At 65.4% G+C, this 46,092-nt stretch carries 42 protein-coding genes, 3 tRNA genes and 1 pseudogene (1 of these 46 cut by a window edge); 21 read left to right on the top strand and 25 right to left on the bottom strand.

Annotation, left to right across the window (positions count from 1 at the left end; all coding sequences use genetic code 11):
* Positions 1–359: 359 nt before the first annotated feature.
* The gene (gene tyrS / locus KPL81_RS18640; RefSeq protein ID WP_219793403.1) at positions 360–1,559 is read right to left on the bottom strand and encodes a tyrosine--tRNA ligase; all 1,200 of its coding nucleotides are present in this window, start codon (positions 1,557–1,559) and stop codon (positions 360–362) included.
* Between the two features lie 114 nt (positions 1,560–1,673).
* On the opposite strand from tyrS, the gene KPL81_RS18635 reads away from it, so the two are divergent.
* The gene (locus tag KPL81_RS18635; RefSeq protein ID WP_219793402.1) at positions 1,674–2,804 is read left to right on the top strand and encodes an anhydro-N-acetylmuramic acid kinase; all 1,131 of its coding nucleotides are present in this window, start codon (positions 1,674–1,676) and stop codon (positions 2,802–2,804) included.
* Here KPL81_RS18635 and KPL81_RS18630 read toward each other — a convergent pair.
* Both KPL81_RS18630 and KPL81_RS18625 read right to left on the bottom strand, forming a co-directional pair.
* Positions 2,801–3,943: a PilT/PilU family type 4a pilus ATPase gene (locus KPL81_RS18630; RefSeq protein WP_219793401.1), complete on the bottom strand. Its 1,143-nt coding sequence runs from the start codon at positions 3,941–3,943 to the stop codon at positions 2,801–2,803. The two genes, KPL81_RS18635 and KPL81_RS18630, sit on opposite strands and share 4 nt — an antisense overlap.
* Positions 3,944–3,974: 31 nt before the next feature.
* The gene (locus tag KPL81_RS18625; protein ID WP_219793400.1) at positions 3,975–5,009 is read right to left on the bottom strand and encodes a type IV pilus twitching motility protein PilT; all 1,035 of its coding nucleotides are present in this window, start codon (positions 5,007–5,009) and stop codon (positions 3,975–3,977) included.
* 78 nt (positions 5,010–5,087) lie between these two features.
* Here KPL81_RS18625 and KPL81_RS18620 point away from each other — a divergent pair, with 78 nt between their 5' ends.
* The 7 genes from KPL81_RS18620 to KPL81_RS18590 are packed head-to-tail and all read left to right on the top strand — an operon-like array spanning position 5,088 to position 9,974.
* Positions 5,088–5,798, top strand: a complete 711-nt coding sequence (locus KPL81_RS18620) for a YggS family pyridoxal phosphate-dependent enzyme (RefSeq protein ID WP_219793422.1) — start codon at positions 5,088–5,090, stop codon at positions 5,796–5,798.
* Positions 5,799–5,856: 58 nt separating this feature from the next.
* Complete coding sequence (proC, locus tag KPL81_RS18615) at positions 5,857–6,681, top strand: pyrroline-5-carboxylate reductase (RefSeq protein ID WP_219793399.1); 825 nt, start codon at positions 5,857–5,859, stop codon at positions 6,679–6,681.
* A 59-nt stretch (positions 6,682–6,740) separates the two neighbouring features.
* The gene (locus KPL81_RS18610) at positions 6,741–7,331 is read left to right on the top strand and encodes a YggT family protein (RefSeq protein ID WP_209474571.1); all 591 of its coding nucleotides are present in this window, start codon (positions 6,741–6,743) and stop codon (positions 7,329–7,331) included.
* Positions 7,332–7,380: 49 nt separating this feature from the next.
* Positions 7,381–8,538, top strand: a complete 1,158-nt coding sequence (gene metX, locus KPL81_RS18605; protein ID WP_209474573.1) for a homoserine O-succinyltransferase MetX — start codon at positions 7,381–7,383, stop codon at positions 8,536–8,538.
* Positions 8,538–9,140, top strand: a complete 603-nt coding sequence (metW, locus tag KPL81_RS18600) for a methionine biosynthesis protein MetW (RefSeq protein ID WP_209478727.1) — start codon at positions 8,538–8,540, stop codon at positions 9,138–9,140. The genes metX and metW overlap by 1 nt, the downstream gene beginning before the upstream one ends.
* A 37-nt stretch (positions 9,141–9,177) precedes the next feature.
* Entirely contained in the window at positions 9,178–9,639 is a 462-nt protein-coding gene (locus KPL81_RS18595) for a DUF4426 domain-containing protein (RefSeq protein ID WP_219793398.1), read from the top strand.
* Between the two features lie 5 nt (positions 9,640–9,644).
* Positions 9,645–9,974 carry a Rieske (2Fe-2S) protein gene (locus KPL81_RS18590; protein WP_219793397.1) on the top strand — a complete coding sequence of 110 codons (330 nt, stop codon included), beginning with the start codon at positions 9,645–9,647 and terminating at the stop codon, positions 9,972–9,974.
* On the opposite strand, the gene sfsA is transcribed toward KPL81_RS18590, so the two are convergent.
* Both sfsA and KPL81_RS18580 read right to left on the bottom strand, forming a co-directional pair.
* Positions 9,933–10,691: a DNA/RNA nuclease SfsA gene (gene sfsA / locus KPL81_RS18585; protein WP_219793396.1), complete on the bottom strand. Its 759-nt coding sequence runs from the start codon at positions 10,689–10,691 to the stop codon at positions 9,933–9,935. The two genes, KPL81_RS18590 and sfsA, sit on opposite strands and share 42 nt — an antisense overlap.
* Before the next feature lie 8 nt (positions 10,692–10,699).
* Positions 10,700–11,860, bottom strand: coding sequence for an aminotransferase class I/II-fold pyridoxal phosphate-dependent enzyme (locus KPL81_RS18580; RefSeq protein WP_219793395.1), 1,161 nt, complete (start codon positions 11,858–11,860; stop codon positions 10,700–10,702).
* A 228-nt stretch (positions 11,861–12,088) separates the two neighbouring features.
* Between KPL81_RS18580 and dksA the strand changes: the two genes are divergently transcribed.
* The 11 genes from dksA (at position 12,089) to KPL81_RS18525 (ending at position 24,225) form a co-directional block, all read left to right on the top strand.
* Positions 12,089–12,526, top strand: coding sequence for an RNA polymerase-binding protein DksA (gene dksA / locus KPL81_RS18575; protein ID WP_209474581.1), 438 nt, complete (start codon positions 12,089–12,091; stop codon positions 12,524–12,526).
* An 87-nt stretch (positions 12,527–12,613) separates the two neighbouring features.
* Complete coding sequence (gene gluQRS, locus KPL81_RS18570) at positions 12,614–13,492, top strand: tRNA glutamyl-Q(34) synthetase GluQRS (protein ID WP_219793394.1); 879 nt, start codon at positions 12,614–12,616, stop codon at positions 13,490–13,492.
* Between the two features lie 6 nt (positions 13,493–13,498).
* Entirely contained in the window at positions 13,499–13,675 is a 177-nt protein-coding gene (locus KPL81_RS18565) for a hypothetical protein (protein WP_167119311.1), read from the top strand.
* Positions 13,665–16,622, top strand: coding sequence for an ATP-binding protein (locus KPL81_RS18560; protein ID WP_219793393.1), 2,958 nt, complete (start codon positions 13,665–13,667; stop codon positions 16,620–16,622). Before KPL81_RS18565 ends, KPL81_RS18560 begins: the two co-directional genes overlap by 11 nt.
* Positions 16,600–17,994, top strand: coding sequence for a sigma-54-dependent transcriptional regulator (locus tag KPL81_RS18555; protein WP_219793392.1), 1,395 nt, complete (start codon positions 16,600–16,602; stop codon positions 17,992–17,994). The genes KPL81_RS18560 and KPL81_RS18555 overlap by 23 nt, the downstream gene beginning before the upstream one ends.
* An 852-nt stretch (positions 17,995–18,846) precedes the next feature.
* Positions 18,847–20,247, top strand: coding sequence for a polynucleotide adenylyltransferase PcnB (gene pcnB / locus KPL81_RS18550; RefSeq protein WP_209474589.1), 1,401 nt, complete (start codon positions 18,847–18,849; stop codon positions 20,245–20,247).
* On the top strand, positions 20,244–20,747 hold the full coding sequence (gene folK, locus KPL81_RS18545) for a 2-amino-4-hydroxy-6-hydroxymethyldihydropteridine diphosphokinase (protein ID WP_219793391.1): 504 nt from the start codon (positions 20,244–20,246) through the stop codon (positions 20,745–20,747). The genes pcnB and folK overlap by 4 nt, the downstream gene beginning before the upstream one ends.
* A 108-nt stretch (positions 20,748–20,855) precedes the next feature.
* Complete coding sequence (panB, locus tag KPL81_RS18540; RefSeq protein WP_209474593.1) at positions 20,856–21,647, top strand: 3-methyl-2-oxobutanoate hydroxymethyltransferase; 792 nt, start codon at positions 20,856–20,858, stop codon at positions 21,645–21,647.
* Positions 21,648–21,676: 29 nt separating this feature from the next.
* On the top strand, positions 21,677–22,525 hold the full coding sequence (panC, locus tag KPL81_RS18535) for a pantoate--beta-alanine ligase (protein ID WP_219793390.1): 849 nt from the start codon (positions 21,677–21,679) through the stop codon (positions 22,523–22,525).
* Positions 22,526–22,560: 35 nt separating this feature from the next.
* Positions 22,561–22,941, top strand: coding sequence for an aspartate 1-decarboxylase (gene panD / locus KPL81_RS18530; RefSeq protein ID WP_209474597.1), 381 nt, complete (start codon positions 22,561–22,563; stop codon positions 22,939–22,941).
* A 108-nt stretch (positions 22,942–23,049) separates the two neighbouring features.
* Entirely contained in the window at positions 23,050–24,225 is a 1,176-nt protein-coding gene (locus KPL81_RS18525; protein ID WP_219793389.1) for an acetyl-CoA C-acetyltransferase, read from the top strand.
* Positions 24,226–24,328: 103 nt separating this feature from the next.
* Here the strand turns inward: KPL81_RS18525 and pnp are convergent, their stop codons facing one another.
* The 15 genes from pnp to rlmE form a co-directional block, all read right to left on the bottom strand.
* Complete coding sequence (pnp, locus tag KPL81_RS18520; protein ID WP_219793421.1) at positions 24,329–26,461, bottom strand: polyribonucleotide nucleotidyltransferase; 2,133 nt, start codon at positions 26,459–26,461, stop codon at positions 24,329–24,331.
* A gap of 170 nt (positions 26,462–26,631) precedes the next feature.
* The gene (gene rpsO / locus KPL81_RS18515; RefSeq protein ID WP_111415227.1) at positions 26,632–26,901 is read right to left on the bottom strand and encodes a 30S ribosomal protein S15; all 270 of its coding nucleotides are present in this window, start codon (positions 26,899–26,901) and stop codon (positions 26,632–26,634) included.
* Between the two features lie 102 nt (positions 26,902–27,003).
* Positions 27,004–27,921, bottom strand: coding sequence for a tRNA pseudouridine(55) synthase TruB (gene truB / locus KPL81_RS18510; RefSeq protein ID WP_219793388.1), 918 nt, complete (start codon positions 27,919–27,921; stop codon positions 27,004–27,006).
* Positions 27,921–28,340: a 30S ribosome-binding factor RbfA gene (gene rbfA, locus KPL81_RS18505; protein ID WP_219793387.1), complete on the bottom strand. Its 420-nt coding sequence runs from the start codon at positions 28,338–28,340 to the stop codon at positions 27,921–27,923. The genes truB and rbfA overlap by 1 nt, the downstream gene beginning before the upstream one ends.
* A gap of 18 nt (positions 28,341–28,358) precedes the next feature.
* Positions 28,359–30,875: a translation initiation factor IF-2 gene (infB, locus tag KPL81_RS18500; protein ID WP_219793386.1), complete on the bottom strand. Its 2,517-nt coding sequence runs from the start codon at positions 30,873–30,875 to the stop codon at positions 28,359–28,361.
* Positions 30,876–30,902: 27 nt separating this feature from the next.
* The gene (gene nusA, locus KPL81_RS18495) at positions 30,903–32,396 is read right to left on the bottom strand and encodes a transcription termination factor NusA (RefSeq protein ID WP_197448836.1); all 1,494 of its coding nucleotides are present in this window, start codon (positions 32,394–32,396) and stop codon (positions 30,903–30,905) included.
* A 56-nt stretch (positions 32,397–32,452) separates the two neighbouring features.
* Positions 32,453–32,914, bottom strand: coding sequence for a ribosome maturation factor RimP (gene rimP / locus KPL81_RS18490; protein WP_209474602.1), 462 nt, complete (start codon positions 32,912–32,914; stop codon positions 32,453–32,455).
* Between the two features lie 209 nt (positions 32,915–33,123).
* Positions 33,124–33,200 (bottom strand) — tRNA-Met (locus tag KPL81_RS18485).
* Positions 33,201–33,320: 120 nt separating this feature from the next.
* Positions 33,321–33,407, bottom strand: a tRNA-Leu gene (locus KPL81_RS18480).
* 24 nt (positions 33,408–33,431) lie between these two features.
* The gene (gene secG, locus KPL81_RS18475; RefSeq protein WP_209474603.1) at positions 33,432–33,791 is read right to left on the bottom strand and encodes a preprotein translocase subunit SecG; all 360 of its coding nucleotides are present in this window, start codon (positions 33,789–33,791) and stop codon (positions 33,432–33,434) included.
* 4 nt (positions 33,792–33,795) lie between these two features.
* Positions 33,796–34,545 (bottom strand): triose-phosphate isomerase, encoded by a 750-nt coding sequence (gene tpiA / locus KPL81_RS18470; protein ID WP_219793385.1) that lies wholly within the window; start codon positions 34,543–34,545, stop codon positions 33,796–33,798.
* 72 nt (positions 34,546–34,617) lie between these two features.
* Positions 34,618–35,967 (bottom strand): phosphoglucosamine mutase, encoded by a 1,350-nt coding sequence (gene glmM / locus KPL81_RS18465; RefSeq protein ID WP_219793384.1) that lies wholly within the window; start codon positions 35,965–35,967, stop codon positions 34,618–34,620.
* Positions 35,960–36,826, bottom strand: coding sequence for a dihydropteroate synthase (gene folP / locus KPL81_RS18460; RefSeq protein ID WP_219793383.1), 867 nt, complete (start codon positions 36,824–36,826; stop codon positions 35,960–35,962). The genes glmM and folP overlap by 8 nt, the downstream gene beginning before the upstream one ends.
* Positions 36,827–36,913: 87 nt before the next feature.
* On the bottom strand, positions 36,914–38,926 hold the full coding sequence (ftsH, locus tag KPL81_RS18455; protein ID WP_219793382.1) for an ATP-dependent zinc metalloprotease FtsH: 2,013 nt from the start codon (positions 38,924–38,926) through the stop codon (positions 36,914–36,916).
* A 215-nt stretch (positions 38,927–39,141) separates the two neighbouring features.
* On the bottom strand, positions 39,142–39,798 hold the full coding sequence (rlmE, locus tag KPL81_RS18450) for a 23S rRNA (uridine(2552)-2'-O)-methyltransferase RlmE (RefSeq protein ID WP_219793381.1): 657 nt from the start codon (positions 39,796–39,798) through the stop codon (positions 39,142–39,144).
* Between the two features lie 164 nt (positions 39,799–39,962).
* On the opposite strand from rlmE, the gene yhbY reads away from it, so the two are divergent.
* Positions 39,963–40,289 carry a ribosome assembly RNA-binding protein YhbY gene (gene yhbY, locus KPL81_RS18445; protein ID WP_209474612.1) on the top strand — a complete coding sequence of 109 codons (327 nt, stop codon included), beginning with the start codon at positions 39,963–39,965 and terminating at the stop codon, positions 40,287–40,289.
* A gap of 108 nt (positions 40,290–40,397) precedes the next feature.
* Here the strand turns inward: yhbY and greA are convergent, their stop codons facing one another.
* Both greA and carB read right to left on the bottom strand, forming a co-directional pair.
* On the bottom strand, positions 40,398–40,874 hold the full coding sequence (greA, locus tag KPL81_RS18440) for a transcription elongation factor GreA (RefSeq protein WP_219793380.1): 477 nt from the start codon (positions 40,872–40,874) through the stop codon (positions 40,398–40,400).
* Complete coding sequence (gene carB, locus KPL81_RS18435) at positions 40,871–43,120, bottom strand: carbamoyl-phosphate synthase large subunit (protein WP_219793379.1); 2,250 nt, start codon at positions 43,118–43,120, stop codon at positions 40,871–40,873. Before carB ends, greA begins: the two co-directional genes overlap by 4 nt.
* A gap of 12 nt (positions 43,121–43,132) precedes the next feature.
* Between carB and KPL81_RS18430 the strand changes: the two genes are divergently transcribed.
* Positions 43,133–43,218, top strand: a tRNA-Pro gene (locus KPL81_RS18430).
* 571 nt (positions 43,219–43,789) lie between these two features.
* Here KPL81_RS18430 and KPL81_RS20910 read toward each other — a convergent pair.
* From KPL81_RS20910 to dapB, 3 genes and pseudogenes are all read right to left on the bottom strand, one after another.
* Positions 43,790–44,101, bottom strand: a pseudogene (locus KPL81_RS20910) (carbamoyl phosphate synthase preATP-grasp domain-containing protein); the annotation flags it as partial.
* Positions 44,102–44,159: 58 nt separating this feature from the next.
* Positions 44,160–45,305, bottom strand: a complete 1,146-nt coding sequence (gene carA / locus KPL81_RS18420) for a glutamine-hydrolyzing carbamoyl-phosphate synthase small subunit (RefSeq protein ID WP_219793420.1) — start codon at positions 45,303–45,305, stop codon at positions 44,160–44,162.
* A gap of 429 nt (positions 45,306–45,734) precedes the next feature.
* Positions 45,735–46,092, bottom strand: partial view of a 4-hydroxy-tetrahydrodipicolinate reductase gene (gene dapB / locus KPL81_RS18415; RefSeq protein WP_219793377.1) — the 3' end only. Its footprint extends 446 nt past the window's final position; 358 of the gene's 804 nt are visible here — the last part of the coding sequence; its start codon lies off the right edge, out of view; the stop codon is at positions 45,735–45,737.

The raw sequence follows: 46,092 nt of genomic DNA, 5'->3' as shown, positions 1-46,092 counted from the left end.
GGGGCGCATTCTACCGAATTCGCCGTGGGCGTCAAGTGCGAATTTTACGAAGCGAATCGGAAAATACAAAGCAAGACAGCCACTTACCACTCTTCCCACCGCCTGCAACGTTGCCCGTCGCCGACAGCGGATGCGTACTTTACGGCTTTCCCCTGGCCCCTGCAAGGGGCGCCTGTAAAAAAATTTCAAACGCGTGACGATGCGATGTCAGAACGCGGTTGGCGAGCTATCCACAGGCGCTTGCAGACAAGGGGCTGTGGATGGTTTCGGTGCGGGACGAAGACGACAACGCCCGCGCGAGGCGGGCGTCGGTAGAGCAACTGACTTGTAATCAGTAGGCCAGGGAACCATGGAATAGCTCAGCGCAGCGTGACCCGGGCGTAGCGCTTCTTGCCTGCCTGGATCACGTAGCTCTTGCCGGTATCGAGCATGTGGTCCTTGGATACGACTTCGCCGTCTACCTTGACCCGGCCGTTGCCCAGCATGTCCTTGGCCTGGGCACTGTTGTTGGCAAGTCCTGAACGGTTGAGCACCGCAGCGATCGGCGCCTGGTCGCTGCCCTCGAAGTCGACTTCCACCTCGGGCAGGTCTGCGGGCAGTTCGCCTTCGGCCAGGCGGTTGCCGGCCGACTTGTGGGCATTGGCCGCGGCTTCCTCGCCGTGGTAGCGCCCGATCAGCTCGCGGGCAAGCTCCATCTTGATGTCCCGTGGGTTGGCCCCGGCTTCGACCTCTCGCTTGAGCGACTCGAGCTCTTCATTGGATTTCAGCGAGAGCAGCTCGAAGTAGCGCCACATCAGGCTGTCGGGCATGGAAACGAGCTTGTTGAACATCGATCCCGGCGCCTCATCGACGCCGACATAGTTGCCCAGCGACTTCGACATCTTCTGCACGCCATCGAGCCCCTCGAGCAGCGGCATGGTCATGACGACCTGCGGCTCCATGCCGAAGTGCTTCTGGATCTCGCGCCCCATCAACAGGTTGAACTTCTGGTCGGTGCCGCCCATCTCGACGTCGGCCTCGAGCGCAACGGAGTCATAGCCCTGCACTAGCGGGTAGAGAAACTCATGGATGGAGATCGGCTGGCCCGACTTGTAGCGCTTGTCGAAGTCGTCGCGCTCGAGCATGCGCGCCACGGTGCTCTGGGCCGCCAGCTCGATCATCTTGGCCGCGCTGAGTTCGCCGAACCACTCGGAGTTGAAGCGCACCTCGGTCTTGTCGGGATCGAGGATCTTGAACACCTGCTCCTTGTAGGTCTGGGCATTGGCACGGACCTCGTCCTCGGTGAGCGGCTTGCGGGTGACGTTCTTGCCAGTGGGGTCGCCGATGCGTCCGGTGAAGTCGCCAATCAGGAAGATGACCTGGTGACCCAGGTCCTGGAACTGGCGCATCTTGGTCAGCAGCACGCTGTGACCGAGGTGCAGGTCGGGAGCCGTCGGGTCGAAGCCCGCCTTGATGCGCAGCTTGCGGCCGGACTCGAGCTTCTTGACCAGCTCCTCCTCCAGCAGTATCTCCTGGGTGCCTCGCTTCAGCAGCGCCAGTGCGCTTGCGACGTCGGTCATCGTCTCCCACTCCACGAATTGCGTTGATCCACCCCACGGCAGGGTCCATCGAATGGGGCACGATGTTAGCATGACTTCACGCCTCGCGGGCGGCCACGTTAGGGGAGAAAAGAGATGGCGCTATTCGTGGGTTTGATGTCCGGCACCAGTCTGGATGGTATCGATGCCGCCCTGGTCGAGATCGACTCGTCGGGGCATTCGCGGCTGCTCTCCACACATGCCGAGCCGATGCCCGACACGCTGCGCGAGCGCTTGCTGTCACTGTGCCAGGCTGAACGGGTCGCCTTCGCTGAACTGGCCTGCGCCGAGGATGCCTTCAGCCGACTCCAGGCTGAGGCAGTGACGAAGCTGCTGTTCAGCAGCGGCACGCCGGCGGAGCAGATTCAAGCGATCGGCAGCCACGGCCAGACCATCGAGCATGCACCCTGGGGTCACGCCGAAGGCCCCGCCTATACCCTGCAACTCGACAACCCGAGCCTGCTCGCCGAGCTGACGGGGTGCCGGGTGGTGGCCGACTTCCGCCGCCGCGACCTGGCGGCCGGCGGACAGGCCGCGCCGTTGGCCCCGGCATTTCACGAGGCACTGTTCCGGCGCGCGGGGCAGTGGCAGCTGGCCCTCAACCTGGGCGGCTTCGCCAACCTGACGTTGCTGCCACCCTCGGAAATCAAAGCCGAGATCATTGCCTTCGATACCGGCCCGGCCAACGCCCTGCTGGATGCCTGGCATGCGCGTCATCGCGGCGGCCGCTTCGATGCCGACGGCAGCTGGGCGGCCTCGGGGCGAGTGGACGAAACGCTGTTGGAGAAGTTGCTTGCCGAGCCCTTCTTCCATCGCCCGCCGCCGCGCAGCACCGGACGGGAAGTCTTTCATCTCGACTGGCTGGAGCGACATCTGACGGGACACGAGCGGGCCGAAGACGTCCAGGCCACGTTGGCGGAGCTGACCGCCACCAGCGTGGCCCTGGGCATCGAGATGGCACGGGAGATTGTCGGTGCGCCCACCGCCACTGCGCTGATCCCCTGCGGCGGCGGAGCGCATAACCGCGACCTGCTAGGCCGTCTGGCCCGCCACTTGCCCGAAACCGCCCTGGTGCCCAGCAGCGACTGGGGCTGGCCGGCCGACTGGCTGGAGGCCGGGGCCTTCGCCTGGCTCGCCTGGCGCCGCCTGGAAGGGCTGCCCGGCAACCTGCCCAGCGTCACCGGCGCCGCCGGCCCGCGAATCCTCGGCGGCATCTACGCGCCTTAGAAATCGTCGTCGTCGCGCAGCGAAAACCGCTGGGCACCATCCTGGGCTTTCGTCAGCACCTCGCTCTTCTCGTCGCCGTACTTGATCATCATGCGCAGCTCGTTGGCCGAGTCGGCGTGTACCATGGCCACCTCCTCGCTGATCGTGCCGGCCTTGTAGAGCTCGAACAGTGCCTGGTCGAAGGTCTGCATGCCCTGGTCGCGCGAGCGGGCCATGACGTTCTTGATCTCGCCGACCTCGCCCTTGCGGATCAGGTCGGCGATGAGCGGCGTACGCAACAGGATCTCGATGACCGGGGCGCGCCCGCCGTCGCGGGTCGGCAGCAGCTGCTGGGCGACGATGGCATGCAGGTTGAGCGACAGGTCGAGCCAGATCTGCTCGTGACGCTCATGCGGAAAGAAGTGAATGATGCGATCGAGTGCCTGGTTGGCGTTGTTGGCATGCAGGGTCGCCAAGCACAGGTGCCCCGTCTCGGCGAACGTCAGGGCGTGTTCCATGGTCTCGCGGGTGCGTACCTCACCGATCAGAACCACATCCGGCGCCTGGCGCAGGGTATTCTTCAGCGCCACCTCGAACGACTCGGTGTCGATGCCCACCTCGCGCTGGTTGATGATCGCTTTCTTGTGGGGATGCACGTACTCGATGGGATCCTCGACGCTGATGATGTGGCCGCCCACGGTCTCGTTGCGCTGCTGAATCATCGATGCCAGGGTGGTCGACTTGCCGGTCCCGGTGCCACCCACCACGAACACCAGCCCGCGCTTGAGGTTGGCCAGCTCGCCCAGTTGGGCAGGCAGGGAGAGTTCCTCGAGGTGGGGGATCTCATAGGCAATGCGACGGATGACCATGGCCCACTGGTTGCGCTGCTGAAAGGCACTGACCCGAAAACGCCCCCGGCCGGAGAGGCTCAGTGCGAAGTTGGCCTCGCGCTCCTGCTGGAAGCGCTCCTTGAGCCCCTCCGGCACGGCGGTATTGACCAGTTCGCGCACCTGTTCCACCGACAGCCGCTGGTCGCCCAGCGCAGTGAGCTTGCCGGCGGTCTTGATGGTGGGCGGCGCCTGCACCGAGATCAGCAGGTCCGAGGCCTCCTGACGGGCCATGATGTCGAGCAGCTGCTCCAACCATTCCTGTGCTTTCATCTCTCCGCTCCCCTGTCAGATGTCTCGGCGCTCAGCTGGTCAGCACGCTCTTGGCACGGGCTTGGGCCTCGTCGCGATTGACCACGTTTTCTGCCACCAGCTTGGCGAGGGCGGCATCGAGGGTTTGCATGCCGATATTGCCGCCGGTCTGGATGGCCGAGTAGATCTGCGCCACCTTGTCCTCACGGATCAGGTTGCGCACCGCTGCATTGGCGACGAGGATCTCGTGGGCCGCCACGCGGCCGCCGCTGCGGCGCTTGAGCAACGTTTGCGAGATGACCGCCTGCAGCGACTCCGAGAGCATCGAGCGCACCATGGCCTTCTCCTCGCCGGGAAAGACATCGATGATACGGTCGATGGTCTTGGCTGCCGAGGTGGTATGCAGGGTGCCGAACACCAGGTGGCCGGTCTCGGCGGCCGTCAGCGCCAGACGGATGGTCTCGAGATCGCGCATCTCGCCGACCAGTATCACGTCGGGATCCTCGCGCAGCGCGCTGCGCAGCGCCTGAGCGAAGCCGTGCGTGTCGCGGTGCACCTCGCGCTGGTTGATCAGGCAGCGCTTGCTGCGATGGACGAATTCCACCGGGTCCTCGATGGTGAGGATGTGGTCGTAACGGTTATCGTTGATATAGTCGATCATCGCAGCCAGCGTCGTGCTCTTGCCCGACCCGGTGGGGCCAGTGACCAGCACCAGTCCGCGTGGCAGCAGCGCCAGGCGGCGGAAGACCTCACCCAGTTCCAGGTCGTCCATGGTCAGCACTTCGCTGGGGATGGTGCGGAATACCGCGCCAGCACCGCGGGCCTGGTTGAAGGCGTTGACACGAAAGCGTGCCACGCCCGGCACTTCAAAGGAGAAGTCGGTCTCGAAGAACTCCTCGTAGTCGCGCCGCTGCCGATCGCCCATGATGTCGTAGATCAGCTTGCGGACCTCGCGGTCCTCCATGGCGGGCACGTTGAGCCGACGAATGTCGCCGTCGACGCGAATCATCGGCGGCAATCCGGCCGACAGGTGCAGGTCAGAGGCGTTCTGCTTTGCCGAGAACGCCAGCAGTTCGGTAATATCCATGCGATTCCCCAGCTCCCCGATAGAGGTTCCAGCGAGTATGACAGACCTTGCGGACATGACGGAGATCATGTGGCTGATATGACGGATACCATGCTTTCCGAGTCGCTGACCAGTGCTCGCGAACGCCTCTCGCGGGCGCTGGTCACGGCCGGACGCCCAGCCGACGCAGCGCGACTGCTTGCCGTCAGCAAGACCAAACCGGCCGGCATGATCCGTGAGGCCTGGCAGCTGGGCCAGCGCGAGTTCGGCGAGAACTATGTTCAGGAGGCGCTGGAGAAGCAGGCCGAGCTGGCCGACCTGGAGGGGATCGTCTGGCATTTCATCGGCCCGCTGCAGGCCAACAAGACGCGGGCCGTGGCCGAGCACTTCGACTGGGTCCACAGCATCGATCGCGAGAAGATTGCCCGGCGTCTGAACGACCAGCGCCCTGACGCCCTGGCGCCGCTCGACGTTTGCCTGCAGGTCAACGTCAGCGACGAAGCCAGCAAGTCGGGGGTTGCCTTCGACGAGCTGGAGGGCCTGGCGAACGCGGTGCTCGCGATGCCGCGCCTGCGCCTGCGTGGGTTGATGACCATTCCGGCCCCGGCCGCAGACATGGCGAGCCAGCGCGAGCCCCTGGCAAGGCTGCGCTTGGCCCTGGAAGCGCTGCGTAAGCGCTTCCCCGAGGCGCCGCTGGACACCCTGTCGATGGGCATGAGCGACGACCTCGAGGCCGCCGTGCAGGAGGGCGCCACTCTGGTGCGACTGGGCACGGCTATCTTCGGTGCACGCAACACATCGCATCGTTGAACGACGCATGCGTACCGGTGCGAGCCGGACGCTATTTACAGCAGAAGGACGGATCGCAATGGCCAGCAGAGTCACCTTCATCGGCGCCGGCAACATGGCCGGCGCCATCATCGGCGGAATGATCGACAATGGCCATCCGGCCACCGCCATCACCGCCACCTCGCCGAGCGACGACGTGCTGGCGCCGCTGCGCGAACGCTTCGGTATCCATACCGATACCGACAACACCACAGCGATACGCGACGCCGATGTCGTGGTGCTGGCGGTCAAGCCGCAGATCATGCGCGGCGTGTGCGAGGGGCTGCGTGACACCCTGCAGCGCCAGCGGCCACTGGTCATTTCGGTGGCGGCCGGGCTGACTGCCGAGTCGCTGCAGGCGTGGATGGGCGGCGGTCTGCCGCTGGTACGCTGCATGCCCAACACCCCCTCGCTGGTCGGCGCCGGTGCCGCCGGCCTCTACGCCACCGCCGAAGTAAGCAACGAGCAGCGCTCTCTGGCTTCTGAGTTGCTCGAGGCCGTGGGGATTGCCGAATGGGTGGAGCAGGAAGGTCTACTGGACGCGGTGACCGCCGTGTCCGGCAGCGCCCCGGCCTACTTCTTCCTGATGTTCGAGGCCATGGAGGAAGCCGGCGTCAAGCTCGGCCTGCCGGCCGAGACGGCGCGACGCCTCGCGATCCAGACCGCCCTGGGGGCTGCCCGCATGGCGCAGAGCAGTGAGTTCCCCCCGGACCGGCTCAAGCGCAACGTGATGTCACCCGGAGGCACTACCGAACGTGCCATCGAGCACCTGGAGCAGGCCGGACTGCGCCAAATCATGGCCGAGGCCATGGAAGCCTGTGCAGCCCGGGCACAGGAGATGGCCGAAGAACTCGACAAGCGTTAGTCTTTTTGATCGCTCGCGACGACCGCGGGCGATCGTCTCGACGATAGGGAGGAGCCCACATGGGCCAACTGGGAAATGCCGGCCTGCTGCTGGTTAACACCCTGATCAACATCTACCTGTTCCTGCTGATGCTGCGCTTTTTGCTGCAGGCGTCCCAGGCCGACTACTACAACCCCATCAGCCAGTCGGTGGTCAAGATTACCCAGCCGGTGGTGCGGCCTTTCCAGGGTTTCCTCGGCCCGGTGATGGGGCGCTTCGACATGGCGACTCTCGCCGCCGCTTTCGTGCTCAAGGCAGTGAGCGTGGTAGTGATTCTGCAGGTCGCCGGCTTCGGCATGCCGCCCATCACCCAGGTGGCGATCGGCGCCGTGGCGGCAATCGCCAATGCCATTCTCAAGATCTACTTCTTCGCGCTGATCGTGATGATCATCCTGAGCTGGGTCGCGCCCAACGCCAGCCACCCCGGGGCGCTGCTGGTCATGCAGCTGGTGGAACCGATCATGGCACCGGTTCGCCGGGTCATTCCGCCGCTGGGCATGATCGACCTGTCGCCCATCGTGGTCTTCATCGCCATCAGCCTCATCGATGGTATCGTGGTCGGCGCCCTGATGCGTGCCGCCGGCATCGCCGGCGCTCTGGTGGGCCTGTAAGACTCCGCCCGCTCCTGGCGACCCCTAACGACTGGACACCGAACGACACATGCCCGAGTTCCCCGATGACTCGGTCGGCCTGGTGACGCCGCAGACGGCGCACTTCGACGACCCCCTGGCCCTGGCCTGCGGCAGGACGCTGCCGGCCTATGATCTGGTCTACGAGACCTACGGCACGCTCAATGCCGAACGCTCCAACGCGGTACTGATCTGCCACGCCCTGTCGGGCCACCATCACGCCGCCGGTTATCACGGTAGCGACGAGCGCAAACCCGGCTGGTGGGATGCTCACATCGGTCCGGGCAAGTCCATCGATACCAACCGCTTCTTCGTGGTGTCGCTGAACAACCTGGGGGGCTGTCACGGCAGCACCGGTCCGATCAGCATGAACCCTGCCACGGGACGCCTGTGGGGACCCGACTTTCCCATGGTCACGGTGAGCGACTGGGTGCACAGCCAGGCGCGTCTGGCCGATCGCCTGGGCATCGAGCGTTTCGCCGCAGTGATCGGCGGCAGCCTGGGCGGCATGCAGGCACTGCAGTGGTGCCGACTCTATCCCGAGCGGGTTGCCAACGCCGTGATCATCGCTGCCACGCCCAAGCTCTCGGCACAGAATATCGCTTTCAACGAGGTCGCACGCCAGGCGATTCGCTCGGATCCCGACTTCCACGAGGGCTGGTACGCCGAGCACGACACGGCGCCACGCCGCGGCCTCAAGCTGGCGCGCATGGTAGGGCACATCACCTACCTCTCGGAAGACGCCATGGGCACCAAGTTCGGCCGCGATCTGCGCAGCGAGGACCTGAACTTCGGCTATGACGTCGAGTTTCAGGTCGAGTCCTACCTGCGCTACCAGGGCGACACCTTCTCCACCACCTTCGACGCCAACACCTACCTGCTGATGACCAAGGCCTTGGACTACTTCGACCCGGCGGCAGAGCACGGCGGCGTGCTGGCCGAAGCCGTCGCCCCCAGCCAATGCCCGTTCCTGGTGGTGAGCTTCACCAGCGACTGGCGCTTCCCGCCGTCGCGCTCGCGCGAGCTGGCCAATGCCCTGACCCGTGCCGGCAAGCCGGTGAGCTACGTCAATATCGACTCGCCCCACGGCCATGACGCCTTCCTGTTGCCGGAGCCACGCTACCAGGCGGTATTCGCTGCCTTCATGTCCCGCGCCGCCCGTGAGCTGGGCCTGGAGGAGACCGCATGATGCGCGCCGATCTGGAGCTGATCCATCGCTGGGTGCCCGAAGGCGCCCATATCCTCGACCTGGCCTGCGGCGACGGCACCCTGCTGGAAGCCCTGGCGCGTGACAAGGGCGTCAGTGGCTATGGCCTGGAGATCGACCCTGAAGGCATCACCGCCTGCATCGCCAAGGGCGTCAGCGTGCTCGAGCAGAACCTCGACGAGGGGCTGGTCAACTTCGAGGACGATGCCTACGACCTGGTCGTCATGACCCAGGCATTGCAGGCGCTTCGCCGACCCGACCGCATGCTCGACGAGATGCTGCGGGTGGCCCGGGAGTGCATCATCACCTTCCCCAACTTCGCCTACTGGCGGCATCGGGTGCATCTTGGCATTCGCGGCTACATGCCGGTCTCCAAGTCGCTGCCGCACGCCTGGTACGATACGCCCAACATCCATCTGTCGACCTTCAACGACTTCGAGCACCTGTGCCGCGAGAAGGGGCTTCGCATCACCGACCGAGCCGTGGGCATCGGCGATCATGAAGGACACTGGGCCACACGGCTATGGCCCAACCTGTTCGGCGAGATCGCGATCTTCCGCGTCGAGCGCCAGAATCGCCAATGACCCCCTGCCGTCGACCGTCATGCTCAAGGAGAGCGCCATGCTGAAACGCATCGTGTCACGCCATCGTGCCCTGGCCATTGCGCTGTTGCTGGGCCTGCTACCGTTGGCAGGACAAGCCCAGCAGTTCGAACAGGTGGGCGACTATCAGATCCACTACAGCGCCGTGAGCACCAGTTTTCTGCCCCATTCCGTGGCCGAGGCCCATGGCATCCAGCGCAGTCCAGCCATGGCACTGCTCAATGTCAGCGTGCTCGAGGAGGTCGACGGCGAGCTGCGCCCGGTCAATGCATCGGTCAGCGGCACGGTAGGCGAGGTTCAGGGCAGCGAGCGCACGCCGCTCTCCTTCCGCACCCTGCGCAGCGGCGACACGCAGTCGCAGATCGCGGTGTTTCGCATCCGCGACGACGAGCCGATGCACTTCACGCTCGATGTGCGCTATGACCGCAACCAGGAGCCGGCCGAAGTGAGCTTTATCCAGCGCTTCCATATCGAGCGCTGAGCAAGATGTCCGACGCCATCGCGCATCTTGCCCAGTTGGATGCCTCGCCTTCGCGAGGCTTGACGCTGCCCGACGGCCGTCACGCCTTTCTCGTTCAGGTACACGGCCGCGTCAGCGCCTACCTCAATCGTTGTCCGCATCAGCTGGTGCCGCTGAACGTGCCGGAAGGGGATTTTCTCGAAGCGGGCGGCGAGCTGATCCAGTGCGGCATGCATGGCGCCCTGTTCCTGCCGGAGAGCGGCGAATGCGTGTTCGGCCCCTGCCAGGGCCGCTCCCTGGAACCGCTGCCGATCTCAGTCGATGCCGAGGGCAACATCTACTTGGCGAGTGAGTGACACCGGCAGACGCTCGCCCAGCGCGATCGTCACCGGACTGCCATCATGCCAGCCGACCTTGCAGCCGTGCGCGATGACCTCGACTCCGCGCTCTACCACGGCCTTCAAGGTAGCGGCGTAGGCCGGATCGAGATGCGCCGCCGGGGCCACGTCGCGGATGCCGGTATGCGCCACGCAGAACAGCAGCACCGCACGCCGGCCCTGCTCGGCCAGGGCCGCCAGCGCCAGCAGGTGCTTGCGGCCGCGCTCGCTGACCGCATCGGGGAAGTAGCCGTGGCCATCGAGCTCTTTGAGCGTTACCTGCTTGACCTCGACGTAGGCGCTGTCGCGCTCGGCATCGCCGAGGCAAAAGTCGAGACGCGCCCCCTCGACCCTGGCCTCGCGCCTGAGCGTGGCGTAGCCGGCCAGCGCCGGTACCCGACCCGCGCGCAGCGCCTCCTCGACGATACGATTGGTGCGCCCGGTATGCACCGAGGCCAGTGCCACGCTGCCATCGGCCTGGGTCAGCTCGATCAGCTCCCAGGTCCAGGCCAGCTTGCGTGCCGGGTTGTCGCTGGGCGCCAGCCACACGCGGCAGCCGGGCACGTTGACTGCCCGCATAGAGCCGGTATTGGGGCAATGCGCCACCACTTCGCGGCCGTCCTCGAGGCGTATGTCGGCGAGAAAGCGCTTGTAGCGACGCAGCAACACGCCGGGAACCAGGCAGGGATAGTCCATCTCGCCTCCTACAACCGCGCCAGGAAGCGCTCGAGCCGGCTCACCGCCTCCTCCAGGCGCGCAACGCCGGTGGTAAACGCCATACGCACATGGTGCTCGCCTCCGCTCACGGCGAAATCGACCCCCGGGGTGATCGCCACGTTCTCCTCCTCCAGCAGGCGCTGGCAGAAGTCCTGGCTGTCACGGCTGTAGCGCGAGATGTCGAGCCACAGGTAGAAGGCGCCCTGGGGCGGCAGCGACGGCGCCAGGCCCAGCCGGGCAACACCGGCCAGCAGTGCGTCGCGGCGTCGCCCGAGCTCGCGGCGACGGCGCTCGAGAATATCGCGGCACTCGGGCGTGAACGCCGCCAGGGCCGCGTGCTGGGCCGGGGTGGGAGCGGCGAGGAAGACGTTCTGCGCCAACCGGGTCAGCGGCTCCACGGCCTCCTGCGGCGCCAGCAGCCAGCCCAGGCGCCAGCCGGTCATGCCGAAATACTTGGAGAAGCTGTTGACCACGAAGGCATCGGGAGTGAGCGACGCCACCGACAGCGGCTCGAGGTCGTAGCTGAGGCCCTGGTAGATCTCGTCTACCAGCAGATGGCCACGACGTGCTGCCACCGTGTCGGCGACCGCCCTGAGCTGTGCCGCATCAAGCATGTGGCCGGTGGGGTTTGACGGCGTGGCAAGCATTGCCAGGCGGGTATCATCGCGCCAGTGGCTTGCGACGAGGCCGGCGTCTAGCTGCCAGCCGCTCTCCAGGCCGACAGGGACGGTATCCACTTCGGCGCCGGCCAGGGCCATGAAGTGGCGGTTGCAAGGGTAGTTGGGATCGGCCATCAGCACTCGGTCACCCGGACCGACGAGCAGTTGGCTGGCCAGCAGCAGTGCCCCGGAAGCCCCAGGCGTGACCAGGATCCGCCGAGGGTCGACTTCGGCGCCGAAGTGCTCGCGGTAGTGGCCGGAAATCGCTTCGCGCAGGGCCGGCAAGCCGGCGGCCGGACTGTAGCGGGTGTGTCCTGCCGACAGCGCTGCGTTCCCGGCCGCCGTTACCGGCTCGGGGGTGGCAAAGTCGGGCTCGCCTACCTCCAGATGAATGACGTCATGGCCGGCGGCCTCGCGCGCCTGGGCGGCTTCCAGCAGACTCATCACACGGAAGGGCGCGACGCGTTCAACGCGCGGATTCCACGACATGGCATACTCCTGAGCGCAAGAAAGATAACCGCCGGTGGGCACTTTTCCCCTTTCGGCGGTCAAAAAACAATACCATCGATTCAGGTCGCTGGGAGGCCTCGGCCAATTCCACCGGGTATTGCAAAACTCGGAGAATTCCGATAAACAAGCATGCCTTTGGCGTGAGATACCTTGCACCATGTTGCGGCGGGTATTGATCAGCAGTCACTCAAGTAATGAGGCAATCCCATGCCAGTAGCAGACAAGAAAACGGAAGCGCCCAAAAGATTCACCCCGTACGAGGCGGCGCCGGGTGAAGAGTACATGAACGAGCAGCAGCTTGAGCACTTCCGACAGATCCTGCTGGGCTGGAAACAGGAGCTCATGGAAGAGGTCGATCGTACGGTGCGTCATCTGCAGGAAGAGGCGAACAACTATGCCGATCCGGCGGATCGCGCCACCCAGGAAGAGGGCTTCAGCCTGGAACTGCGCACCCGCGATCGCGAACGCAAATTGCTCAAGAAGATCAACGAGACGCTCGAGAAAATCGATGAGGACGACTACGGCTTCTGCGAGGCCTGCGGCGTCGAGATCGGCATCCGTCGCCTGGAGGCACGCCCCACCGCGACCCTGTGCGTCGACTGCAAGACCCTGGCCGAGCTCAAGGAAAAACAGCTCGGCGGCTGATACCGGCGTGATACGTCTCGCTCTTCTCTGCAACGGGCACCGCTGGGTGCCCGTTTGCGTGTCGGCCACCCTCGCCTGGAGCCTGCCATGATCGGCTATCGCGGCCGCTTTGCTCCAACCCCTTCCGGCGCCCTGCACTTCGGCTCACTGATCGCGGCCCTGGCCAGCTTTCTTGACGCCCGCCGCGCCGGTGGCGATTGGCTCGTGCGCATCGAGGACATCGATACGCCGCGCTGCCCGGCGGGTGCAGCCGACATGATCCTGCGCCAGTTGGAGGCTTTCGGCCTGCATTGGGACGGCCCGGTGCTCTGGCAGCATGACCGCGACACCGCCTATGCCGCCGCCCTGGAACGCTTGAAGGCCCGAGGGCTGGCCTATGCCTGCAGCTGCTCACGCAAGCAGTGGCGCGGCTATCCGATCTATCCCGGCTGGTGCCGCAACGGCGTGTGCGAGCCGAACCAGCCGCTGGCCTGGCGCCTGCGCAGCGATCTAGGCCTGCGCCCGGTGATCTGGCAGGACAGGCTGTTCGGCGAGCAGCGCTTCGACCCGGCCCAGCTCGGCGACGTGGTGCTCAAACGCAAGGATGGGCTGTGGGCCTACCAGCTTGCGGTGGTGGTAGACGACGCCGACCAGGGCATCAGCGACGTGGTGCGTGGCTACGACCTGCTCGACAACACGCCCTGGCAGCGCCAGTTGCAGCAGGCGCTGGGCCTGCCCGAACCGCGCTACCTCCACCTGCCCTTGATCGTCAACCGTGAAGGCCAGAAGCTGTCCAAGCAGAACCTGGCGCCGGCACTGCCGCTCGAGGATGGTGCGGTGCGACCCTTGCTCCATCGCGCCCTCGTGGCTCTCGACCAGGCCCCGCCCGATACGCTGAACACGGCAAGCGTGAACGAGCAGCTGGCCTGGGCGATCGCTCACTGGGAGCCCCGGCGCATCATCGCCGACGCCCAGCGCAGGGAGTAGGAGTTCATGTACGTCTATCGCATCATGCTGTTCCTGGTCTTCGGCGGCTACCTGCTCTCGCCGCTGCTGATGAGCGGCTGGTCGAGTCCCGGCGTGGCCTGGTATCGCCCCTTCGTCATCTGGGGGGTGCTGATCGCCTTGACGCTATGGCTGGAACAGAAAAGGAAGCTCGATGAACGCTAGCCTGACCAGCGTCTTCTTCCTGGGCGCCGGTTACCTGCTGCTGATGTTTCTCTGCGCCCTCGCGGTGGAGCGGGGCTGGCTCAGCCGCAGAGTGACCCGCCACCCCGCCGTCTATACCCTGGCCCTTGGCGTCTACGCCAGCGCCTGGGCGGTCTACGGCAGCCTGGAGCTGGCCGCCGAGTCGGGCTATGGCTATCTCACCTACTACCTCGGCGCGGCAGGGGCGTTCCTGCTTGCCCCGGTGCTGCTGGTGCCGATCCAGCGCATGGCCCGCACCCACCAGCTCGCCTCGCTGGCCGACCTGTTCGCCTTCCGCTTCCGCTCGCGCTGGGTGGGCACCCTGATCACCGTGATCAGCCTGCTGGCGGTACTACCGTTGCTGGCGCTGCAGGTCCAGACCCTGGGCGACGCCATCCAGCTGATGACCGGCGCCACCTCGCCGGCCCTGCCCGCGCTCGCGCTATGCATGCTGATCACGCTGTTTGCGATGATCTTCGGTGCACGCCACGGCAAGGGGCCCGCCCGGCACGACACGCTACTCGCCGTGATTGCATTGACCTCGGTGGTAAAGCTCCTCGCCATGCTGGCACTGGGCGCCTTCGCCCTGTTCGTCGTCTTCGACGGCCCCGCCGAGCTGCAAACCTGGCTGGACGGTCCCGGGCAGATCTATCAGGCCAGCGTGATGCAGCCCGACGCCGCCCACTGGCGTACGTTGCTGTTGCTGTTCTTCGCCACGGCGCTGCTGATGCCGCATATCTTCCACATCACCTTCGCCGAGACCCTCTCGCGCCATACCCTGCTGCAGGCGAGCTGGTCGCTGCCGCTGTTCCTGCTGCTGATGGCGCTTCCGGTGCCGCTGCTGCTGTGGGCCGGCCAGCGGCTGGGCAGCCATGAGGCGCTGAGCGCCGCCTACCTGGCCTTCGGCCTCTCCGACGCCTTCTGGGTCCAGGCACTGGCCTTCCTCGCCGGCCTCGCCGCTACCAGCGGCACCTTGGTGATCATCGCCATGTCGCTGTCGGGCATGATCCTCAACCATGTGCTGCTGGTCGCCCATCCGCCCGAGGCCCAGCCCAACCTCTACCGCTGGCTGCGCTGGCTGCGCCGGGCGCTGATGGCCACGGTGATCCTCGGCGGCTGGCTGTTCTATCGCACGGTGGGCGTCCATCACGACCTGACTACGCTGGGATTGGCGGCCTTCGTCGGCATGGCCCAGTGCCTGCCGGGGTTATTGGCGCTGCTCTACTGGCCGGGTGCCAACCGCAAGGGCATGGTGTCGGGCCTGGTCGTGGGCGTACTGGTCTGGCTCGCCGGGCTGTGGCTGCCACTGCTCACCGGCCTGCCCACTCTACTCCTGATCCCACCGGGCCTGGAGTTGCTCGTTGGCGAGCCCGACTGGTACGTGGTGACCCTGGTGTCGCTCGCACTCAACATCCTCGTCTTCATCATCGTCTCGCTGGCCACGCCCACCTCCGAGGGAGAGCGTGCCGCCGCCGAGGCATGCTCGGTGGATGCCGTGATCCGCCCCAAGCGACTGCCGCTGATCGCTACCACTGGCGAGGAGTTCAAGCAACCGCTGGCGCAGGCGCTGGGCGAGGACGTCGCCCAGCGCGAAGTGGAACGCGCCCTCACCGACCTGGGCATGTCGCCGCTCGACGGGCGCCCCTACGCCCTGCGCCGGCTGCGCGACCGCATCCAGGCCAATCTCTCCGGCCTGATGGGCCCCTCGGTGGCACAGGACATCGTCGACCGCTACCTGCCCTACCGCCGCAGTGGCCAGGAGCCCACCGACGACATTCACTTCGTCGAGAGCCGGCTGGAGGCCTATCGTTCACGACTCACCGGTCTGGCGCGCGAGCTCGACGGACTGCGCCGCTACCACCGTCGGATCCTCGCCCGGCTGCCGGTGGGGCTTTGCACCTTCGGCGTCGATGACGAACTGCTGATGTGGAACGACGCCTTGGCCGAACTCTCCGGCATCGACGGAGCCGGCGTGGTGGGCGCTCGCCGCGATGGCCTGCCGGCTCCCTGGGCCGAGCTGCTGGGTCGCGCCTTGGTCGAGCCCAATGATCATCTCTACAAGCAAGCGGTGGAACTCAAGGGCGGGACGCGCTATCTGACGCTGCATCGCGCCGAGTTGCAGGCCGATGACGACGTGCGCGGCGGCACCGTGATCCTGATCGAGGACCACAGCGAAATGAAGTGGCTCGAGGACGAACTGGTGCACGCTGCACGGCTCGCCTCGATCGGCCAGCTGGCTGCCGGCGTGGCCCACGAGATCGGCAACCCGGTGACCGGCATCTCTTCGCTGGCGCAGAACCTGCGTTACGACACCGACGATCCCGAGGTACTGGAAACCGCCCACCAGATCCAGCAGCTCACCGACCGCATCTCGCGTATCGTGGGCTCGCTGGTCGGCTTCGCTCATGGCGGCCGTCACGTCAAGGGCACCAGACTGGCTCCCGTATCCATCGCCGAGATCACCGAGGAGGCCCTGCACTTGATCCGGCTGGCGCGCTCGGGAGAGGATGTCCGTTACCGTAACCTCTGCCCTGCCGAACTCGAGGTGCACGGCGACGCCCAGAGGCTGCAGCAGGTCATGATCAATCTGCTGAGCAACGCGCGAGACGCCAGCGAGCCGGAGGGCGAAGTGGTCATCGCGGCCGAACCGGAAGGCGGCATGCTGAAGGTCACCGTCACCGACGAAGGCCATGGGCTCGACGACCGGGTTCGCGAACACCTCTTCGAGCCCTTCACCACCACCAAGCCGCCAGGCGAAGGTACGGGACTCGGCCTGCCGCTGGTCTACAGCATCGTGGCGGAGCACCATGGCAGGATCGAGATCGAATCACCACCCCCCGGGCAGGAGCGCGGCACCCGCATCTGCCTGTGGCTGCCCACCGAACGAGAGGATGGCGAAGATACCGATGAGCCGGATTCTGATCGTTGAAGACGAAGCCATCATCCGCACCGCATTGCGCCGGCTGCTGGAGCGCCACGGCTACGAGGTCAGCGAGGCTGGCTGCGTGGACGAGGCGCTGGCCCTGGAGCCGCGCGGCTTCGATCTGGTGATCAGCGACCTGCGCCTGCCCGGCGAGCCCGGCACCGACCTGATCGAACAGGCCGCGCCGGTGCCGGTGCTGATCATGACCAGCTACGCCAGCATGCGCTCGGCGGTGGAGTCGCTGAAGCAAGGCGCAGTGGACTACGTGGCCAAGCCCTTCGACCATGACGAACTGCTGGAGACCGTGGCCCGGGTGCTTCATCAGCAGTCGGCACACCACACCTCGCCACCCGACATTACCGACGCCGGCGGCTCGCGCCAGAAGATGATCGGCGAATGCGCGGCCATGCAGGCAGTCTACACGCGCATTCGCAAGACGGCGCCGGCCGACGTCACCGTGCTGATCCAGGGCGAGTCGGGCACCGGCAAGGAGCTGGTGGCACGCGCCATACACCAGCAGAGCCAGCGCATCCACGCGCCGCTGATCTGCGTCAACTGTGCCGCCATCCCCGAGACCCTGATCGAGTCGGAGCTGTTCGGACATGAGAAGGGGGCCTTTACCGGTGCCAGTGCCGCCCGTACCGGCCTGGTGGAGGCCGCCGACGGCGGCACCCTGTTCCTCGATGAGATCGGCGAACTGCCGCTGGATGCTCAGGCGCGCCTCCTGCGAGTGCTTCAGGAAGGCGAGATCCGGCGCATCGGCTCGGTCGAGACCCGCCATGTCGACGTGCGCTTGATCGCTGCCACCCACCGCGACCTGCGAGCCCTGTCCAAGACCGGCGAGTTTCGTCTCGACCTGTACTACCGCCTGAACGTGATGCAGATCGATCTGCCGCCGCTGCGCGAGCGCGAGGACGACATCCTGCTGATCGCCGACGCCCTGCTGGAGAAGGCCTGTCGCCGACACCGGCGTGACGGGCTTCGCCTGTCACGCGCGGCGCATCGCGAAATCCGCGACTACCCTTGGCCAGGCAACGTACGTGAGCTCGAGAATGCCCTCGAGCGTGGTGTGATCCTGGCCGAAGGCCACCTGATTCACCCCGACGACCTGGGGCTGAACCCGAGCCCTGCCGCTCAGCACCGCAGCGTCGTGGAGCCAAGATCGATACCGACCGACCAGGCACGGGACGAAGAAAGTGAGGACGAGGAGGATCTGTCGCTAGAGGATTACTTCCAGCACTTCGTCCTGGAACACCAGGATCACATGAGCGAAACGGAGCTCGCCCAGAAACTGGGCATCAGCCGCAAATGCCTGTGGGAGCGTCGCCAACGTCTCGGTATCCCGCGCAAGAAGCAGGCACGGCGTAGCAGCGCATGACGTCCATCTAAGACTAATGTCCAAGCGCCTCGGCCGACTCGCCGCAGGCGCTTTTTTCGTGCCACGCAGGGCTCGCTTGCACCAGGTGTTACCTTCCCACCCAGAAATTGCCCCGACATGGCGCAGTGGAGGTAACACATCAGCCACGCAACGTCTGGGCACTTCCGAGAGCAAACTTCATGCTATTGATTTTCATGCAATAAAAGACTTGTTGGCATGTGCCGTGCAACTACCAAGGCAAGAAAAACAACATCCGGCTGCCCCCCGAGCCAACAACAAAAACAAGGCACCAGGGGAAGGCAGAGCCTGCACCAACAACAACAATGGCAGGCTGTGAAAAGGATGCGGTCAAGGGGCAACAACAACAAGATGCCCCGGGAAATGCCGCCCTTCGCTTTGTTCGCCAACAACAACAAGACGGAAGCGAAGCACCGGATCCATCAGGACGCGACGCGCCAGCCCCGGCCAACAACAAGAACAATGGCCGCAAGAGCGCACCTTCGGCAACAACATCAACAAGCCGAAGGCAGGCATACCTCCTGTGCCGTCGTGGTTGGATTATTGTTTTGAATACGAGGCGGTCGCAACCAGGAACGTCAACAATCACAACAACACTGTTTGCCTGTGACTCTTGGTGACTGTGGTGCGTATTCAAGGCGATGCGCCATCACGAAGAAGAAACAGCCGCAAGGACGCAGCACCGTTTAGCTTGTCAGAGGAGGCCCAACGGCCTCCTCTTTTGCTTTGCACATTCCTGCCAGGTCCCTGCGGTGAGAACGTCCGCCGCTTTGCAAGGTGTCGGTGGTCGGCTACACTCTACAACTTTCGCACACTGCGAGTCGAAATCGCCGCATGTTCAAAGGATTTACCCGCTTTCTGCAGAGCCCTGGCACACATCTCAGGACACTCTTCGGCCCCCAGGACGCTTCCGGGGGGCAGGCAGGCCCTCGAATCGTTCCCCGCGACCAGCACCCCATTTCGCGCCAGCACTTCAGCGAGGCGGCACTGAAGGTGCTCTATCGTCTGCATAACGCTGGGTTCGAGGCCTACCTGGTCGGCGGCTGCATTCGCGATTCCCTGCTCGGCAAGATGCCCAAGGATTTCGATGTCGCCACCGATGCCACGCCGGAACAGGTGCGCGAACTGTTCCGCAACTCGCGCATCATCGGTCGCCGCTTCCGCATCGTGCATGTGCGCTTCGGCCGCGAGGTGATCGAGGTCACCACTTTCCGCGGCACTCACAGCGACGACCACGGCGACCATATCGCCCAGCAGTCGGAGCATGGCCTGCTGCTGCGCGACAACGTCTGGGGCAATATTCAGGAAGACGCCATTCGCCGCGACTTCACCGTCAATGCGATCTACTACAGCATTGCCGATTTCTCCATACACGACTTTGCCGATGGCATGCGCGATATCGAATCGCGCACCCTGCGCCTGATCGGCGACCCGGCCGTGCGCTATCGCGAGGACCCGGTACGCATGCTGCGTGCGGTGCGCTTCGCCGCCAAGCTCGACTTCCATATCGCGCCGGATTCGGAAGCCCCGATCCACGAGCTGGCGCCGCTGTTGCTGCAGATTCCTCCCGCGCGGCTATTCGACGAGGTGCTCAAGCTGTTCATGGCCGGGCACGGCGTGGAGACCTTCCGCCTGCTGCGCCACTACGGCCTGTTCGCCATGCTGTTCCCCGAGACCGATGAGGCCATGGCCGAACTGTCCTGGGCGGAGCCGCTCCTAGAGGAGGCCTTGGCCAGCACCGACAGACGCATTCACGAGGAGAAGCCGGTGACTCCCGCCTTCCTCTTCGCCGCCTTGCTGTGGGGCCCCGTACAGCGCCGCCAGAGCGTTCTGGAAGCCGAGGGCATGCCACCCATCCCCGCACTGCAGCTCGCCTCGCAGCAGGTGCTGTCGCGCCAGTTGAAGCACATTTCGGTGCCCAAGCGCTTCAGCCTGCCGATGCGCGACATCTGGGACCTCCAGCAGCGCCTGCCCCAGCGCCGCGGCAAGCGCGCACTGCAGACCCGCGAGCATCCGCGCTTTCGCGCCGCCTACGACTTCCTGCTGCTGCGCGAGTCCGCCGGCGAGATAGAGCCCGGGCTTGGCGAGTGGTGGACGGCCTATCAGGAGGGCGACGAGCACGAGCAACGGCGCCTGCTCGAAAAGGCGGGGGCCGATACCGGACCCGGCGGCAACACCCCCCGGCGGCGGCGCCCGCGCAAACGCCGACGGCGCAGTCCCTCCGGTCCCTCATGACGCCTCTCGTCGACACATACGTCGGCTTAGGCAGTAATCTCGACGATCCGGTCGATCAGGTCTGCCGCGCCTATGGGGAGCTGAATACCCTGCCCCTGACCGAGCGAGCCGCCGCCTCGCGGCTGTATCGCAGCCGTCCGGTCGGGCCGCAGGACCAGCCGGATTTCATCAATGCCGTCATCCACCTGCGCACACGCCTCTCGCCGCTGGCCCTGCTCGACCAGCTGCAGGCGCTGGAGCAGCGGCATCGCCGCGTGCGTCAGCGCCACTGGGGGCCCCGCACCCTCGACCTCGACCTGCTACTGTACGGAAATGAGACTCTGATATTGCCGCGACTGCAGGTGCCGCACCGTGAAATGGCGGCCCGTGCCTTCGTGCTGCTGCCGCTCGCCGAGCTGGCGCCGCGGCTGCAGCTGCCGGATGGGCGTCGCATCGCTGAGCTGGCGGAAACGCTCGCCTCGGCTGGTGAAGTCGAAGTGTTACCTGACAGCGGGAACTGAGGCGCAAGGTGTTACCGGTCGACACGACCACCTCATTCTGGTAACAATCAGGCGCTGCCTTGGCACCACCGCTCCAGCCAGGCGCCCGGAACATAACGAGAGCACGCCATGAAAACCGTCACGCTAAGCACGCTGCAGGCCTACAAGCGCTCAGGCGAAACCTTCAGCTGTCTGACCGCCTACGATGCCTCCTTCGCACGCACCGCCACCGAAGCGGGCATCGAGGTACTGCTGGTCGGCGATTCGCTGGGCATGGTGCTTCAGGGCCATGCCAGCACCCTGCCGGTGACCCTCGACGACATCTGTTATCACACCCGCTGTACCGCCCGCGCCAAAGGAGCAAGTCTGCTGATGGCAGACCTGCCGTTCATGAGCAATGCCAGCAACGAGCGCCTGCTGAACGATGCCGGCGAGCTGATGCGTGCCGGCGCTGAAATCGTCAAGGTCGAGGGCGAAGCGTGGATGGCCGACGGTATCCGCGAGCTGACTCGCCGCGGCGTGCCGGTGTGCGCCCACCTGGGCCTGACGCCCCAGACCGTCTACCAGCTCGGCGGCTACAAGGTCCAGGGCCGCGACGCCGAGCGCGCCGCACAGATCCTCGAGGATGCCCGCACCCTGGTCGAAGCCGGTGCCTCGGCCATCCTGCTCGAGTGCGTGCCGGCCAGCCTGGGCAAGGCCGTTACCGAGGCCCTCCAGGTGCCGGTGATCGGCATCGGCGCCGGCCCGGATACCGATGGCCAGATCCTCGTCCTGCACGACGTGCTCGGCGTCACCCATGGCCGCACACCGCGCTTCGTCAAGAACTTCATGGCCGAGGCCGATGACATTCCCGGCGCCTTCCGTCGCTATCACGAGGACGTCAAGGCGCGCCGCTTCCCGGCTGAGGAACACTGTTTCTAGTTCCGTTCTTCCATCGAGGAGGCCCGCTGATGCGAACCCTGCGAGACATTTCTGCGCTGCGCGAGACTCTCGGCGAGCATCGTCGCCGAGGCCAGCGTATCGGTCTGGTGCCGACCATGGGCAACCTGCATGCCGGTCACCTGGCGCTGGTTGAAACCGCACGCCGCCATGCCGACGTGGTCGTCGCGACGGTTTTCGTCAACCCGCTGCAGTTCGGTCCCAATGAGGATCTGGATGCCTATCCGCGCACGCTGGCCGAGGACCAGGAACAGCTCGAGGCGGCCGGCTGCGACCTGTTGTTCACGCCCTCCGTCGCGACCCTCTATCCCCGCGGCGTAAACGAACAGACCCGCGTCTGCGTGCCGGCCGTCAGCGAGGGCCTGTGTGGCGGCTCGCGGCCCGGCCACTTCGACGGTGTCTCCACCGTGGTCAGCATCCTGTTCAACCTGGTTCAGCCCGACGTAGCCTGCTTCGGCGAGAAGGACTATCAGCAGTTGGCAGTCATTCGCAAGCTGGTCGACGACCTTCACTTTCCCATCGAGATCGTCGGCGTGCCGATCGTGCGGGCCGAGGATGGACTGGCGCTCTCGTCGCGCAACGGCTACCTCGACGAGGCCGAGCGCGCCACGGCACCGGAGCTGCAGCGCACCCTGGCCGCGCTGCGCACGTCACTCGAAGCCGGAGAGCCCATCGAGACGACCCTCGAAGCCGGTCTGGCTCGGCTGCGAGCCTCCGGCTTCGTCCCCGATTACCTGGAGCTGCGCGCCACCGACCTGGGACCGGTGAGCGCTGCCACACGCGACGCCGTGCTGCTGGCCGCCGCCCGGCTGGGCAAGACCCGCCTGATCGACAACCTGACCCTGACCCTGCCGCGCTAGGCGGCAGGCGAATGCACCCGGAGGAAGACGTCCGCATGTTCACCGTCATGCTCAAGGCCAAGCTGCACATGGCCCGTGTCACCCACGCCGTACTCAACTACGAAGGTTCCTGCGCCATCGACGGCGAGCTGCTGGACATGTCCGGCATCCGCGAGAACGAGCAGATCCAGATCTACAACGTCGAAAACGGGCAGCGCTTCACCACCTATGCCATTCGCGCCGAGGAGGGCTCGCAGGTGATCTCGATCAACGGCGCCGCCGCCCATCTGGCCGGCCCCGGCGACCGCGTGATCATTTGCAGCTATGCTCATTACAGCGAGGCGGAACTGGACAATCACCAACCACGCCTCGTCTACCTGCAGGAAGGCAATGTCGTCAGCCACACCAGCAACGCCATCCCCGTCCAGTTCGCCTGACGGTCCGGCATCGCGGCTGGTGCTATCTCCGCATGGGGCATTGCCGCAGCGCACAAAAGTCGCCTATGCTGGACTCTCAGCGTCCGTGAACGACTCAGGAGAATTCCAATGCAAGATGTGGTGATCGTAGCCGCTCGCCGTACCGCGATCGGCGCCTTCGGGGGGTCGCTTGCCGGCATACCCGCCAGCGACCTCGGGGCGCTGGTGATCAAGGACATCCTCGCCTCCACCGGCGTGGCCGCCGACCAGATCGATGAGGTGCTGCTCGGCCAGGTACTCACGGCTGGCGTCGGCCAGAACCCGGCTCGCCAGGCCGCCATCAAGGCCGGCCTGCCTGCCGCCGTTCCCGCCATGACCATCAACAAGGTATGCGGCTCGGGTCTCAAGGCGCTGCACCTGGCCACCCAGGCGATCCGCTGCGGCGATGCCGACCTGATTCTTGCCGGCGGCCAGGAGAACATGTCACTCGCTCCCCACGTGCTGCCCAACTCGCGTACCGGCCAGCGCATGGGCGACTGGAAGGCCATCGACTCCATGGTCCATGACGGCCTGTGGGACGCCTTCAACAACTACCATATGGGCATCACGGCCGAGAATCTGGCCGAGAAATACGGCATCACCCGCGAGGCCATGGACGAATTCGCCGCCGCCTCCCAGCAGAAGGCCGCCGCGGCCATCAAGGAAGGGCGCTTCAAGAGCCAGATCGTGCCGGTCGAGATTCCCCAGCGCAAGGGCGATCCGGTGGTCTTCGATACCGACGAGAACCCGCGTGAAGTGACCGCGGAAAAGCTCGGCGGCATGAAGCCCGCATTCAAGAAGGATGGCACCGTCACCGCCGGCAATGCTTCCTCGATCAACGACGGCGCCGCCGTGGTGATGATCTGCTCCGCCGACAAGGCGCGCGAGCTCGGCCTCGAGCCGCTGGCTCGCATCGCCGGTTACTCCAATGCCGGCGTCGATCCGTCGATCATGGGCATCGGCCCCGCCCCGGCCACCCGCCGCTGCCTGGAGAAGGCCGGCTGGAGCCTGGACGATCTCGATCTGGTCGAGGCCAACGAGGCCTTCGCCGCCCAGGCGCTGTCGGTCAACAAGGAGCTCGGCTGGGACACCTCCAAGGTCAACGTTAACGGCGGCGCCATCGCGCTGGGCCACCCGATCGGCGCCTCGGGCTGCCGCGTGCTGATCACGCTGCTGCACGAGATGATCGCCCGCGACGCCAAGAAGGGCCTGGCCACGCTGTGTATCGGTGGCGGGCAGGGGGTCGCCCTCGCCATAGAGAGGTAAAGCCGCTGCGCGCGCTGGCTTTCGCTAGCGTGGCAGCACTTAAATAAAACCGCCCCCATGGCTTGGCCATGGGGGCGGTTCGTTTTGCGGCGTCGAGTGCGGCTTACAGCGCGGTCTCGGCCTGCTCGGCTTCGAAGGCGGCCTTCTCTTCCGGCGCGATCTCCTTGATGGTGAGCTTCACGCGGTTGCGGTTGTCGATGTCGAGCACCTTGACCACCACCTCGTCGCCCTCGTTGAGGAAATCACGCACGTCGTTGACCCGCTCGGGCACGATCTGCGAAATGTGTACCAGGCCGTCGGTGCCCGGCATGATGTTGACGAAAGCACCGAAGTCGGCAATGCGAACCACCTTGCCCTTGTAGAGCTTGCCGATCTCGGCCTCGGCGGTGATCGACAGCACGATGTCGATGGCCTTCTTCGCCGCCGCCTTGTCCTCGGCGTAGATGCGCACGGTACCGTCGTCGTCCAGGTCGATGGAGGCGCCGGTATCCTCGCAGATCTTGCGGATGGTGGCGCCGCCCTTGCCGATGACGTCGCGGATCTTCTCCGGGTCGATCTTGATGGTGGCCATGGAAGGCGCGTTCTCGGAGACTTCGGCACGGCTCTGGCCGATGACCGTGTTCATCTGCTCGAGAATGTGCAGGCGGGCCTCATGGGCCTGCTGCAGGGCGATCTCCATGATCTCCTCGTTGATGCCCTCGATCTTGATGTCCATCTGCAGGGCCGTGACGCCGGCGGAGGAGCCCGCGACCTTGAAGTCCATGTCGCCCAGATGATCCTCGTCGCCGAGAATGTCGGTGAGTACGGCGAAACCGTTCTCATCCTTCACCAGGCCCATGGCGATCCCCGCTACCGGGGCCTTCATCGGTACGCCGGCATCCATCAGCGCCAGCGAGGCACCGCAGACGGAGGCCATGGAGCTGGAGCCGTTGGATTCGGTGATCTCGGAGACCACGCGAATGGTATAGGGGAAGTCCGCCTCGTCGGGCAGCATGGCCTGCACGCCGCGGCGCGCCAGACGGCCATGGCCGATCTCACGACGCTTGGGGCCGCCCATGAAGCCGGCCTCGCCCACGCTGTAGGGCGGGAAGTTGTAGTGCAGCAGGAAGCGATCCTTGCGCTCGCCTTCCAGCGACTCGATCAGCTGGGCATCGCGCAGGGTACCCAGGGTGGCGATGACGATCGCCTGGGTCTCGCCGCGGGTGAAGATCGCCGAGCCGTGAGTCTTGGGCAGGCTGCCGACTTCGATCGCCAACGGCCGCACGGTCTTCTGATCGCGACCGTCGATGCGCGGCTCGCCCTTGATCACGCGGGAGCGCACCACGCGTTTCTCGAGGCTGGCGAACGCTCCCTTGACCTCGTCGGCGTCGAACCGGCCCTCTTCCTCACCGGCCAGTTGCTCCACCGCCTGCTCCTTGAGCGCAGCGAGTGCATCCTGGCGCGCCATCTTGTCGGTGATGCGGTAGGCTTCGCCGACCTTGGCTTCGAAGGCGGTGGCGACGGCCTGCTTGAGCGCGGTGTTCTCGGCGGGCGGCTGCCACTCCCACTTGGGCTTGCCGGCCTCGGCGACCAGCTCGTTGATCGCGCGGATGGCCACTTGCATCTCCTGGTGGCCGTAGAGCACGGCACCCAGCATCTCGTCCTCGAGCAGCTCATCGGCCTCGGACTCGACCATCAGCACGGCCTTCTCGGTACCGGCGACGACCATGTCCAGCTCGGAGCTGGACAGCTCTTCCACTGTGGGGTTGAGGAAATACCCCTTCTCCTCGTCGAAACCGACGCGAGCGGCGCCGATGGGGCCGTTGAACGGCACGCCGGAGATCGCCAGCGCCGCGGAGGTGCCGAGCATGGCGGCGATGTCCGGGTCATGGTTGCGGTCGGTGGAGAGCACCGTACAGATGACCTGCACCTCGTTCATGAAGCCCTTGGGGAACAGCGGGCGAATGGGGCGGTCGATCAGCCGCGAGGTGAGGGTCTCCTTCTCGGTGGGACGCCCCTCGCGCTTGAAGAAGCCGCCGGGGATCTTGCCCACCGCGTAGGTCTTCTCCTGATAGTGGACCGACAGCGGGAAGAAATCCTGCCCGGGCTTGGTATCCTTGCGGGCGACCACGGTGCACAGCACCACGGTCTCGTCCATGGTGACCATGACGGCACCGGTGGCCTGCCGGGCGATGCGCCCGGTTTCCAGGGTGACGGTGCTGCGACCGTACTGAAACGTTTTCTTGACCGGATTCACGGCGACTTCCTTCAACTTGTCTCTACTCATGTATGGGTCGTTTTTGACTCGGCGACCATTTTAGGGGTTGACGCGCGTGAGAGCCACCTATACCGCCGATTTCGCCCCTTGGAAACGCAAAACGGGCAGCCCCATGGGGGCTGCCCGCTTCGTTTCCAGCCTCGCGTCGTTTAACGACGGAGACCCAGGCGCTGGATCAGTGCCTGATAGCGAGAAAGATCCTTGCGCTTCAGGTAGTCCAGCAGCTTGCGGCGCTGGTTGACCATGCGGATCAGGCCACGACGAGAGTGGTGATCCTGCTTGTTGGTCTTGAAGTGATCCTGCAGGCCATCGATGTTGGCGCTCAGCAGGGCCACCTGAACCTCGGGGGAACCGGTGTCGTTGTCGCCACGGCCGAATTCCTTGACGATCTCGGCCTTCTGTTCAGCGGTAAGTGCCATCTGTGTCTCCAGTAAGCAATATGCCTGAAACGTGAATGTGTGAGACCACGCATATTTGCAGTCTCGGGCGTCTCTCCTTCAGGGACAGGCTCGCGCCGCCCCTCAATCGGCTGCCGTATTGAGCAGCCGCTTCGGTGCCACTTCCTGTGGCCCCGTCACCACGCCGAGCCCGAGGAAGGTCTCGCCGCAGTAGAGTCTCGTCAGCTTGCCGGTCTTCTCGCCAGCAGCAGCGACGCCGGCCGCCTGGCCGTGCATGAGTCGCTGCCTGGCGCGCTCGTCGACCTCGACCTTGGGCAGATGCGCCACCAGCACGTCGACCGGCAGCAGCGTCGCCTCGCGCTCCTCCTGGCCCGACAGCGCTTCCAGCGCCTCGATGGGCAGCATGCCCTCGCTGTCGAAGGGGCCGGTGGCGAGCCGCCTCAGGGCGGTGATATGCGCCCCGCTGCCGAGTGCCCGTCCGATGTCCTCGGCCAGGGTGCGCACGTAGGTGCCCTTGCTGACCCGGACCTCGAGCTCGAAGGCATTGCCCTCGAAGGCAAGCAGCCGGGCATCATACACCGTCACACGGCGCACTGCACGCTCGACGCTCTTGCCTTCGCGGGCCAGTTCGTAGAGCTTGCGCCCCTGGTGCTTGAGCGCCGAGTACATCGGCGGAACCTGCTCGATCTCGCCACGAAAGCGCTCGAGCACCCGCTCGATATCCACCGGTGTCAGTGGCGGCACCTCGCAGCGCTCGACCACCTCGCCCTCGGCGTCGCCGGTGTCGGTCACCGCCCCGAGCTGCACCCGGGTACGGTAGACCTTGTCGGCCTCGAGCAGGTGCGCCGAGAACTTGGTCGCCTCGCCCAGGCACACCGGCAACAGCCCGGTCGCCATCGGGTCCAGCGTGCCGGTATGGCCCGCCTTCTGCGCCTGCAGCAGGCGCCGTACCCGCTGCAAGGCATGGTTGCTCGACGCACCTCTGGGCTTGTCGAGCAGCAGCACTCCGTTGACCGGCAGACCGCGACGCCGGCGCGCCATCAGTGGCGCTCTCCCTCGTCGCCACCGGCGTTCGGCTCACCCTCTTCGCTTGGATGACGGGAGCGATCGCTTTCGACCGCCTCGTCGATCAGCGAGGAGAGCCGCTGGCCGCGCACCACGCTCTCGTCGTAGTGGAAGCGCAACTCCGGCACGTGACGCAGCTTGATGCGCCGGGCGATCTGGCTGCGCAGAAAGCCTGCCGCCTGCTTCAGTACCTTGAGGTTCTCCTTGATGCGCTCGGGACTGTCCTCGCCGAGCAGGGTCACGTAGACATCGGCATAGCCGAGGTCACGGCTGACCGTGACCCCGCTGACGGTGACCATGCCCAGGCGCGGGTCCTTGACTTCGCGCTGGATCAAAACGGCCAGCTCCTTCTGCAGCTGATCGCCGACCCGGTCGGTACGCTTGAACTCGCGCATGCTCCACCCCCGCTGCGATTACAGCGTCCGCTCGACCTTGACCTGGTCGAAGACCTCGATCTTGTCGCCGACCTGAACGTCGTTGTAGTTCTTGACGCCGATGCCGCACTCCATGCCGTTGCGCACTTCCTGGACGTCGTCCTTGAAGCGGCGCAGCGACTCGAGCTCGCCCTCGTAGATGACCACGTTGTCGCGCAGCACACGGATCTTCTTGTTGCGGAAGACAGTGCCCTCGACCACCATGCAGCCGGCCACGGCGCCGATCTTGGGCGCACGGAAGACGTCGCGAACCTCGGCCACGCCGACGATCTCTTCCTTCCACTCCGGTGCCAACATGCCGCTCATGGCCTGCTTGACCTCGTCGATCAGCTGGTAGATGACGCTGTAGTAGCGCAGATCCAGCCCCTCGCGCTCGATGATCTCGCGGGCGGCAGCGTCGGCACGCACGTTGAAGCCGACCACGATGGCCTCCGAGGCCAGCGCCAGGTTGGCGTCGGTCCCGGTGATGCCACCCACGCCCGAGGAGACCACGGCCACCTGCACCTCGTCGGTGGAGAGCTCCTCGAGAGCGCCCTTGATCGCTTCCAGCGAACCCTGCACGTCGGCCTTGAGCACGATGTTGACCTTGGCCACCTCGTCCTGACCCATCTGGCTGAACATGTTCTCCAGCTTGGCCTTCTGCTGACGCGCCAGGCGTACCTCGCGGTACTTGCCCTGACGGAAGTTGGCGACCTCGCGGGCCTTCTTCTCGTCGGCCACGACCATGAAGTCGTCACCGGCGTCCGGGGTACCGTCGAGGCCCTGGATCTCCACCGGCATGGCGGGGCCCGCCTCCTCGACCTGCTGGCCGAGCTCGTTGGTCAGCGCACGCACGCGGCCGTAGTGCAGGCCGGCGAGTACGATATCGCCTTTCTTCAGCGTACCGTTCTGGACCAGCACGGTAGCTACCGGACCGCGGCCCTTGTCGAGGCGCGACTCGACTACCACGCCCTTGCCCGGTGCTTCCGGCACCGCCTTGAGCTCGAGGACCTCGGACACCAGCTGGATCGCTTCCAGCAATTCCTCGATGCCTTCACCGCTCTTGGCCGAGACGTGGACGAACTGGGTGTCGCCGCCCCACTCCTCGGAGATGACACCGTGCTGGGAGAGCTCGTTCTTGACCCGGTCCGGGTCGGCTCCCGACTTGTCGATCTTGTTGACCGCCACCACGATGGGCACTTCGGCCGCCTTGGAGTGCTCGATCGCCTCGACCGTCTGCGGCATGACGCCGTCATCGGCCGCCACCACCAGGATGACCACGTCGGTTGCCTTGGCACCGCGGGCCCGCATGGCGGTGAACGCCGCATGGCCTGGGGTATCGAGGAAGGTCACGCCGCCGTGCTGGTCCTCGACGTGGTAGGCCCCGATGTGCTGCGTAATACCGCCAGCCTCGCCGGTGGCCACCTTGGCCTTGCGGATATAGTCGAGCAGCGAGGTCTTGCCGTGGTCGACGTGACCCATCACCGTGACCACCGGCGAGCGGCTGATCTCCTCGCCCTCGTAGGAGATGCCTTCGAGCATTTCGGTCTCGAGGGCATCGTCCTTGATCAGCTTGGGCACGTGCCCCATCTCCTCGACCACGATGGCCGCGGTATCCTGATCGATGGTCTGGTTGATGGTCACCGCCGCGCCCATGGTGAACATGGTTTTGATGACTTCGTTGGCCTTGATCGACATCTTGTCGGCCAGGTCGGCGACGCTGATCGACTCGGGAATCGACACCTCGCGCACGATCGGCTGGGTCGGCTTCTGGAAGCCGTGCTTGCCGCCACCGGACTGACTGGAGCCACGACGGCCACCACGGCGCTCGGCGCGCTTGACCTTCTTGCCGCCGCCGCGACGACGCTCCTCGCGGTCCCCACGGTCGTCGTCGTCGCGATCGTGACGTCCCTTCTTGGCAGAGGCCTTCTTGGGCGGCGCGGTACGCCGGTCGGTACGGCCCTCCTTGGGCGGTGCCGGAGGCTCCGGCTCGCCGGTCGGCTCCTCAGGCGTCTCGAGTTCGGGCACCGGGATCTCGGGCTCGGCGGCGGCCTTGGCCGCCTCGGCCTTGGTGGCTTCCTCGCGAGCAGCCTGCTCGGCGGCGCGCACCTTGGCCTGCTCGGCCTCCTGGGCTTCACGCTTGGCCTGTGAATCGGCCATGTCACCGACCAGCTGACGCGGCCCGGCCTCTTCCACCGGCTCGGGGGCAGGGGCCTCCTCTTCGGCGCGCTTGACGTAAGTGCGCTTCTTGCGCACCTGCACCTCGATGGTCTTGCCACGCTCACCGGTCTTGATGCGGCTCTTGGTCTTGCGCGTCAAGGTAATGCGATTGCGCGCCCCGGCACCGCCGCCACCATGGCTCTTGGTCAGGTAATCGAGCAGCTTGCGCTTGTCCTCCTCGGACACGGCATCGCTCTCGGACTTGTGCTCGAGCCCGGCTTCTTTCATCTGTTCCAGCAGGCGGGGTACGTCGCGGCCCACCTTCGCTGCAAAATCTTTTACGGTCATTTCCGACATCTCGACCCTCCTCAGCCCGTGACCCGTTTACTGTTCGTTCTCGAACCAGGGCGCACGGGCAGTCATGATCAGTGCTGCAGCGCGCTCCTCGTCCATGCCCTCGATGTCCATCAGATCGTCGACGGACTGCTCGGCGAGGTCCTCCATGGTGACGATGCCCCGGCTGGCCAGGATGAAGGCCAGGTGACGCTCCATGCCATCCATCTCCAGCAGGTCGTCGGCCGGCTGTGCGCCGTCCAGTTCCTCTTCCGAGGCGATGGCCAGCGTCAGCAGTTCATCCTTGGCACGCGCACGCAATTCTTCCACCAGCTCTTCGTCGAGCTCCTCGATTTCGAGGATCTCCTCGAGGGGCACGTAAGCGATCTCCTCCAACGTGGTGAAGCCCTCTTCCACCAGCAGCCGGGCGAGGTCTTCCTCGATGTCCAGGTGCTGGATGAAATGCTCGACCAGGCTGTCAATCTCCTGCTCGCGCTTGTCTTCCGCCTCCCCTTCGGTCATGACGTTGATCCGCCAGCCGGTGAGCTCGGAAGCCAGACGTACGTTCTGGCCGCTGCGACCGATGGCCTGAGCCAGGTTGTCCTCGGCCACGGCCACGTCCATGGCATGGGCGTCCTCGTCGACCAGAATCGAGGCGACATCGGCCGGCGCCATGGCGTTGATGACGAGCTGAGCGGGATTGTCGTCCCACAGGATGATGTCGACCCGCTCGTTCTGCAGTTCGCTCGACACCGCCTGCACGCGCGAACCGCGCATGCCCACGCAGGCCCCGACCGGATCGATGCGCCGGTCGTTGGTCTTGACCGCGATCTTGGCCCGGGAGCCGGGATCACGCGCCGCGCCCTTGATCTCGATGAGCTGCTCGGCGATCTCCGGCACCTCGATCTTGAACAGTTCGATGATCAGCTCGGGGCAGGTACGCGACAGGATCAACTGGGCGCCACGCGCCTCGGCATCGACCTTGAGCAGCAGCGCACGCACCCGGTCGTTCATGCGGTAGCGCTCGCCGGGAATCATCTCGCTGCGCGGCAGGAACGCCTCGGCGTTATCCCCCAGGTCGATGATCAGCCCATCGCGCGTGGTCTTCTTGACGATGCCGGCGACCAGCTCGCCCTCGCGCTCGGCATACTGGCGAACCACCTCGGCCCGCTCGGCCTCGCGCACCTTCTGCACGATGACCTGCTTGGCGGTCTGGGCGGCGATACGGCCGAAGGCCGCGTTCTCGATCTGCTCCTCGACCACGTCCCCCAGACCCAGCGGCGGGTCACGGCGCTCGGCATAGGAGAGCTTGATCTCGGCGTCGGGATTCTCGAACTCGTCGTCCTCGATCACCTCCCAGCGGCGAAAGGTCTCGTACTCGCCCGTTTGACGGTCGATATGCACCCGCACGCTGACCTCACGGCCTTCGAAGCGCTTGCGCGAGGCGCTGGCCAGGGCCGCCTCGACGGCCTCGAAGATCACGTTCCGGGGCACGCCCTTCTCGTTGGAGATCGCATCCACGACCATCAGAATTTCTTTACTCATGCCTATGCCTCGCCAGAAAACCTGTTCTTGTGCACCAGCAACCTTGGCCGGCGACCTCAGTCTTCGAACCGGGGAACCACCCGTGCCTGATCGATGCTTTCGATGGGAAAGCAATACTCTTCGCCGTCGAGCTGCAGCAGCACCTCATCCTCTTCGATGCCGGCCAGCAGCCCCTGGAACTTGCGCCGCCCATCGAACGGCACGCGCAGCTTCAGCGCCACCTGGTGCCCGGCAAAGCGCGCGAATTGATCGAGGGTAAAGAGCGGACGGTCCATGCCCGGCGACGACACCTCCAGGCGGTATTCGCCCGGGATGGGGTCCTCCACGTCGAGCACGGCACTGACCTGGCGACTGACGTCGGCGCAATGATCCACGCTCACACCGTCGGCATGATCAATGTAGATCACCAGCCGGGAATGCTTGCCCTGGGGGCGGTAGTCGATGCCCCACAGCTCGAACCCCATGGCGGTGACCACCGGCTCGATCAGCGCATATAACGCAGCGTCCTTGAGTGCCACAGAAAGCTCCTACAGCCGTTGCATCAGGCACCTGGCCGGGAGTGAACAGGAAAGCTAGGTGGCTGATTGGCGTTGCCCGAACAAGCGCTGCCGGCCTGGCCGACAGTAAGCCGCTAACAAAAAGCCCCTTCGCAGGAAGGGGCCTTTCACAAGAAACCTGTAGTACCTCTTTCGGCATCTTGCATCCCGCTCGGACGCCTGCCAAAAGATGGTAGCGGGGACCGGATTTGAACCGATGACCTTCGGGTTATGAGCCCGACGAGCTACCAGACTGCTCCACCCCGCAACATTCCAGGTCGGCGATTCTAGGCGCAATAATCGCTTGAGTCAAGCGTGCGCCTGCCATCTTCCTGGTGCCAATCCTGCTTCTGACGACTCGCGGCCCATGGGACCACGGCGTTTCAGATGGTGCCGAAGGCGGGACTTGAACCCGCACGACCATAAGGTCACTACCCCCTCAAGATAGCGTGTCTACCAATTCCACCACTTCGGCTTGCTAGACTGCCGGAACCGCGACTCAGCCGTCGCTTTCCTCCAGCACTGGCGCGGTATTATCCACATCGTTGGCGTCGTCGTCAAGCGTTGGCAGGCCACGCTGCTGTTCGATCAGGCGCGAATCGGGAATGCCCGCCTCCGGGGCCTCTCCTGCCTGGCTGGCGAAGTAGGCCAGCGTCAGCGAGGTGGCGAAGAAGGCCGCCGCCAGCACCGCCGTGGTGCGCGAGAGAAAGCCGCCGCTGCCGCGCGAGCCGAACACGGTCTGGGAGGCACCGCCGCCGAAGGCCGCACCGGCCTCGGCCCCCTTGCCCTGCTGCAGCAGAATGAGAACGACCAGCGCGATGGCGATCGCCACATGGATCATGAGAATGGCAACTTGCATGGATTCAACCTGCTGACTGACAAATGGCTAGGAAATCGTCGACCTTGAGCGAAGCACCGCCCACCAGGCCGCCGTCGATGTCGGGCTGAGCCAACAGCTCAGCCGCGTTGCCGGCGTTCATGCTGCCGCCGTACAGCAGGCGCAGGCCTGCCGCGAGATCACGATCGAAGCCGCCTTGGTACTCGCGAATGGCGGCCATGACCTCCTGGGCCTGCTGCGGCGTCGCGGTTCGCCCGGTCCCGATGGCCCACACCGGCTCGTAGGCGATGACCACCCGCGCGCGCTGATCCGGCTCGAGGCGCGCCATCACGTAACCCACCTGGCGCAGCACGACCTCGAGGGTCTTGCCCGCATCACGCTCTTCGAGGGTTTCGCCCACACATAGAATCGGCGTGATGCCGGCGTTCAATGCCGCCAGCAGCCGATCGTACACGGCCTCGTCGTCCTCACGATAGAGCTGGCGTCGCTCCGAATGCCCCGCCAGGGCGTACTCGACGCCGAACTCCTTGAGCATGCGCCCGCTCACCTCGCCGGTGCGGGCACCGGAATGCAGCGGATTGAGTGTCTGCGCGCCCAGGCGTAGCGAGGTACCCTCGAAGGCGCGCCTTGCCGCATCCAGATAGGGAAAGGGCGGCAGGACGACCACGTCCAGCGATGCCGGAAGCCTCGCCTCGGCAAAGGCGCGACCGAACTCTTCGACCAGCACAGCCGAACCGTTCATCTTCCAGTTCCCGGCGATCAGCGGCGTTCGCATGCAGCGTCCTCTTTCAAAGTGGAGCGAAATGGTATAGGAGGCGTCAAGTCAAGACAACAGCTGTCGCGGCTGTCAACCCAGTTCTCCCTTGACCTGGTCGGCCAGGCGCCCCGCCAGGCCTTCGACGTCGAGGTGCGCCCGCCCTTCGACCATGACGCGAATCAGCGGCTCGGTGCCGGACGGGCGCAGCAGCACGCGCCCCTCGTCGCCGAGCTCCGCCTCCACGGCCGCCACCGCGTCCTGGACCGCCGGGCTCGCCATCAGCACCGAGGCATCGCTGCCCGGCGTCAGGCGCACGTTGACCAGCACTTGGGGCACCTTTTCGAGACCGGCAAGCAGCGCCTTCAGCGGCTTGCCCTCGCTGACCATGAGCGCCAGCACCTGCAGGGCCGAGACGATACCGTCGCCGGTACTCTGCACATCGGCACAAACAATATGACCGGAGGATTCACCGCCGAGCTGCCAGCCGTTCTCCAGCAACCGCTCGACCACATAGCGATCGCCGACCTTGACGCGTTCGAAGGGGATATCCATCTGCTCGAGCGCCATGGCCAGGCCGAAATTGGTCATCAGGGTGCCGACCACGCCGCCCACCAGCTGACCGCGCTCGTGCCGGTCGCGGGCGATCAGGTAGAGGATGTCGTCTCCATCGACTTCGCCCCCGTCGGCATCGACCATCAGCACCCGGTCGCCATCGCCATCGAAGGCGATCCCCAGGTCGGCGCCCTGCTGGATCACCGCAGCACGCAGCGTCGCAGGAGAAGTCGAGCCCACCTCGCGATTGATGTTGAGCCCGTCGGGACTGGCCCCCACCAGGCTGACCTCGGCGCCCAGCTCACGGAAGACGCTGGGCGCGATGTGGTAGGTGGCGCCATGCGCGCAGTCGAGTACCATGCGTAGCCCATGCAGGCTGACCCGGTTGGGGATCGTCGACTTGCAGAACTCGATGTAGCGGCCAGCGGCGTCGTCGATCCGCATTGCCTTGCCCAGCTTGCCTGCCGCCACCGTGGTCAGCGGCTCGTCGAGCACCGCCTCGATGCGCTCCTCGAGCGCATCCGCGAGCTTGGTGCCCTCGGTGGAAAAGAACTTGATGCCGTTGTCGGCAAAGGGATTGTGCGAGGCCGAGATGACGATGCCGGCATCGGCGCGGAAGGTTCGCGTGAGATAGGCAATGCCCGGCGTGGGCATCGGGCCGAGCAGCGCCACGTCGACACCGGCAGCGGAGAGCCCCGCCTCGAGGGCCGATTCGAACATGTAGCCCGAGATGCGCGTGTCCTTGCCGATCAGCACCCGGGCACGCCCCGACTCCCGCGCCAGGACCCGACCCATGGCCCAGCCCAGCTTGAGCATGAAGTCCGGTGTGATGGGGTACTCCCCGACCGTTCCGCGAATGCCATCCGTACCGAAGTATTTTCTAGTCATGCTCGCAGCCTTCCCTTAGCACGGCCCAGGTCATGTTCACCGCATCCATGACCGGGCCAACATCATGAACGCGCAAAATACGCGCACCGCGCTCGACGGCCAGCGACGCCAGCGCTAGCCCACCGGGCAGACGCTCCTCCACCGGACGGCCCAGCACCTTGCCGATCAGGCTCTTGCGCGACATGCCGACGAGCAGCGGCAACTCGAGCTCGGCCAGGCGTTCCATGCGATGAAGCAAGCGCAAATTATGCTCGACGGTCTTGCCGAAGCCGAAACCTGGGTCGAGCAGCAGGCGCTCACGGCGCAGGCCGGCAGCCTCGCAGACCGCCACCCGGTCAGCCAGGAAGCGATGCACGGCGTCCTCGATGGGCTCATCATAGCGGGGCGCCTGCTGCATGTCCCGTGGCTCGCCCTGCATGTGCATCAGGCACACCGGCAGCCCCGTTCCCAACGCCGCCTCCAGCGCACCTTCCCGCTGCAGAGCGCGTATGTCGTTAATCATGCCGGCGCCCAGCACCGCGACCTGGCGGATCACGTCGGGGTTGCTGGTGTCCACCGAGACCAGAGCGTCGAGCTCACACACCAGACGCTCGACCACCGGAGCCACTCGGTCCAGTTCCTCCTGGGTGGAAACCGGCTGCGAGCCGGGGCGGGTCGACTCGCCGCCCACATCGATGATCGCCGCCCCCTCGGCCAGCATACGCTCGGCGTGGCGCAGGGCATCGTCTACGGCCACATGGCGGCCACCGTCGGAGAAAGAATCGGGCGTGACATTGAGAATGCCCATGAGGCGGGGATAAGAGAGGTCGAGGCGGTGCCGTCCACACGGCAGCCAGGTCGGTGCGGGGTTGTCTGTCATGTCATGAATCCTGTGACGCAGGCCCGGGCTCGGGACTCCACAGCAAAGGCGCCCCATCGGGGCGCCTGGCTTCTTGTCGGGGCTTCGTCACGACCCGGCGGGGCCACCCAGCGGGTCGGAGGGACGACGGCGAGGCTCCCCGTCTTCGTCCTCGTCACCGTGATCGCCATTGCCGGTGCCGTCGGTCGGCTGCTGGGTGGAATCCTCCTCCTCGCGAGAGGACTCAGTCTCACTGCCGATGGGGGCACCGGTACCGGAATCGCCATCATCCCAATCCTTGGGCGGACGCGGCTTGCGGCCCTCCATGATATCGCGCAGCTGGTCGGCATCGATGGTCTCGTACTGCATCAGCGCCTCGGCCATGGCATCGAGCTTGTCGCGATTCTCTTCGAGGATCTGCTTTGCCTTGGCATAGCACTCATCGATGATCTTGCGCACTTCCTTGTCGAGCCGGGTAGTGGTCTCGCCGGACTTCAGCTTGCTGCCACCCTGCCCCGGACCACCGAGGAACTGGTGCGACTCGTCCTCGTCGTACATGATCGGCCCCATCTCCTCGGACAGGCCCCACTTGGCGACCATGTTGTGGGCCAGCTCCGTGGCGCGCTTGATGTCGTTGGAGGCCCCGGTAGTGACGCCGTTCGGTCCCAGCGTCATCTCCTCGGCGATGCGGCCGCCGAACAGCGAGCAGATCTGACTGATGATCTGCTGGCGCGACAGGCTGTAGCGATCCTGCTCGGGCAGGAACATGGTCACACCCAACGCCCGGCCACGCGGAATGATGGTGACCTTGTAGACCGGGTCGTGCTCCGGCATCACCAGGCCGATGATGGCGTGGCCCGACTCGTGGTAGGCGGTGTTGAGCTTCTCTTTGTCGGTCATGACCATGGAACGGCGCTCGGCGCCCATCATGATCTTGTCCTTGGCCAGGTCCAGCTCCTCCATGCCCACCAGCCGCTTGTTGCGCCGCGCGGCGAACAGGGCCGCCTCGTTGACCAGATTGGCCAGGTCGGCGCCGGAGAAGCCCGGAGTACCGCGGGCGATCAGCGACGGCTTGACGTCGTCGGCCAGCGGCACCTTGCGCAAGTGGACGTTGAGGATGTGCTCGCGCCCGCGGATATCGGGCAACGGCACCACGACCTGGCGGTCGAAGCGACCCGGGCGCAGCAGCGCCGGGTCGAGCACGTCAGGACGGTTGGTGGCGGCGATGACGATGATGCCCTCGTTGGCCTCGAAGCCGTCCATCTCCACCAGCAGCTGGTTCAGTGTCTGCTCGCGCTCGTCATTGCCGCCGCCCATGCCGGCGCCGCGCGAACGGCCCACGGCATCGATCTCGTCGATGAAGATGATGCACGGCGCCTGCTTTTTGGCCTGCTCGAACATGTCACGCACACGCGAGGCGCCGACGCCGACGAACATCTCGACGAAGTCGGAGCCGGAAATCGAGAAGAACGGCACCTTGGCCTCGCCGGCAATGGATTTCGCCAGCAGCGTCTTACCGGTGCCCGGCGGCCCCACCATCAGCACGCCACGGGGAATGGTGCCCCCCAGGCGCTGGAACTTGGAGGGATCGCGCAGGAAGTCGACCAGTTCCTCGACCTCCTCCTTGGCCTCGTCACAGCCGGCGACGTCGGCAAAGGTGGTCTTGATCTGGTCCTGGGAGAGCAGCTTGGCCTTGGACTTACCGAAACTCATCGGGCCGCCCTTGCCGCCGCCGCCCCCCTGCATCTGACGCATGAAGAACATGAAGATGGCGAGTATCAGCAGGATCGGGAAGCTGGCGATCAGCAGCCGCGTCCACAGGCTCTGCTGCTGCGGCTCCTTGCCCACCACAGTGACGTTGTTGGCGAGCAGGTCGTCCATCAGCTTGGGGTCTTCCGCCGCCGGCCGGATGGTCTGGAACTGCGACCCGTCGGCACGCTCGCCGGTGATGGTGTAACCGTCGATGGTTACGCTGCGGATCTGCTGGTTCTGCACCTGCTGGACGAACTGCGAATAGTTCATCGTCTGCGGTGTGCCATCGACAGTGAAGTTGTTGAACACCGTCAGCAGCACCGCTGCGATGACCAACCACAGGATCAAATTCTTCGCCATATCGTTCAAGGGACCACCCTCATTGCAAGCATCTCTCGCCGTAACGCCTAGCCCTGTGACCACAAGGGACCACAGTATGACCACAGGCGGGCAGGGCGTGTTCCACCCGGCCTTCATGCCCCCACTGTGACACAGTTGGGCCGCGCTGTCCGGTCATGGCGTCGTTAGTCTGTCTCTATCGACCGGCCGCAGCCGGTCGGGAAGCGCCGAGCCAGCAAGCTGGCTCAGCCGCGAAATCCTTCCGCCAGCAGGTAGACCTCGCGCGAGCGGGCGCGGGAGGCCTCCGGCTTGCGCGTCACCACCTTGTTGAAGCTGCCGCGCAGCTCCTTCAGGTAGGCATCGAAACCTTCGCCCTGGAACACCTTGGCCAGGAAGCGGCCACCGGGGCGCAGCGCCTGGCGCGCCAGGTCGAGGGCGAGTTCCACCAGGTACATGGCCTGGGGCTGGTCGATGGCGCTCATGCCACTCATATTGGGGGCCATGTCGGACATCACAAGGTCCACCGGACGTTCAGCGAGGGCCGCGAGGATCGCCTCGAGCACGACCTCCTCGGTGAAGTCGCCCTGAATGAACTCGACGCCGGCCAGGGCATCCATCTCTAGGATATCGGAGGCGATCACCAGCCCCTCGGGACCCACGCGATCCGCCGCCACCTGGCTCCAGCCACCCGGCGCCGCCCCCAGGTCGATCACACTCATGCCGGGCTTGAACAGACGATCTTTCTCGTCGAGCGCGAGCAGCTTGTAGCTGGCACGGCTGCGATAGCCGTCCTGCCAGCTCTGCTGCACGAAGCGGTCGTCGAAGTGCTCCTTGAGCCAGGAAGCCGAACTCTTGCTGGCAGCCTGTTTGCCACCGCGGGACGAGGAAGTGGATCGAGCCACAGATCACCTTGACTGAAGATGCCGAACGCTGCACAGGCACGCCGGCCCGGTTCGGTATGACGCGGAGCTGGTCGAGACCTGACTCGGGTCTCGCCATGCTTTCGCCGGCACGCGTTTCACCGTACCATGTCAGGTTACGCGCAACCGGGAAGACGCAAGATACCATGAGCTTGTCACAGGCACAAAAGAAAGCATTCCGCAGTATCGGCCACCACCTGAACCCCGTGGTCACGGTGTCGGAGAACGGCGTTTCCGAGGGCGTGCTGGCCGAGCTTGACCGCGCGCTTGCCGATCATGAGCTGATCAAGGTGAAGCTGGCCTTGGCCGAACGCGACGACCGCGCCGCCATGCTCGAGGAGCTGCTCACAGCGAGCGGCGCCGAGCGCGTGCAGACCATCGGCAAGATGGCGCTGCTATACCGCAAGAACCCCCAGGCCAACCCCAAGTTGTCCAACGTCAAGCGCTTCGAGAACCATCACGGCCGGCACTAGGGGCTGGCGCGCCAGCGGCGAGCCTCGAGCTCCGCGCCGCGAGGCATCACTTAGCAAAAAGCCCGCGACAAACTGTCGCGGGCTTTTTGCTGGCGCGCTGCTCGTCGCTCAGCGGTGCTCGACGCTGGATATCTCGTACTCGACCTCGCCGCCCGGCGTGCTGACCACCACCACATCGCCCTCTTCCTTGCCGATCAGGGCGCGGGCAATGGGCGAAGTGACCGAGATCTTGCCGGCCTTGATGTCGGCCTCGTCCTCGCCAACGATCTGGTAGGAGACCTCTTCGTCGTTGCCGAGATTGAGCAGCTCGACGGTGACGCCGAAAATCACCTTGCCGGTCCGGGGCAGCTTGTGCACGTCGATCACCTGAGCATTGGAGAGCTTGCTCTCGATCTCCTGGATACGCCCCTCGATGAAGCCCTGCTGCTCGCGCGCCGCATGATACTCGGCGTTCTCCTTGAGATCGCCGTGCTCACGGGCCTCGGCAATCGCCGCGATCACCTTGGGGCGCGCCTCGCTCTTGAGTTCCTCGAGCTCCTTGCGCAGGCGCGCCTCGCCGGCAACGGTCATCGGGACCTTGTTCATTGTGTGGCTCCTGCATGCAGTTCCTGTAGCCGCCGTACCGTAATCGCATTGCCATATTCCAGCGCCATGCAAACGGCGCTTGCCCCTGCCAGGGTGGTGGCATAGGGCACCTTGCGGGCCAGCGCGGTACGACGGATCACCGAGGAATCATTGATCGCCTGGCGACCCTCGGTGGTATTGACGATATAAGCGATGTCGTCGTTCTTGAGCAGATCGACGATGTGCGGACGGCCTTCGTAAACCTTGTTGACGACCTCGACCTCGAGACCGGCAGCGTCGAGGGCGGCTGCGGTACCCCGGGTCGCGCACAGAGTGAACCCCAAGCCTAGCAGAGAACGCGCCACCTCGATAACACCCGCCTTGTCCGGATCGCGCACCGAGAGGAACGCCTTGCGCTCGCCTTCGAGCCTTGGAATCGCCTCGCCGGCACCCAGCTGCGCCTTGTAGAAGGCCTCGGCGAAGGTCTCGCCCGAGCCCATCACCTCGCCGGTGGACTTCATCTCAGGCGACAGGATCGGGTCGACGCCGGGGAACTTGTTGAACGGGAATACCGCCTCCTTGACGCTGTAGAAGTGCGGCACGATCTCGCGGGTAAAGCCCTGCTCGGTCAGACTCTTGCCGGCCATGCAGCGCGCGGCGACCTGGGCCAGCGAGGTACCGATGCACTTGGAGACGAAGGGCGCGGTACGCGAGGCGCGCGGGTTGACCTCGATGACGTAGATTTCGCCGTCCTGCCACGCCAGCTGCACGTTCATCAGGCCCACCACGCCGAGTTCGACGGCCATCCGCTTGACCTGCTCGCGCATCTCGTCCTGCACCTCGGCGGGCAGCGAGTAGGGCGGCAGCGCGCAGGCGGAGTCGCCGGAGTGCACGCCGGCCTGCTCGATGTGCTGCATGATGCCGCCGATAACCACCTCGTGGCCGTCGGAGACGGCGTCGATGTCGATCTCGATGGCGGCGTTGAGGAAGTGGTCGAGCAGTACCGGCGAATCGTTGGAGACCTTGACCGCGTGGGTCATGTAGTTCTCCAGCTCGTCGGCTGAGTAAACGATCTCCATGGCGCGACCACCGAGCACGTAGCTCGGGCGCACCACCAGCGGGTAGCCGATCGCCTCGGCCTTGACGAAGGCTTCGTCGAAGCTGCGCGCGGTGGCGTTGGGCGGCTGCTTGAGGCCGAGCTTGTCGATCATCTGCTGGAAGCGCTCGCGGTCCTCGGCGCGGTCGATGGCGTCCGGGGTGGTGCCGATGATCGGCACGCCGGCGGCTTCCAGCTCGCGGGCGAGCTTGAGCGGGGTCTGGCCGCCGAACTGCACGATCACGCCGACCGGCTGCTCCTTGTCGGCGATCTCGAGCACGTCCTCCAGGGTGACCGGCTCGAAATAGAGACGGTCTGACGTGTCGTAGTCGGTAGAGACGGTCTCGGGGTTGCAGTTGACCATGATGGTCTCATAGCCGTCGTCGCGCATGGCGAAAGCGGCATGCACGCAGCAGTAGTCGAACTCGATGCCCTGGCCGATACGGTTGGGCCCGCCGCCCAGCACCATGATCTTCTGGCGCTCGGATACCTCAGCCTCGCACTCCTCCTCGTAGGTGGAGTACATGTAGGCGGTATCCGAGGCGAACTCGGCGGCACAGGTGTCGACCCGCTTGTAGACCGGGCGGATGCCGGCTTTCTGGCGCGTCTTGCGGAATTCCTTCTCGGAAACGCCGAGCAGCTTGGCCAGACGCGCGTCGGAGAAGCCCTTGCGCTTGAGGCCGAACAGCTCCTGCGGTGAGAGCTCGGAGAGAGAGCGCTTGGCCACGTCCCGCTCGATGCGCACCAAGTCCTCCAGCTGAACCAGGAACCAGGGGTCGATCTTGGTCAGGGCGAATACCTCATCCACGCTCATGCCGGCACGCATGGCATCGGCGACGTAGAAGATGCGCTCGGCGCCGGCGGCCTGCAGCTCGCCCTTGATATGCGCCATGACGTCGTCGCTGAATTCGGCAAACTTGGGGTCGAGGCCGTCGTTGCCGGTCTCGAGCCCGCGCAGCGCCTTCTGCAGCGACTCCTGGAAGGTGCGCCCGATGGCCATTACCTCGCCCACCGACTTCATCTGAGTGGTCAGGCGATCGTTGGCCTGGGGGAACTTCTCGAAGGTGAAGCGCGGGATCTTGGTGACCACGTAGTCGATCGACGGCTCGAACGAGGCCGGGGTGCGCCCGCCGGTAATGTCGTTGGAGAGCTCGTCCAGGGTGTAGCCCACCGCCAGCTTGGCGGCGATCTTGGCGATCGGGAAGCCGGTGGCCTTGGAAGCCAGCGCCGAGCTGCGCGACACCCGCGGGTTCATCTCGATCACCACCATGCGCCCGGTGTCAGGGTCGACGCCGAACTGCACGTTGGAGCCACCGGTCTCGACGCCGATCTCGCGCAGCACCGCCAGCGAGGCGTCGCGCATGATCTGGTATTCCTTGTCGGTCAGCGTCTGTGCCGGGGCCACGGTGATGGAGTCGCCAGTGTGCACGCCCATGGGATCGAAGTTCTCGATCGAGCAGACGATGATGCAGTTGTCGTTCTTGTCGCGAACGACCTCCATCTCGTACTCCTTCCAGCCCAGCAACGACTCGTCGATCAGCAGCTCGTGGTTGTTGGAGAGCTCGAAGCCGCGGGTACAGATCTCCTCGAACTCCTCCTTGTTGTAGGCCACGCCGCCGCCGGAGCCGCCCATGGTGTAGGAGGGGCGGATGATCACCGGGAAGCCCAGCGACTCCTGGATGCGCCAGGCCTCCTCCATGGTGTGGGCGACCTCGGCCTTCGGGCACTCCAGGCCGATGCGCTTCATGGCCTGGTCGAACAGGTCGCGGTCCTCGGCCTTGTTGATGGCGTCGGCGTTGGCACCGATCATCTCCACGCCGTACTTCGCGAGTACGCCGTGCTTGTCGAGGTCGAGCGCGCAGTTGAGCGCGGTCTGGCCGCCCATGGTGGGCAGGATGGCATCGGGGCGCTCGGCCTCGATGATCTTCTCCACCGCCTGCCAGGTGATCGGCTCGATGTAGGTGGCGTCGGCCATGGCCGGGTCGGTCATGATGGTGGCCGGGTTGGAGTTCACCAGGATGACCCGGAAGCCCTCCTCACGCAGCGCCTTGCAGGCCTGGGCGCCGGAGTAGTCGAATTCGCACGCCTGGCCGATGACGATGGGGCCGGCGCCAATGATCAGGATGCTGTTGAGGTCGGTACGCTTGGGCATGTCGGTTCCCGCGGCTGGATTCGTTGAAATCAGGCGATTAAGACGAGGACGGCGCCGCTCAGCGGCGCTCGCGCATCATCGTCACGAAGCGGTCGAACAGCGGCGACACGTCGCGCGGTCCGGGGCTCGCTTCCGGGTGGCCCTGGAAGCTGAAGGCCGGACGGTCGGTCAACTCGATGCCCTGCAGCGTGCCGTCGAACAGCGAGCGGTGAATGGCCCGTACGTTGCCCGGCAGGCTCGCCTCGTCGACGGCGAAGCCGTGGTTCTGGCTGGTGATCATCACGTGGCCGCTGTCGAGATCCTGTACCGGGTGGTTGGCGCCGTGGTGGCCGTGGTTCATCTTCACCGTCCTGGCGCCGGCGGCCAGCGCCAGCAGCTGGTGGCCCAGGCAGATGCCGAACACCGGCACATTCGTCTCGAGGATTTCGCGAATCGCGGCGATGGCGTAGTCGCAGGGCTCGGGGTCGCCGGGGCCGTTGGCCAGCAGGATGCCGTCCGGGTTCTTGGCCAGCACCTCGGCGGCCGGGGTCTGGGCCGGTACCACGCTGAGGCGACAGCCGCGCGAGGCCAGCATGCGCAGGATGTTGTACTTCACGCCGTAGTCGTAGACCACCACGTGGAAGGGGCGCTCGCTGCCGCTGGCATCGACGTTGCCCTGGCCCAGCACCCACTCCGCCTCGCTCCACTCGTAGGCCTCGCGGCACGAGACCTCCTTGGCCAGGTCCATGCCCTTGAGCCCGGGGAACGCCCGCGCCGCCGCCAGCGCACGCTCGACGGCGTCGTCGCCCTCGGCCTCCCGCCCCGCCAGGATGGCGCCGTTCTGGGCACCCTTGTCACGCAGGATGCGCGTCAGGCGGCGGGTGTCGATATCGGCGATGCCGAGCACGTTCTGGCTCTTGAGATAGTCGGAGAGCGACTGTTCGGAGCGGAAGTTGCTGGCAACGAGCGGCAAGTCGCGTATCACCAGGCCGGCGGCGGCGATCGAGCCCGACTCAACGTCCTCGGCGTTGACCCCGGTGTTGCCGATATGCGGGTAGGTCAGGGTCACGATCTGTCGGGTGTAGGAAAGATCGGTGAGGATCTCCTGATAGCCGGTCATGGCCGTATTGAACACCACCTCGCCGCTGGTCTGCCCATCGGCGCCGATGGCGGTGCCATGAAACACACTGCCGTCTTCCAGGGCCAATATCGCGGGTCTGTTCAATGCGGGGCTGTTCAAGACAAGGTCCTCCCATGCTGAGGCGAGCCTGAGGGGCGCAGGCTCGGCGGCTATCGTCAGGCGACAGATTCGGCTCGTAAAAAAGCGGGACGAAGCCGATAGGAACCGGTTTCATCCCGCTTGTTGTCTCTGTTTGCTCGGGGCTGGCCACGCAACAAGCGCGCAGTTGGACTGCTGTATTTCAGGCGCCCGGCCAAAATTTTGGAGATGTTACAAGAAATGGCACTCAGCGGCTACCCCAATCGGGCAGCCCAGAGCAGTTAGCGATGTCCTCGGGGCTACCCCGTCGACAGGTTTGCGAGGAGGCGCTGTAAACCCGTCCCTGGGCGCTACATTTGCCATCCATGGCAAATGACCTCCTCTTCAACCTGTCCCCGGCGCCCCTCACGACGCGTAGCGCGGCTTGCCCTGTGCTTACAGACCCAGCACGTCCTGCATGCCATAGCGCCCATTGCCCTGCTCGGCCACCCAGCGCGCCGCGCGCACCGCGCCCTTGGCAAAGGTCATGCGACTAGAGGCCTTGTGGGTGATCTCGATGCGCTCGCCCTCGGTGGCGAACATCACCGTATGCTCGCCGACGATATCGCCGGCACGCACCGTGGCGAAGCCGATCTCCTTGGGATCCCGCGGCCCGCACTGCCCGACACGCTCGAACACGCCGTGCTCCTTGAGCGTGCGCCCCAGCGACTCGGCCACCACCTCGCCCATCTTCAGCGCGGTGCCGGAGGGCGAATCGACCTTGTGACGATGGTGGGCCTCGATCACCTCGATG

This window comes from Billgrantia antri (genome assembly GCF_019430905.1).
GTDB lineage: Bacteria > Pseudomonadota > Gammaproteobacteria > Pseudomonadales > Halomonadaceae > Halomonas > Halomonas antri.
This window is presented reverse-complemented; position numbering and strand designations above follow the sequence as displayed.

Coding starts and splice junctions, on each gene's coding strand:
- tyrS (WP_219793403.1), bottom strand. CDS start 1,559: ATGACCGACGTCGCAAGCGCACTGGCGCTGCTGAAGCGAGGCACCCAG.
- KPL81_RS18635 (WP_219793402.1), top strand. CDS start 1,674: ATGGCGCTATTCGTGGGTTTGATGTCCGGCACCAGTCTGGATGGTATC.
- KPL81_RS18630 (WP_219793401.1), bottom strand. CDS start 3,943: ATGAAAGCACAGGAATGGTTGGAGCAGCTGCTCGACATCATGGCCCGT.
- KPL81_RS18625 (WP_219793400.1), bottom strand. CDS start 5,009: ATGGATATTACCGAACTGCTGGCGTTCTCGGCAAAGCAGAACGCCTCT.
- KPL81_RS18620 (WP_219793422.1), top strand. CDS start 5,088: ATGACGGATACCATGCTTTCCGAGTCGCTGACCAGTGCTCGCGAACGC.
- proC (WP_219793399.1), top strand. CDS start 5,857: ATGGCCAGCAGAGTCACCTTCATCGGCGCCGGCAACATGGCCGGCGCC.
- KPL81_RS18610 (WP_209474571.1), top strand. CDS start 6,741: ATGGGCCAACTGGGAAATGCCGGCCTGCTGCTGGTTAACACCCTGATC.
- metX (WP_209474573.1), top strand. CDS start 7,381: ATGCCCGAGTTCCCCGATGACTCGGTCGGCCTGGTGACGCCGCAGACG.
- metW (WP_209478727.1), top strand. CDS start 8,538: ATGCGCGCCGATCTGGAGCTGATCCATCGCTGGGTGCCCGAAGGCGCC.
- KPL81_RS18595 (WP_219793398.1), top strand. CDS start 9,178: ATGCTGAAACGCATCGTGTCACGCCATCGTGCCCTGGCCATTGCGCTG.
- KPL81_RS18590 (WP_219793397.1), top strand. CDS start 9,645: ATGTCCGACGCCATCGCGCATCTTGCCCAGTTGGATGCCTCGCCTTCG.
- sfsA (WP_219793396.1), bottom strand. CDS start 10,691: ATGGACTATCCCTGCCTGGTTCCCGGCGTGTTGCTGCGTCGCTACAAG.
- KPL81_RS18580 (WP_219793395.1), bottom strand. CDS start 11,860: ATGTCGTGGAATCCGCGCGTTGAACGCGTCGCGCCCTTCCGTGTGATG.
- dksA (WP_209474581.1), top strand. CDS start 12,089: ATGCCAGTAGCAGACAAGAAAACGGAAGCGCCCAAAAGATTCACCCCG.
- gluQRS (WP_219793394.1), top strand. CDS start 12,614: ATGATCGGCTATCGCGGCCGCTTTGCTCCAACCCCTTCCGGCGCCCTG.
- KPL81_RS18565 (WP_167119311.1), top strand. CDS start 13,499: ATGTACGTCTATCGCATCATGCTGTTCCTGGTCTTCGGCGGCTACCTG.
- KPL81_RS18560 (WP_219793393.1), top strand. CDS start 13,665: ATGAACGCTAGCCTGACCAGCGTCTTCTTCCTGGGCGCCGGTTACCTG.
- KPL81_RS18555 (WP_219793392.1), top strand. CDS start 16,600: ATGAGCCGGATTCTGATCGTTGAAGACGAAGCCATCATCCGCACCGCA.
- pcnB (WP_209474589.1), top strand. CDS start 18,847: ATGTTCAAAGGATTTACCCGCTTTCTGCAGAGCCCTGGCACACATCTC.
- folK (WP_219793391.1), top strand. CDS start 20,244: ATGACGCCTCTCGTCGACACATACGTCGGCTTAGGCAGTAATCTCGAC.
- panB (WP_209474593.1), top strand. CDS start 20,856: ATGAAAACCGTCACGCTAAGCACGCTGCAGGCCTACAAGCGCTCAGGC.
- panC (WP_219793390.1), top strand. CDS start 21,677: ATGCGAACCCTGCGAGACATTTCTGCGCTGCGCGAGACTCTCGGCGAG.
- panD (WP_209474597.1), top strand. CDS start 22,561: ATGTTCACCGTCATGCTCAAGGCCAAGCTGCACATGGCCCGTGTCACC.
- KPL81_RS18525 (WP_219793389.1), top strand. CDS start 23,050: ATGCAAGATGTGGTGATCGTAGCCGCTCGCCGTACCGCGATCGGCGCC.
- rpsO (WP_111415227.1), bottom strand. CDS start 26,901: ATGGCACTTACCGCTGAACAGAAGGCCGAGATCGTCAAGGAATTCGGC.
- truB (WP_219793388.1), bottom strand. CDS start 27,921: ATGGCGCGCCGGCGTCGCGGTCTGCCGGTCAACGGAGTGCTGCTGCTC.
- rbfA (WP_219793387.1), bottom strand. CDS start 28,340: ATGCGCGAGTTCAAGCGTACCGACCGGGTCGGCGATCAGCTGCAGAAG.
- infB (WP_219793386.1), bottom strand. CDS start 30,875: ATGTCGGAAATGACCGTAAAAGATTTTGCAGCGAAGGTGGGCCGCGAC.
- nusA (WP_197448836.1), bottom strand. CDS start 32,396: ATGAGTAAAGAAATTCTGATGGTCGTGGATGCGATCTCCAACGAGAAG.
- secG (WP_209474603.1), bottom strand. CDS start 33,791: ATGCAAGTTGCCATTCTCATGATCCATGTGGCGATCGCCATCGCGCTG.
- tpiA (WP_219793385.1), bottom strand. CDS start 34,545: ATGCGAACGCCGCTGATCGCCGGGAACTGGAAGATGAACGGTTCGGCT.
- glmM (WP_219793384.1), bottom strand. CDS start 35,967: ATGACTAGAAAATACTTCGGTACGGATGGCATTCGCGGAACGGTCGGG.
- folP (WP_219793383.1), bottom strand. CDS start 36,826: ATGACAGACAACCCCGCACCGACCTGGCTGCCGTGTGGACGGCACCGC.
- yhbY (WP_209474612.1), top strand. CDS start 39,963: ATGAGCTTGTCACAGGCACAAAAGAAAGCATTCCGCAGTATCGGCCAC.
- greA (WP_219793380.1), bottom strand. CDS start 40,874: ATGAACAAGGTCCCGATGACCGTTGCCGGCGAGGCGCGCCTGCGCAAG.